Consider the following 55,101-nt stretch of genomic DNA (forward strand, 5'->3'; position numbering starts at 1 on the left):
CGTGATCCCGGACACCCCCGTCTGCCGGGGGGCCTTGGAGGTGGCGACCAGGTACCACTCGCCCTCGTTGCTCAACCACTCCGTCCGCGCCTATCTGTGGGCGGCGGCGTACGCGGGGCCGCACGGGATCGCCTTTGACGTTGAGCTCCTGTACGTGTCGTCGATGCTGCACGACATCGGGCTGACCGCGGAGTTCGACAGCCACACGGTGCCGTTCGAGGAGGCGGGCGGGCATGTGGCCTGGGCGTTCGCGGCGGGGGCCGGGTGGCCGGTCGAACGCAGGACGCGGGCCGCCGAGGTGATCATCCGCCACATGTGGGACGAGGTGCCGCCGGCGGAGGATCCCGAGGGGCACCTGCTGGAGCTCTCGACCGGCATGGACATCTCGGGCCGGCGTACCGATGAGATCCCCGCGGAGTTGCGGCAGGAGGTGCTCGCCCGCCATCCGCGGCTGGAGATCGCCAAGGAGTTCGCGGTCTGCGTGACCGATCAGGGCATCCGCAAGCCGTCCAGCCTGGCGGGCGGGTTCGTCCGGGCGGGCATCACCGACCGCATCGCCCGCAACCCGCTGGATGACTGATCAGTGGACGACGCGGTGCGCGGTCGGGGCGGGTTCCAGGGTCACCCGGGCCACCGCCGGTACGCGATCCTGATCCAGCGCGCTGCGCATGTGCGGGATCGCCACGCCTGAAAGGTGGTCCCTGAGCTCGCTCATCGGCGCCTGCTCGTCCGCCACGAGGCGCAGCCGTACCAGCAGCCGGGCGCCGGAGCCTCCAAGGTCGGCCCCGGCGCTCAGCACGGCGGGGCTGGTCTCGATGTCCGCCGCGACGGCGGAGGCCATGCCCTTCGCGGTGAGGTCGGTGACGCCTCCGGGGCCGGTCTCCAGCCGCAGCGAATCGCGGCTGTCGCGACGCCCCTGGACGAACAGCCAGCGCAGGCCGAGCAGCGCCACGATCACGGCCACCAGCGCGACGGCCCACCAGATCCACGGGCTCCAGGCCGCGAGGAACGACCGCACGGAGAAGTTCATGATCGGCGTCAGCGCGCGGGCTCGGCCGAACGCCCCCAGGCCGCGGGCCAGCGCGTAGGCCCCGAGGAGGAGCAGCACGATTCCGGTCAGGGCCAACCCCCAGCGGTTGCCGCGGCTCGTTCTGCGGTTCACTTGCGCTCCCTCACGTTGACCTTCACGTGGTACGGCTCGACGGGGCTCAGCGCCACGAGCCTGGACAGCACCGCGGCGTGTACGGCTTCGCCGAACCGCTCCCGGTCCCACCCGGCGGTGGTCGCGGTGACGGCGGCCGTGTGGCCGCGGACCGAGGCGCGGGCCGCGTGCACGCCCGGAACCCCTTCCGCGGCATGCGCCAGCGCCCTGGCGAAGCTCCTGCGCCGCATGCCGATGATCAGGTCCGCGTCCCCGGTACGTACCGGCACCAATCGCGGCCTGCCGGGCACCAGCGCGGTCACCACCAGCGCCAGCCCGACCAGCGCGACGAGCGCGGCGCCGAGCAGGAACGGCGAGTTGCTCCACGGCGTGGACGCCGCCCAGATCAACATCCGGTCCAGGGGTACCCAGCGCAGCGGCCGCCCGGCGAGCGCCGAGATCGTCTGCGCGGCCACCACCACGCCCAGGATCGTGAGGAGCGCGGCCACCACGACGGCGGGCACGGTCCGCCGCGGCCTGAAGGCCCGCATCGCCGCCCGATCCGCCGCCCGCCCGGCGCCGCCGTCCCCTGAAGGCCGGTCCCGGACGGTCGCACCGCCCGGCGGCGCCTCCATCGCCTGGTCGCCCAGGGTCGTCGTCACCGGTTCATCCGCCCCGTGGGCTCCGGTACTCATGGCGAAACCTCCGGCGAGGCCGTGAGTTCGGTCATCGTGATGTCCACATGGGACACCTGGAGTCCCGTCAGCGTGGCGATCCTGCTCGCCACGTGGCTCCTGATCGCGGCCGCCACCGCGCGCAGCGGCATCGGATAGGCCACGGACACGGTCAGCCCGACCTCCACGGTCTCACCCCGCACCGTGGCACTCGACGGGCGTGTCCCGCGTAGCCCGGCGCGCTCGATCACCTCGCGCACCCCAGCCACCTCGCGGGCGGCATGGCGGGCGATCTTGGCCGCCACGCGGTCCGTGACCTCGGTACGGCCACGCCGCTCGGGTGGTACCGCCGGGGCGAGACGCTGCCCCGGCACCAGCACGGCGGACGCCTGGGACGCGGGCGTGGCCGTGGTCATCTCCGCCTCACGGAGAGGTTCGACAGGTTCACCTCGCCGCCCTCCATGATGCGGCCCACCAGAAGACCGATCGCGCCCAGGACGAGCACGAGGAGGAAGGCGCCGAGCCCGCCGAAGGCGCCGACGATGCCCAGCACCATGCCTACGGCCAGGCCGATCACGGGCAACCATGAGATGTTCATCGTGAGGTCTCCTTCACCGCGCCTTCGGGCGTCTTGTCTGCGGGCGCCGTGTCTTCGGGCGCCACGTCGTCGATCCGGATGTTCACCGGACGGTCGCCGGCCAGGTCGGCCACCGCCCGCCGTACCTCTTCCGCCGTCTCGGGAAGCGGGTGGCCGAGGCGCGCCACGATGGCGATGGTCACCTCGCGCTCGTCCACGGAGACGCCCGTGAGGCGCTCGCCGGGCAGGTAGGTCGCCACCGTTCCGAACAGGCCGCCCGACAGCCCGGCCACCCCGGCGCAGGCGCGAACCCGCTCGGCGACCAACTGGGCCTCGCTCGTCGGGGCGTCCGTCCCTCCGGCTCCGGCGATCTGAGCACCGGTCGCCTGGGCGCCACTTGTAGCGGCGCCGCTCGCCTGGGCAGCACCCGCCCGGGCGCCGCTCGCCTGGGCAGCACCCGCCGGGGCGCCGCTCGTCTGAGCGCCGCTCGTCTGGGCGTCGGTCATTGGACCCTGGGCCCCTGCTCCGTCTTGCCGCCGGACCGCTCTCCCTCGGCGGCGCCCATGCCGCCGCTCTCTCCGGCGGGTGTGTCCCGCATGGGCAGGTGTACGTCGTCGACCCTGATGTTCACCTCGGTGACCTCGAGCCCGCACATGCGCTCGATCGCGTTGATGACGTTCCTGCGCACGGCCCCGGCCAACTCCGGGATCGCGATGCCGTACTCGGCGACCAGGTCGAGGTCCACGGCCGCCTGCCGCTGGCCCACCTCCACCGAGACGCCCTGGGACAGGCTCTTGTCGCCGCCGACGATGCCGCGCATGGTGCTGAGTGCTCTGGCGGTGCCGCCGCCCATGTCGTACACGCCGGACACCTCGCGCGCGGCGAGGCCGGCGATCTTCGCGACGACCACGTCCTCGATGGTGGTGGTGCCCTTGTCGGTCACCAGTGAGCCGGCCGGGCCGCCTTCCATCGTCCTGGCCCGCGGTACCGTGCCCTGCTGATTGACTACCGTGTCAGCCACGATTCGTCACCTCCCGACACTCGATGTGTCACAAAGCCCTCGTAACCTCCAGGCAACCGAAAATGCGTGACAAAACGGACTTTAGGTACGTTTGTGACCGATTCATGAGGCGGGCGGAGGGGGTGGCGGCGGCGATAGCCTTGTCAGGTGCGTATAGCGAGGTTCTCCACAGGCGAAGGCGTGTCGTTCGGCGTGGTCGAGGGTGGCCCCGGTGAGGAGTTCGTGTCCGCGATCTCCGGGCACCCGTTCGGGGACGTCCAGTTCACCGGCGAACGCCACCCGCTGTCCCAAGTGCGGCTGCTGGCCCCGATGCTGCCCAGCAAGGTGGTGGCCATCGGCAGAAACTACGCCGAGCACGCCCGTGAGCTGGGCAACGAGATCCCGGACGAGCCGCTCATCTTCATCAAGCCGTCCACCTCCGTGATCGGCCACGGCGAGCCGATCGCCTATCCGACGTCGCTGTCCCACCGCGTCGACTACGAGGGCGAGCTGGCCCTGGTGATCGGCCGGCTGTGCCGCGAGGTGCCGGTCGAGCGCGCCAAGGACGTCATCTTCGGCTACACGTGCGCCAACGACGTCACCGCCCGCGACCTGCAGAAGAAGGACGTCCAGTTCACCAGGGCCAAGGGCTTCGACACCTTCTGCCCACTCGGGCCGTGGATCCAGACGGACCTCGACCCCTCCGACCTGGCGCTCACGACGACGGTCAACGGTGAGGTGCGCCAGAGCGGCCGTACCAACCAGCTCATCCACGACATCCCCGCGCTGGTCGCCTACGTCAGCGCGGTCATGACGCTGATCCCCGGCGACGTGATCCTGACCGGCACCCCGGCGGGCGTCGGCCCGGTCGAGGTCGGTGACGAGGTCAGCGTCGGCATCGAAGGCATCGGCACTCTGACGAACAAGGTGGTCTCCCGTGACTGATCTACGGGTGCGTTTCGCCCCGTCGCCCACCGGCATGTTCCACGTCGGCGGCGCCCGTACGGCGCTGTTCAACTGGGCGCTGGCCGAGCAGTCGGGTGGCCGCTTCGTGCTGCGCGTCGAGGACACCGACGCGACGCGCAACCGGCCCGAGTGGACCGAGGGCATCATCTCGGCGCTCGACTGGATCGGCATCAACGGCACCAACCCGGTGTTCGAGGGCCCCTACTTCCAGTCGGCCTACGAGCCGCAGCACCGCGAGGCCGTGGCCAAGCTGCTCGCCGACGGCAAGGCGTACTTCTGCGACTGCACCCGCGAGACGCTCGTCGCCCGCACCGGCTCCGAGCACAAGGGCTATGACGGATTCTGCCGTGACCGGGATTTGACCGAGGGCGCCGTCCGCTTCCGCACCTCCGACGAGGGCGTCACGGTCGTCGAGGACGTCATCAGGGGCCGGGTGGAGTTCCCCAACGACGCCCAGGAGGACTTCGTCATCGCCCGCACCGACGGCTCGCCGCTCTATGTGCTGGCCAACGCGGTCGACGACATCACCCAGGGCATCACCCACGTGGTGCGCGGTGAGGAGCACCTGGGCAACGCGGCCAAGCAGGAGCTCCTGTGGCCCGCGCTCGGCGCCAACCCGCCGGTCTGGGCGCACCTGCCGGTGATCGTCAACGAGCAGCGCAAGAAGCTGTCCAAGCGCCGCGACAAGGTGGCGCTGGAGGACTACCGCGCCGAGGGCTACCTGGCCGAGGCCATGGTCAACTACCTCATGCTGCTCGGCTGGGGGCCCGGCGACGACCGCGAGATCATGCCGTGGGTGGAGATGATGCCGCTGTTCAAGCTGGAGAGCGTCAACTCCGCCAGCGCGTTCTTCGACGAGAAGAAACTGCGGGCCTTCAACGGCGAGTACATCCGCGCCCTGCCCGTCGAGACGTTCGAGGAGCGCTGCGCGCCCTATCTCGAGGCCGACTGGGACCGGGAGATGTTCAGCAAGGTCGCCACGCTGGCGCAGACCCGCATCACCGTGCTGTCCGAGATCAGGCAGAACGTCGACTTCCTCTTCCTGGACGAGCCCGTGTTCGACGAGGCCTCCTGGGACAAGGCGATGAAGAACTCCCCGGTGGAGATCCTCAGCGGCTACCTGGAGCGGCTCCAGGGCGTCAGCTGGGACCCCGAGTCGCTCAAGGAGGCGCTGGAGCAGGTCGGCGCCGCCCACGGCCTCAAGCTGGGCAAGGCCCAGGCGCCCGTGCGCGTCGCCGTCACGGGCCGGACGGTGGGTCTGCCGCTGTTCGAGTCGATCGAGGTGCTCGGCCGCGAACGCACCGAGGAGCGGATCCGCGCCGCCCTGGCCCGCCTCCAGGGCTGACCGCGACGCTCCGGCGGGCACTCAGGGGTACGGCGCCGCCGCACCCCTGAGCCGGACGAACGCGCCGGACAGGGGGCAGCGGACAGACGCGGTGGGCGTCAGAGGAGGCCGCGGCGCTCCAGCAGCGGCTGGATGCTGGGCTCCCGGCCGCGGAAGTTGCGGAAGGCGGTCAGCGGGTCGATGCTGCCGCCCCTGGACAGCAGCTCGCGGCGGAAGTGGTCGCCGTTCGCCCGCTCCAGCCCGCCGTTCTCCTTGAACCACAGGACGCTCTCGGCGTCCAGCACCTCGCTCCAGATGTAGGAGTAGTAGCCGGCGCTGTAGCCCCCCGCGAAGATGTGCGCGAAGTAGTTGGTCCGGTAACGCGGCCGGACCGTCGGCAGGGCGATCCCGGCCGCCTCCAGCGCCGCGGACTCGAACGCCTGGGCGTCGGCCACCGCCTCGCCCGCGGCCAGCTTGTGCCAGGCCCAGTCGAGGAGCGTCGCGGCCAGATATTCGACCGTCATGAAGCCCTGGTTGAACTTCTCCGCGGCCTTCATCTTCTCCACCAGCTCGGCGGGCATCGGCTCGCCCGTCTCGTGGTGCTTGGCGTAGTTGGCCAGGATCTCCGGCCAGGTCGCCCACATCTCGTTGACCTGGGAGGGGTACTCGACGAAGTCACGCGGCACGCTGGTGCCCGACACGCGGGGGAAGCGCACCTCGGAGAACAATCCGTGCAGCGCGTGCCCGAACTCGTGGAAGGCCGTGCTCACCTCGTCGTAGGTCAGCAGCGTCGGCCCGGCGCCCGGCTTGGTGATGTTGAGGTTGTTCATCACGACCGGCAGCTCGCCGAACAGGCCCGACTGGTCGACCAGGTTGTTCATCCACGCGCCGCCCCGCTTGTTGGGCCGGGCGTACGGGTCGAGCAGGAACAGGCCGAGCCGGCCGCCGTCCTCGTTGAACACCTCGTAGACGCGTACGTCCTCGTGGTAGCCCTTCAGGTCGGGCCGCTCGGTGAAGGTGACGCCGTAGAGCCGGGTAGCCGCGTAGAACACGCCGTCGCGGTAGACGCGCCACAGCTCGAAGTAGGGCCGCATGGCCCCGGCGTCGAAGTCGTAGCGGGCCTGGCGCACCTTCTCCGAGTAGTAGGACCAGTCCCACGGCTCGACCGCGAACCCGGCCTGCTCGGTGAGCGCCTCCGCTTCCTTCTGCGCATTGCGTACGGCCGGCCCGACGAGCTGCCCCAGCATGGCCTCGACCGCCTCCACGGTCTTGGCCGTCTGGTCGGCGACCGTGTGGGCGGCGTGGTTGGGGAAGCCCAGCAGCGCGGCCCGCTCGGCGCGCAGCGTCGCCATCCTGATCGCCAGCTCGAAGTTGCGCGGCGCCCGCTCCACGCTCAGCGTGTAGAGCCTGCGGCGCACGTCGCGGTCGGTGAGCTGGGCCAGCGCCGGCTGGTTGGTGTAGTTGAGCAGCGGCAGGACATAGCGCCCGTCCTTGGCCAGCGACTGGATCGTGGCCTCGTCGAAGCCGTCGAGATCCTTGGCGTCGTCGACCACCAGCGCGGACTCGCTCAGCGCCTTCAGCAGGTTCTGGGCGAACTCGGTGGACAGCCGGGACAGCTCCTCGTTGAGCCGCCGCAGCTCGCCCTGCTCGGCCTCCGTCAGGTCGGCGCCGGCTCTGACGAAGTCCTCGCGGTATTTCTCCAGCAGCCACGACTCCTCGGGGTCGTCGGTGGCCACCCGCTTGACGCGGGCCCAGAGCGCGCGGTTGAGCCGGATCGCGTCGCTGTGCTTGGCCAGCGCGGGCGAGATCTGCTTCTCCAGCTCCAGGACGCCCTCCGTGGAGTTGGAGGAGACGATGCTGAAGAAGGCCGCGGACACGCGTTCCAGGATGCGCCCGGAACGCTCCAGCGCGGCGATCGTGTTGTCGAAGGTGGGCGGCTCGCCGCTGTCGGCGATCGCCTCGACCTCGGCCAGCCCTTCCGCCATCCCGCGCTCGAACGCGGGGAGGTAGTGCTCCTCGCGGATCTCCTCGAAGGGCGGCAGCTGGTAGGGCAGGCTGCTGGGGGCGAAGAAGGGGTTCTCTGCCAACGCTTGGGCTCCTCCACGTGGTGCTTTGTCCCCCTCAGCTTGGCACGCCCGGCCCTCTTCCGCGCCCCGGAGGAAGGCGGTTCGGCAATCGTTTTGGTCTTGGCGCCCAAGCTGGGCTATTCTTTCGGACGTCGCCTTAACGCACCCCACGGGGTTCGGGCCGGTGGGGTATGGTGTAATTGGCAGCACGACTGATTCTGGTTCAGTTAGTCTAGGTTCGAGTCCTGGTACCCCAGCGCTTAACGGATGTCTCATAGAGGCGTCCGTTTTTTGCTTATGGATGAATTTCGGATGCGGCCGGGGTCGTTCCTCGCCTTCCTGGCTCCCCTCCTGATGCCCCTCGTGCTCTTCTTCCCGGTGTGCCTGCTGCTCGGCGCCTTCGTGACGGGCAGCGCGGCCGCCGGAGTGCTGATCGGCGCCCTCGGCGTCGGCGCGCTCATCGGCGTGCTGGCGATCAAGCACCGCCGGATGGTGGCGGGCACCGTCGTGCGCTTCTCCCCACACGGCGTGGAGTTGGCGGACGCCCACGGTTTCCGCCTCCGGCTGGCGTGGGCCCTGATGGAGCGGATCGACGTCGTGGAGAGCCGGATGGCCGGCCCCCATCCGATCGGCAGCCTCGGGGGCGTCCGGGTGCGGGCCGGCGCCCTGTGGTCCGTCGGGCTGATCGGCTGGGGGGAGCGTGAGGTGCCGCCGCGGCTGCCCCCGTGGATGCGGGCCCAGCTCGCCGCGGTGCCCGTTGATCCGGAGACCGGCCTCCAGTGGATCGGCATCCCGCTCGGCGCCATCGATCCACTCTGGGAACGCGGTCCGATGGGCGACTGGGTCCGCCGTCATAGGCCCGATCTGCTGGCCTGATAGTGGTTTGGTGGTGCTCCGAGGGTGCGGTAGAGTTACCTGCGTTGCCGGGGAAACCTGGCAAAATCGCTTGTGGACAGGGTCCCGTCGTCTAGTGGCCCAGGACGCCGCCCTCTCAAGGCGGTAGCGCCGGTTCGAATCCGGTCGGGACTACCACTGTCACAAGCACACGAAGGTCCCGTCGTCTAGTGGCCCAGGACGCCGCCCTCTCAAGGCGGTAGCGCCGGTTCGAATCCGGTCGGGACTACATTTCATCACCGCTCTCGGTCGCGTCTCGCGCCGGGGGCTTTTTCATGTGCCCGCCAGGACGCTCCAGAACGGCGATGGCGCCGCTCCAGGAGTCGGAGCGGCGCCATCGTAGGAAAAGATGCCTAGGAGTTGGAGCGGGCCTTGAACAGCGCCCGCCGCGCCGCCTTGGCGACCTGCTTGTCGGGGTGGACCTGGGAGATCAGGTCGAGCAGCTCCTCCACGTGCGCGTGCGGGATCTTCCAGATCACCTCGAGCAGGTTGTTGAGCAGCTCGGGCCCGATGTCGCGCAGGCTCCCGATGAACTCCGACCGGCCGAGCCCGGCCGAGATCGTCCACATGTCGAGGATCAGCCAGTGGGTGTCGTCCTGCGTCGGCTCCGGCGCGCCCTCCACCTCGAGCTGGCTCAGGTGCGTGGCCGCGTAGGGGCGCAGCGAGGACTGCTTCAGCGCCTCCTGCCAGGCCGGGATCGCCGCCTCGCCGAGCGTGCCGACCACGCTGGCCGCCTGCACCCGGATGAGCGCGTCCGACTCGTCCTGGGCGGCGGCCTCCAGCAGCTCCTCGGCCGCCCTGCCGGGCTCGCGCAGCCGCATCCAGTCGGCGAACTCGGCGTCGGCCTCCTCCTCCGGCAGCTCGGCGCTGAGCGCGAGCAGCTCGTGGGCGCTCATCGACTCGATGGCCGGCCGCGCGTCGACCTCGATGTCGGAGTCGTCGACCAGGTGGACGACGCCCTCGGTGCCGAGCGGCGTGAGGCTGACCGTCTGGCCGGTGACCTCGACCATGCCGTAGCCGGTCAGCCAGGCGAGCGCCCCGGCGAGCGGGTCGCCCGCCGCCTCCCAGGCGTCGGCGCCCAGCTCGTCGAGCTCCGCGGCCGCCTCGGACAGCTCCTGGCCGAGCTCCTCCAGATCGCGGGAGCCGCCGCCGAGGAGCAGCCTGACCAGCACGCCCCGCGTGAGGCCCGCCAGGGCCATGGTGAGGTCCTCGTCGGCCAGTTCGGGGTCGCCGTAGTCGACCGAGTGCAGGCCGAGCATCCAGGCGTCGAGCACGTCCTCGTCGTCGTCGAACGGCCACTCGGACGTGTCGTCCTGGACGCCCACGGTGTTGGCGTCACCCGGCTCCAGGAACTCCAGGTCGACGGCGAGGTTCCAGATGTTCCACAGCTGCGGGACGGCCTCGGCGAGCGAGCCCTCGGTCTCCGGCCTGGGCAGTCCGACCGCGGCCAGCGCCTCGGCCACCTCGTCGTCGGAGAGCAGGGTGTCTTCTCCCACCCGGCGCCCGGAGCCCACCCACAGGGCCAGGTCGCGCGCCTGGGCGATCAGCGGCACCTCGCGGGCGGCCGCGGCCAGCTCGGAGTCGGGGCGCAGCCTGATCGTGTCGAGGTCGGCCAGCGCGTCGGCGAACGGCTCGAAGTCGCCCAGGTCGCCGATCTCCTCCTCTTCGTCGTCGCCTTCGGCGTCGTCGTCGAGGAGTTCCTCCATCAGCTCGACGAAGTCGTCCTCGACGTCGTCGAGCTCGGCCTGCAGGTCGGAGAGGGAGTCGGAACCCTCGGTGAGCCGTCCGGTCTGCGAGAGGAACGTCAGGTACGCGTCGACGGCCGGGAGCATCCCGTCGGCGGCGGCGTCAGGGTCCTCCACGACCTTGGGCATGCGGTCGAGCAGCAGGTTGCGCAGGTCGGCACGCTTCCACGTGCCGAGATCCTGGGAGAAGGCGAGGCGGTGCCACAGCGCCGCTGGTCCCACGAGCTCGGGATCGCTCTCGGGCGCGTTGGCCTGCGCCCAGATGATGAACTCTTCGAGCAGGGGTCGCAGCTCAGTGGCGGCTACCTCGATGCGATCTGTCACGCACTCAGGCTAGTGCGCCCGCGAGGCACTCGGCTCCCCAAATAGGCGCTTTTGCTGATCATGACGTGCGGCGCATGGCTTCCGTGATGCGTTCCGCCGCCGCCATGACGGGCACGGCGTGCAGCCGGCCGGGGGCTCTCGTCAGTCGTTCGATGGGCCCGGAGACCGAGACGGCCGCGATGACTTTGCCGCCGCTGCCCCTTATCGGCGCGGAGACGCTGGCCACCCCCTGCTCGCGCTCGCCGACACTGTGCGCCCAGCCCCTCCGTCGCACCGACGCCAGCGTGGCGGCGGTGAATTTGGCGCCGCGCAGCCCGCGGTGCAGGCGGTCGGGCTCCTCCCACGCCAGCAGGATCTGGGCGGCGGAACCCGCCGTCATCGGCAACGCCGAGCCCACGGGCACGGTGTCGCGCAAGCCGCTGGACCGTTCGGCCGCGGCCACGCAGACCCGCTCATCTCCCTGACGCCGGTAGAGCTGCGCGCTCTCGCCGGTGAGGTCGCGCAACTGCATCAGTACGGGGGCGGCCACCGCGAGCAACCGGTCCTCACCCGCCGCCGTGGACAACTCCGAAAGCCGTGGGCCGAGCACGAACCTGCCCTGTGTGTCACGGGTCACGATGCGGTGGTGCTCGAGTGCGACGGCGAGCCGGTGGGCCGTGGGTCTGGCCAGGCCGGTGGCCTGGACCAGCTGTGCCAGCGAGGCGGGACCCGCTTCAAGGGCATTGAGTACCAGAACGGCCTTGTCCAGTACGCCGACTCCGCTAGAGTTGTCCATACACCGATACTGACGTCTCGACATATGAGAAGGCAAGTCGGAGGACTCTCCCGCGAGGGAGCGCGATGGGGAGCATCGCATCAACCAGGAGGAGATCATGGCCCGCACATTGGCGGAGAAGGTCTGGGAGCAGCATGTCGTGCGCCGCGCCGACGGCGAACCCGACCTCCTCTACATCGACCTGCACCTCATCCACGAGGTGACCAGCCCGCAGGCGTTCGACGGTCTCCGTCTCGCCGGGCGGACCGTGCGCAGGCCTGAGCTCACCATCGCCACCGAAGACCACAACGTGCCGACCGTGCTCGGCCCGATCGCCGACCCGGTGTCCAAGACGCAGGTCGAGACGCTGCGCAAGAACGCCGCCGAGTTCGGCATCCGGCTGCATCCTATGGGTGACGCGGGCCAGGGCGTGGTGCACATCATCGGCCCGCAGTTCGGCCTGACCCAGCCGGGCATGACGATCGTCTGCGGTGACTCCCACACCTCCACGCACGGCGCGTTCGGCGGCATCGCGTTCGGCATCGGCACCTCCGAGGTCGAGCACGTGCTGGCCACCCAGACGCTGCCGGCCTACCGGCCGAAGACGATGGCCATCGAGGTCTCGGGCGAGCTGCCCGTCGGCGTCACGGCCAAGGACCTGATCCTGGCCATCATCGCCAAGATCGGCACCGGCGGCGGCCAGGGCTACATCGTCGAATACCGTGGTGAGGCCGTACGCAAGCTCTCCATGGAGGGCCGCATGACGGTCTGCAACATGTCGATCGAGGCCGGTGCCCGCGCGGGTCTGATCGCGCCGGACGAGACCACCTTCGACTACCTCAAGGGCCGTCAGCACGCGCCGACCGGCGAGGCGTGGGACCAGGCCGTCGAATACTGGAAGTCGCTGCGCACCGACGACGACGCCGTGTTCGACCGGGTGGTCGAGATCGACGCCTCGACGCTCACGCCGTACGTCACCTGGGGCACTAACCCGGGCCAGGGCCTGCCGCTGGACTCGTCCGTGCCCAGCCCCGAGGACTTCGCCGACCCGATCGCGCGCTCCTCGGCCGAGCGGGCGCTGGAGTACATGGGCCTCACGGCCGGCACGCCGCTGCGTGAGATCCAGGTCGACACGGTCTTCGTCGGCTCGTGCACCAACGGGCGCATCGAGGACCTGCGCGCCGCCGCCGAGATCCTGCGCGGCCGCCAGGTCACCACCCGCACCCTGATCGTGCCCGGGTCGATGCTGGTCAAGCTCCAGGCCGAGCAGGAGGGCCTGCACGAGGTGTTCAAGGCCGCCGGCGCCGAGTGGCGCGAGGCGGGCTGCTCGATGTGCCTCGGCATGAACCCCGACACGCTCCAGCCGGGCGAGCGCAGCGCCTCCACCTCCAACCGCAACTTCGAGGGCCGCCAGGGCAAGGGTGGCCGCACCCATCTGGTCTCGCCGCAGGTCGCCGCCGCGACCGCCGTCACCGGCCGCCTGACCGCCCCCGCCGACCTCGCTTAGGAGAGCCTTCCGATGGACGCTTTCACCACCCACACCGGTACGGCGGTGCCGCTGCGCCGCAGCAACGTCGACACCGACCAGATCATCCCGGCCGTCTGGCTCAAGCAGGTCAGCCGGACCGGGTTCGAGAAGGGCCTGTTCGCCGCCTGGCGCGAGGACCCGACGTTCGTGCTCAACGACCCGGCCTACGAGGGCGCCTCGGTCCTCGTCTCGGGTCCCGACTTCGGCACCGGCTCCTCGCGCGAGCACGCCGTGTGGGCCTTGCAGCAGTACGGCTTCCGCGCCGTGATCGCCGCCCGGTTCGGCGATATCTTCCGCAACAACTCCACCAAGATGGGCCTGCTTCCGGTCGTCCTGCCGGGCGACAAGGTCGAGGCGCTCCAGGCGGCCGTCGAGGCCGACCCGGGGCTGGAGGTGACCGTCGACCTGGCGGAGCGCCAGGTCCGCTGGGCCGGGGAGAGCGTCGGTTTCGAGATCGACGACTACACCCGCTGGCGCCTCATGGAGGGCCTCGACGACATCGGACTGACCCTGCGTCATGCCGATGATGTGGCGACGTACGAGAATGGTCGGCAGCCATGGCTGCCGACGACCGTCTAGAAGACGACGAACTGGCGCGGCGGCTGCGCGAAGCGCACCGCCGCGTCCGCATGCTGCCCGCCGCCGAGAAGGAACGGCTGGGCCGCCGTTACGTCGCGATCTGCGATCTGGCCAAGCGGGATCCGGAAAGGGCGGCGGCCCGCCTCGACACGTTTCTCGCCGCGCTCGACAGCGATTTCGACACGCCACGCGCACCCGAAAACACGCTCGGTGATTGAGTTCCCCCGCGATCCCGCCTACTTTCGAGCGCGTAAGGGGTTTCTACCGAGAACTCATGAGCTGGAACCCCGAGCCGTAACTGGGGGAGCAGACCTTTATGAACAAGCGGGAACTCGTCGACGCCATCGCAGACCGGGTGGGCGACAGGAGGACGGCTACGGAGGCCGTGAACGCGATCATCGACGCCATCCAGAAGGCGGTCGCCAGCGGAGACAAGGTCTCGATCACCGGCTTCGGCGCGTTCGAGATGGTGCACAAGGGGGCCAGGAGCGCCCGTAACCCATCTACGGGTGCCGAAATCGCGGTCGCGGAGAGCTGGGGGCCCAAGTTCCGTCCGGGTTCGGACTTCAAGGAACTCGTGAACGTCGGCGGCAAGAAGCTCTCGAAGAAGAAGTAATAGCTAGAGGCAGCCGGGCGCCCGGTCCCCGTCGGGGGGCCGGGCGTTTCCTTATCCCTGGGATTGCTGGATTCCCGGGAATCAGGGGAGCGGAAAGGTCGACAGCGTTATGTAGGTGATCTCGTCACCCGTCATCGCCAGGCGGACCCGCTGCCCCGAGCGCAGGAGCCGCAGCGGCCCCGCGTCGAAGGCGGGCGTGCCGAACTCCAGCACGGTCCCGTCGTCGAGGAAGACCGAGCCGGAACGCGTCACCGGATCGAAACTGCGTACCGTCGCCTGCATGCGGCCCAGCGTAAACGGTGGGTCCCCGCCCAGCGAGACCCCGGCGCGTCACGAAGGCGATCACAGCTTGGTGCCTCACGAAGGCGGCCACAGCTCGGCGACGACCGCCGCGGTGTGCCGTCCCAGTCCCAAGGCGATGGCGGCCCGCAGGTCATCGGGGGTGTCCACGTCGCGCCTGACCGAGTCGATGTCCTCCGTGCACAGCTCCTTGGCGCCGCCCGCCAGGTGCTTGGCCCGCGACTCCCCGCCGAAGCGCGGCGTGAACGGGCGGCCCGGCCGTATCCCGTAGAAGGTGGTGCCGACGTCGAGCGCGTCGGGTACGAAGGACTGGTCGAAGTCCGCGGCGCGGGCCAGCGCGGTGGCCAGCTCCGCCGGGCGCAGGGCGGGCAGATCGGCCTGCAGGGCGCCGATCCCGTCGCCGGGCGCGATGCGTACGGCGTGCGCCGCGCCCGTGCGCAGGGCGGTGTTCAGGCCGCGGTCGGGGTCGTGCACCACCTCGGCCCCCAGCGCGGTCAGCGGCCCGGCGGCGGCCGGGTCGGCGGTCACCACGATTACCCGGGCCACCAGCGGGCAGGAGAGCGCCGCCGCGACGGTGTCGCAGGCGACGGCGACGGCCAGCCGGGTGCGGTGCGGACCCGTGGCGGCTGCCAGCCGAGTCTTGGCCGCGACCAGCGTCTTCACCGGAATGACCAGTGACCAGCGGATGCTCATAGGGTTAAGCATCGCGCCTCGACATCCCATGCGGCCAACCGGGAGACTTGGGGCGCAGACCGTAGGAGGAGATCATGAGCCGCCCCACGCGCCCATCGCGTTTCTGGGAGACCCTGGCCGTAGTGATCGTGAAACCACTGTCATGGCTCCTGATCAAGAAGGACTGGCGCAGGGGCGAGCGCGTTCCCCGCACCGGCGGCATCATCATCGCGACGAACCACCTCTCCTGGACCGACCCCGTGCTGCTGGCGCACTTCCTCTACAACAACGGGCGGTGGCCGGTCATCCTGGCCAAGGCCACGCTGTTCAAGGTGCCGTTCCTGGGCAACGCCGTCCGCTCCCTGCGGGCCATCCCCGTCGAGCGGGGCAGCGACGAGGCGGCCAAGTCGCTGCACGAGTCGGCGGCGCGGCTGAAGGACGGCGCCGCGATCCTCTTCTATCCCGAGGGCACCTGCACCCGGGATCCCGACCTGTGGCCGATGGTCGGCAAGACGGGCGCGGCCAGGCTGGCGCTGGAGAGCGGCGCGCCGGTGATCCCGGTGGCCCACTGGGGCGCGCACGAGCTGCTGCCCTATGGGGAGAAGCGGCCCAGGCTGTTCCCGCGCAAGACGTTCCGCGTGATGGTGGGGCCGCCGGTCGACCTGTCGGCGTACACCGGCCAGGAGCCGCACGCCGACGTGCTGCGCGCGGCCACCCACGACATCGTGATGGCGATCACCGAGCAGCTCGCCGCGCTGCGCGGGCAGCAGGCTCCCGCGGCCCCCTACGACCCGGCCGGGCGGTGACGGTATGACCAAGGTCGCGGTGTTCGGCACCGGATCGTGGGGCACCACGTTCGCGATGATCCTGGCCGAGGCGGGCAACCAGACCGTGCTGTGGGGCCGCCGGCCGGAGCTGGTCGCGGGGATCGAGCGCAGTCACGCGAACCTCGACTACCTGCCCGGCGTGGCGCTGCCCCCGTCGTTGCGCGCGACGACGGACCCGGCCGAGGCGCTCGACGGCGCCGACTTCGTGGTGCTCGCCGTGCCGTCGCAGTCCCTGCGCCCCAACCTGGCCGCCTGGCGTGAGCACATCCCGCGCGACGCGGTCCTGGTCAGCCTGATGAAGGGCATCGAGCTCGGCACGACCAAGCGGATGAGCGAGGTCATCCGCGAGGTGGCGGGGGTGCACGAGGATCGGGTCGCCGTCGTCTCGGGACCCAACCTGGCCAAGGAGATCGCCCAGCGCCAGCCCGCCGCCACGGTCGTGGCCTGCGTGGACGAGGGGGTCGCCGCGCGCCTTCAGGCGGTCTGCCATCTGCCCCCGTGGTTCCGGCCCTACACCAACACCGACGTGGTCGGCGTCGAACTCGGTGGCGCGGTCAAGAACGTGATCGCGCTGGCCGTCGGCGTGGCCTCGGGCATGGGGATGGGCGACAACGTCGGCGCCATGCTGATGACCAGGGGACTGGCCGAGATCTCCCGGCTGGGCGCGGCGCTCGGGGCCGACCCGCACACGTTCGCCGGACTGGCCGGGATGGGCGACCTGGTGGCGACCTGCACCTCGCCGCTGTCGCGCAACCGTACGTTCGGCGAGAACCTGGGCCGCGGCATGACGCTCGCCGAGGTCATCGCCGCCACCAGGCAGACCGCCGAGGGCGTCAAGTCCTGCGAGTCGGTGCTGGAGCTGGCCAGGAAGCACGACGTGGAGATGCCGATCACCGAGGTCGTCGTGGGCGTGGTGCACGACGGCATGTCCCCGAGCGAGGCCGGAATGCTGCTCATGTCCCGCTCGCCCAAACCCGAGCGCTACGGCGTATGACGACGTCGCCCGCTTGCTCGACCCGCTGTCCAGCGTGCGTATGACGACGTCATCCGCGCGCTTGACTCGCTGTCCAGCGTACGCGCCGGTAGATTCGGACCTCATGAGCAAGCCACGCGTCGCCGTCGTTTTCGGAGGTCGCAATTCCGAGCACGCCGTGTCCCTGATGGGAGCCGGCAGTGTCCTGGAGGCGATCGACAGGAGCAAGTACGAGGTGATCCCCATCGGGATCGCCCAGGACGGCAGGTGGGTGCTGGCCGCGTCGGACCAGCGGTTCGCCATCGAGGCCGGCGAGCTGCCCGCCGTCGACACCACGGGCGCGGCCCTGGCGTTGCCGTCCGGCGGCGCCTCGCTGGTGGCCTACGACCCGGGCAGCATTCCTGTCGAGCTGGGCGGCGTCGACGTGGTCTTCCCCGTCATGCACGGCCCGTTCGCCGAGGACGGCACGATCCAGGGCCTGCTGGAGATGGCCGGCGTGCGCTACGTGGGCTCCGGGGTGCTGGCCAGCGCGGTGGGCATGGACAAGGCCCACATGAAGACGGTCATGGCCGCCGCAGGACTGCCGATCGGGCGCCACGTGGTGGTGCGCGAGCGCGACTGGCGGCTCTACCGGGAGCGGGTGCTGAAGGAGGCCGAGGAGCTCGGCTGGCCGGTGTTCGTCAAGCCCGCCAGGGCCGGGTCGTCGCAGGGCATCTCCAAGGCGCACGACCGGGCCTCGCTGGAGCGGGCCGTCGAGGTCGCCCGCGAGCACGATCCCAAGGTGCTCATCGAGGCCGCCATCGAGGGGCGCGAGATCGAGTGCGCGGTGCTCGAGTCACTCGGCGACGAGCCGGCGATCGCCTCGACGCCGGGTGAGGTCAAGGTCCAGGGCGGTCAGGAGTTCTTCGACTTCGAGGCCAAGTACTACCCCGACCAGATGTCGCTCACCGTGCCCGCCGACCTCCCGGAGGCGGTGGCGGAGGAACTGCGGGAGATGGCCGTGCGCGCGTTCGAGGCGCTCGACTGCGAGGGGCTGTCGCGGGTCGACTTCTTCTACACGCCCGAGGGGAAGCTGGTCTTCAACGAGATCAACACCATGCCCGGGTTCACCTCGTTGTCGGTGGCGCCGCAGCTGTGGGCCGCCTCGGGGCTGTCATACCCGGCGCTGGTCGACCGGCTCATCCAGCTCGCCCTGCACCGTTCACCCGGCCTGCGCTGACCATCGCGGCTGGTTCCCCAGGCCGTACTGACTACTGGGCCGGCCTCTGGGAGGCCGACGCCTGGCTGATCGGCCCCGAGAGGTCCGCGAGGACCGAGGGGGCGACGTGGGTGCCTGCGATCGTGACCTCGACATAGGCGGGGTCCTCGATCGCGGTGTACAGGGTCGGCTTGTCGGGGTCGGCGAACCAGCCCACGCCGTCGATCTCCTGCAACGTGTCGGTCGGGGCCATCCGCGCCGGGCGCGGCACACCGCAGCGGAGCGCGATCTCCGCCTCTCCCCAGACCGTGACGTATGGGGAGGCGGGCGTGGACTCACCGCGTGGGGCGCCGTCGAGCGTCTTGGGCAGCCGCCCGGCCAGGCTCTCGCAGGCCGCCGCCGCCTCCCCCTGGGGCTTGGGCGGCTCCACGCGAACAGCACCGCCGCACCCGGCGAGGATCAGCAGGGCTAGCAGGACACTGGTGCGGCGCATGAACTAGATTTACCTCAAATATGGACGATCGGGCACGTCAGAGTACGTGTGATGCCCTCCACGGCCTGAATCTGGGCGACCACCAGCTTGCCCAGTTCGTCGACGTTGTTGGCCTCCGCGCGCACGATCACGTCGTAGGGGCCGGTGACGTCCTCCGCCTGCGTGACTCCGGGAATGCCGGAAATCTCGCGGGCCACGCTCGCGGCCTTGCCGACCTCGGTCTGAATAAGGATGTAGGCCTGCACCATTACGTCCTCCCGGGCGATTCGATCACGCCGAAGGGCCACCGTACCCTGTGTGCGTCAGGAGGTGCGTCATCACAGTCGGAGATCTCGGCGAATTCGGAGCGGTGTCTCGTATTTCCGGACGATTGCCGCAAGGTGCGACGGTTCTGCTCGGGCCGGGCGACGACGCCGCGATGGTAAGGGCGCCCGACGGGCGCGTCGTGGTGTCTACGGACCTGCTACTCGAGGGTAGGCACTTTCGCCGCGATTGGTCCAGCGGCTATGACGTGGGGCGTAAAGCCGCAGCTCAGAACCTTGCCGACGTGGCCGCCATGGGGGCCGTGCCGACGTCCATCGTGGTCGGCCTGGGGATGCCCGCGGACCTGCCGGTGGAGTGGCTCGACGCGCTCGCCGACGGGTTCCGCGACGAGTGCGCGGTCGTGGGGGCGAGCGTCGTGGGCGGCGACATCGCGCGCGGCGACCTGGTCGTCATCGGGGTGACCGCGCTCGGCGATCTGGGCGGCCGGGCGCCGGTGACCCGGTCGGGCGCGCGCCCCGGGCAGGTGGTGGCGGTGGCCGGACGTCTCGGGTACGCCGCCGCCGGGCTGGCGCTGCTCGAATCCGGCTGGCCGCCCAGCCACCCTCCGGAGCCGAGCCGGGAGGTGCTCTGGGAGGCCGTGGCCGCGCATCGGCGGCCGTGTCCGCCCTACTCCTCGGGGCCCGAGGCGGCGGAGCTGGGGGCGAGCGCGATGCTCGACGTGAGCGACGGACTGCTCCAGGACCTCGGGCACATCGCGGCGGCCAGTGGCGTACGCGTCGAGCTGGACCCGGCCGCGTTCGTCGTGGGGGAGCCGGTGGCGGCGGCGGCCGAGCGGCTGGGGGCCGATCCGCTGGACTGGGTGCTGTCGGGCGGCGAGGACCACGCGCTCGCGGCGGTGTTCCCCGCCGGAGTGGCGCTGCCGTCGCCGTGGCGAATCGTGGGGCACGTCGTGGCAGGTCAGGGAGTTCACGTCCGAGGCCGTGAAATTGGTCACGCCGGATGGGATCACTTTGCGTGACAAGCCGCCGCGATTTGTGTAAGGTTTGGCGGATTTGGGGTGTGACTACCGGGATTACTGGGACAAAGCCGTAGTAAAGGTGTTATGAAGATTGGCGGCCACTGTAACCTGCAGAAAGGGCAGCCATATGGGCCGCCACGGCACAGGTGGATCCGACGACGAGGATGAATGGGGGAACGAGGGCTCCGACGATTCACAGGAGGACCCCAGGTTCACCACCGACCCCGCCGCGAGGTGGGCCGCCGTCCCGGACCCGACCGCCAAGAGCGCCTTCTGGGGCCCGGACGAGCAAGGCGCCGAGCCACCCGGCTGGCCCTCGCCGCCCGACCAGGTGGAGGTGACGGGCCAATGGGCGCCGATGCCGAAACGGGAAGGCGGACCGGCCCCGGCCGGCCCTGCTCCCGGCGTACGGCCCGATCCGTTCGAGACGACCGGCGCGTTCGCGCCGCCGCCGCGGTCGCAGGCCGCCGGCCGGCCCCCGGAGTCGTCCTCCGAGCCTCCGAGCATGTTCAGCCGCCCAGAAGGACCCACGGGCGGCTTCACCCGTCCGGAAGGCCCCGCAGGCGGCTTCGCCGGCCCCGAAGGGCCCTCAGGCGGCTTCCCCCATCCGGAAGGGCCCTCAAGCGGCTTCACCCGCCCCGAAGGGCCATCGGGCGGCTTCGCTCACCCGGAAGGACCCGCGGACGGCTTCACCCGGCCCGAAGGGCCTTCGGTCGCCTTCATGCGGCCCGAAGGGTCGGTCACGCGGCCCCCGGGGCTTCCTGAGGGCTCTGGGGCGTTCCCGGAGGGGCCTTCCGAGACCACGGGGGCCTTCATCATGCCCCCCGAAGGCGGGTTCAACCAGCCGCAGCAGCCGCCGGCAGGCGGCGCCGGCCGGTCTGACCGCCCTGAGGGGCCGTTCGAGACGACCGGCGCCTTCACGCGTCCGGAGTGGGACACCCCCGGCCGACCACCGGGACCCGCCGGCGAGCCCGGCTCGAACGAGACACGTGACTTCAACGAGCCCTTCGGCGCCACCCAGGTCTTCGGTTCCACCGAGGTGTTCGGGCCGCCGTCGAACGAGCCGCCCGCACCGGGCGACATCAAGGTGTACGGCGCGCCGACCATGGTCGACGCCCCCACGCCCGCCTGGGCGGACAGCGCCGACAACGGCTTCCTCGGCTCGGGCTGGTCGTCGGACGAGCCGATCGACGAGCCGGAGCCGCGCCGCCGCCGTGGCCGTAAGAAGCCGCCCGCCGATCCCGACGTACTCGCCGCGCCTCCCAGCGGCGGGCGGGGCAAGGTGGCGCTGCTCTCCGTCGCCGCCGTCGCGGTCGTCCTCGGCGGCACCGTCTTCGGCGTCAAGATGATGAGCTCCTCGAACGAGCCGGCCAAGTGCGCCGGCGCCACCTGCGCCGCCGTACAGGTGACCAACCAGCCGGGCGCGAAGCCCAGCGAGTCTCCGGTGGAGGAGGAGCCCACGGAGGAGCCCTCCGACGAGCCGACCGAGGAGAAGACCAAGGCGGCCGACACCCCGAAGCCGTCGGCCACGGTGAACGTACGCACGCCGCGCCGTAGCGCCTCCCCGACGCCGACGCCCACCAAGACGAAGACGAAGCAACCGGTCAGGCCCACGAGGGAGCCGGTCGAGTCGAGCCCCACGGAGAGCCTCACTGAGCCGACCGACGAGGCCACGACGATCAACAACCCCGACACCCCGACCGGCGCTGTCACGACGGCCCCCGTACCCACCGATCCGGCCCAGGCCGCGGGCGGTCAGTCGGTGAGCCTGAACTTCGACGTGGTCAACCAAGGGCTGGTCGGCTACACCGCGCACCTGGACGTCGTCAACTCCTCCCAGGAGACGCTGCCGTCGCTCACGGTCTCCCTGCCGATCCACGGCCGGGTACTGGACGTGAAGGGCGCCGGGTGGACGCAGGACGGCGATCAGCTGATCATCGACCTGACCGAGTCGCTCGCCACGGGCGGCTCCACCCAGCTGACGATCTCGGCCACGGGCCGGGGCGCCACACCGGCGAACTGCGGCCTGGTGGGCGGGGACTGCGCCGTCAGCTGACCAGCCTTCCCAGCGGGGACGGGCCGTCAGCGAACCGGTCCTCCCAGCGGGGACGGGCCGTCAGCGAACCGGTCCTCCCAGCGGGGACGGGCCGTCAGCCAGCCGGTCCTCCCAGCGGGGGATGGTTGGATGGGGGATATGACGGTTACGACCCCTCCATGCGTGCTGACCGTCGCCGGATCCGATTCCGGCGGCGGGGCGGGCATTCAGGCCGATCTCAAGACCATGCTCGCCTTGGGCGTCCACGGCATGAGCGTCATCGCCGCGGTCACCGCGCAGAACTCGCTCGGCGTCCAGGGCTACTGGGAGCTGCCGCCCGAGGCCGTACGGGCGCAGCTCGACTCGGTGCTCGGCGACATCGGCGCACGGTCGGTCAAGACCGGGATGCTGGCCTCGCCAGGACTGGTCGAGGTCGTGGCGGCGGCGCTCGGCTCGTACTCCGCGCCGGTGGTGGTCGATCCGGTCGGCGTGTCGAAGCACGGCGACCCGCTGCTGGCTCCCGAGGCCGTCGAGACGGTCAAGACGCGGCTGCTGCCGCTCGCCACCGTCGTCACGCCCAACCTGTGGGAGGTCGAGCAGCTCACCTCGGTCAAGGTCGAGGACGAGGACGGCCTGCGCCGCGCGGCCGACGCCATCCTGGAGCTGGGCCCCACCTGGGCCCTGATCAAGGGCGGCCACCTGCCCGGCGAGCCCGTCGACCTGCTCACGGACGGCACGAGCGAATATCGCTTCTCGGCGCCGCGCCTGGACAACCGGCACACGCACGGCACGGGATGTACGCTCGCCTCGGCCATCGCCTCCTACCTCGCGCTGGGGGACGACGTGCCGACGGCGGTGGGCAAGGCGAAGGAGTACGTGACGGGCGCCATCGCCAAGGGTTTCCCGCTCGGTGCCGGCATCGGCCCGGTCGACCACGCCTGGCGCTGGCGCTGAGCCGAGCCACCCCGGGCGCTGAACCACCCCGCGATGTTGGAGGCCCCGGCGCCGAGTCACCTCGGGATGCCGAGTCACCTCGGGATGCCGAGTCATCCCGACGTCGCATCACCCTGGGCCGTAGCATCACCCTGGGCACGGCGAAAGCCCGCCGCTCGATGTCGAGCAGGCGGGCTTTGGCGAAAGTCGGAACCGGCTAGCGGGTGACCTTGCCGGCCTTGATGCACGAGGTGCACACGTTGAGCTTCTTCGGCGTGCCGCCGATGACCGCGCGGACCGTCTGGATGTTGGGGTTCCAGCGACGGCGGGTGCGGCGGTGCGAGTGGGACACGTTGTTGCCGAAGGTCGGCCCCTTGCGGCAGACATCGCAGACGGAAGCCACGGTATCGCTCCTTAAAACAGTCGATGTGTAGCCCTGTCCGCGTGATGCTTTCCGGGCGAAGGGCATGCCGGGACAACCGGCCAGCCAGATGAGGGTATCCGATCCGTGCCACTAGGCGCGAACCACGAGCACTAGACGGGCTCAAATGCGGATATATCCTCCTGCATTAACGGTAGCGCATGCGGGGAGGTCGGAGCGCGCAGATGGAGGTTCTCGACCCGCCCGCGGTACGCCGCTGGGCCCGCCTGGCCGCCGACGCGCTGGGCCGCGCCAGAGCGGAGATCGACGCGCTCAACGTGTTCCCGGTCGCGGACGGCGACACCGGCACCAACCTGCACCTGACCGTGCTCTCCGCGGCCGAGGCCGTCGAGGCGCTGCCCGACGACGTGGACGCCGCGGTGATGTGGCAGACGCTCTCCTATGGCGCGCTGATCGGCGCCAGGGGCAACTCCGGGGTCATCGTCAGCCAGGCGCTGCGCGGGCTCGCGGAGGTGCTGAAGGACGGCGCCGACTTACGCGCCGGGCTGCTGCGGGCCGCCACATTGGCCAGGGAGGCCGTGGCCAGGCCGGTCGAGGGCACCGTGCTGAGCGTGCTGGAGGCGGCGGCACGGGCCGTACAGGAGGAGACCGTACAGGAAGAGAAGGGTGATCTCGCGGCGGTCGCGCGGCTGGCGGCCGGTGCGGCGCGGGCGGCGCTGCGGCGCACGCCCGAGCAGCTGGACGTGCTGGCGCGCAGCGGTGTCGTGGACGCCGGCGGTGCCGGGCTGGCGATCATCCTGGAGTCGCTCGAACGGGTGATCACCGGCTCCCACAGCGACCGCTACGACGTGCCCGCGCCGACCTCGCGGATCTCGCCGATGACCGAGGTGGGGGCCGGCTATGAGGTGATGTACCTGCTCGACGCCGACGAGGCCGCGGTGGCCAAGCTGCGCGAGGAGCTCGACGCGATGGGCGACTCGCTCGTCGTGGTCGGCGGCGAGGGCCTGTGGAACGTCCACGTCCACGTCGGCGAGGCGGGCCCCGCGGTCGAGGCGGCGCTGCGCGCGGGGCGGCCGTACCGGATCAGGATCACCTACCTGGCCGAGCGTACGCACCGGGCCGGCGCGGGCCGCGGCGTGGTCGCGGTCGCGGCGGGCGACGGGATCGCGGCGCTGTTCGAGGAGTGCGGCGCGGTGGTGGTACGCCGCGCCCCCGGCACGCGGCCCACGCTGCCCGCGATGCTGGCCGCCATCCGGGAGGCGGGCGGCGAGGTGGCGGTGCTGCCGAACGACGAGGGCGCCGGGGCGGTGGCGACCGCGGCGGCCGAGATCGCCCGTGAGGACGGCGTCGTGGTCAGTGTGCTGCCCACCAGGGCCACCGTGCAGGGTCTGGCCGCGCTGGCCGTGCACGATCCGCTGCGCCGCTTCGACGACGACGTGGTGGCCATGACCGACGCGGCCGGGCACACGCGCCACGGGCACCTGGTGGTGGCCGACCGCGAGGCGGTGACGAGCGCGGGCGTGTGCCGTCCCGGCGACGTGCTCGGGCTGATCGACGGCGACGTGTCGCTGATCGGCGGCACGCTGGAGGAGGTGGCCACGCTCGTCGTGGACCGGATGGTGGCGGGCGGCGGCGAACTGGTCACCCTGGTCACGGGCGCCGACGCGCCGGTAGGCCTGGCCGGGCACGTCGAAGCCCACCTCAGAGCCATCAGGCCCGACGTGGACCTGGTCGTCTACGACGGAGAACAGGGCGGTTATCCCCTGCTCATCGGTGTCGAATGATTCCTGTCGGCCGCAGGCGGTAGAACATAGTCCCGTGAGCCGTTTCGACGAGCCCCTGACCAAAGCGCTCGACCCCAAGACCGCCAAGCTGCTGCACAGCGTGCTCGGCCTGGAGACGGTCGGCGACCTGCTGCGCCACTACCCGCGCCGCTACGCCGAGCGCGGGGAGCTGACCTCGCTCGACGCGCTGGAGGTCGACGAGCACGTCACCGTGGTGGGCGAGGTGACGAGGCTGATGCGCAAGCCCATGCGCAACCGCGGCGGCACCTGGCTGGAGGTCGAGGTCGTCGACGGCGGGCGCAACAAGATCTACCTGTCGTTCTTCGGCAAGGGCTCCCACGTGGCCGAGACGCGGCTCAAGCCGGGGCGGCGGGGGATGTTCGCCGGGAAGGTGGGCATGTTCGGGTCCAGGGCCACGCCGCGCTGGCAGCTGTCGCACCCGGAGTTCGAGCTGTTCGACGAGGGCGAGGCGAGCGCCGAGGACTTCGCGGCGGCGCCCGTCCCGATCTATCCGGCGGGCAAGGACCTGACGCCGTGGGCGATCCGGCGGGCGATCGGCGTGGTGCTCGACACGCTCGGGCCCCTCGACGATCCGCTGCCCGACTCGCTGCGGGACCGGCGCGGGCTGGAGGGACTGGCCGAGGCGCTGGTGTCCATCCACCGGCCGAAGGACCTCGGCGACATGCGGCGGGCGCGTGAGCGGCTGAAGTTCGACGAGGCGTTCGTCCTGCAGGCCGTGCTGCTGCAGCGCAGGCAGGCGGCGACCGCGTGGCCCGCCCGGCCCCGGCCCCGGCGCGCAGACGGCCTGCTGGCCGACTTCGACGGGCGGCTGCCGTTCTCGCTCACCGAGGGGCAGGCGCTCGTCGGCGAGGAGATCGCGGCCGACCTGGCGCTCGAGCACCCCATGCACCGGCTGCTGCAGGGCGAGGTGGGCGCGGGCAAGACCGTGGTGGCGCTGCGCGCGATGCTGCAGGTGGTCGACGCGGGTGGCCAGGCCGTGCTGCTGGCGCCCACCGAGGTGCTGGCCCAGCAGCACCACCGCTCGATCAGCGGCATGCTGGGCGACCTCGCGCAGGGCGGCATGTTCGGCGGCACGGCCGTGACCCTGCTCACCGGCTCCATGAACGCCGCCGGGCGCAGGTCCGCGCTGCTCGACGCCGCCTCCGGCACCGCGGGCATCGTCGTGGGCACGCACGCCCTGCTCCAGGAGCATGTCCAGTTCGCCGACCTGGGGCTGGTCGTGGTCGACGAGCAGCACCGGTTCGGTGTGGAGCAGCGTGACGCGCTGCGCGAGAAGGCCGGCGGCGGCCGTCCCCACGTGCTGGTCATGACCGCCACCCCGATCCCGCGTACGGTCGCCATGACGGTCTTCGGCGACCTGGAGGTCTCGACGCTGTCGCAGCTTCCCTCGGGCCGCGCGCCGATCACCACCCACGTCGTGCCCGCCGCCGAGAAGCCGCACTTCCTGGAGCGCACCTGGGAGCGGGTCCGCGAGGAGGTCGCTCTCGGCAGGCAGGCCTACATCGTCTGCCCGCGCATCGGCGACCTGGAGGGCGACGAGGGGGATCTGCAGGCGCCGCCGTCCGACGAGGAGCGGCGCCCGCCGCTGGCCGTCCTCGACGTGGCCGAGCTGCTCTCCGGCGGCCCCTTCCGCGACCTGCGGCTGGGAGTCCTGCACGGCAAGCTTCCGCCGGAGGAGAAGGACGCGATCATGCGCGCGTTCACCCGTGGCGAGCTCGACGTCCTCGTCGCCACCACGGTCATCGAGGTCGGCGTCGACGTGCCCAACTCCTCGGTCATGATCATCATGGACGCCGACCGCTTCGGCGTCTCCCAGCTCCACCAGCTCCGCGGCCGGGTCGGCCGGGGCGGCCTGCCCGGCCTCTGCCTCCTGATCTCGGACTTCCCCGAGGGCACTCCCGCCCGAGCCCGCCTGTCGGCCGTGGCGGCGACCCTCGACGGCTTCGAGCTGTCCCGCGTGGACCTCGAACAACGCCGCGAAGGCGACGTCCTGGGCGCGGCCCAGTCGGGAAAACGCTCGTCCTTGAAGCTGCTCCAGCTCCTCCGCGACGAGGACGTCATAGAGGCGGCCAGAGACGAGGCCGCGGCCCTGCTGGCCGCCGACCCGGATCTGAAGTCCCACGACGCCCTGCGCGCGGAGATAGACCGCCTGCTGGCGGACGAGCGTGCGGAGTACTTGGAGAAGACCTGATGCCCGGGCCCCCCTGTGCGTCCCGTGCAGCCCCGGGCATGAGATGCCACGGAATCGAGTAAGGATCGCACGTAACGACGCCCGGCCCTGTGCGGGTTCAGCGGCCGTTTTCCTGGAGGCCCTCAGCCACGTGCGGAGGGTGGCGGCCGGCCGGGCTGTGCCGTAAAAGGAAAAAAGCCCTTTGGAACCCCAGCCGCGGGGACGGCCTCCCCCCGAATGCCGTCCCCGGCTGGGCCCACCCTCGGGTCAGGTGCCGAGGGAACCGGCGTGCGGAAGGGCTCACGATCACGCCGGTCGGCCTCCAACTGGGTCACCTTGAAGGCCGCAGGACCCATCATGCGAGACCCTCACCGCGATGGGAATCACCCTTGCGTACTCGAGGCCGACACTTGTCCACTCTTGACCTGCGTCGACATGCGGAACAATGGCCCTCATGACTCGGATCATCGCGGGGAGCGCGGGTGGCAGGCGGCTGGCCGTGCCGCCGGGGCGCGGGACGAGACCGACCAGTGACAGGGCGCGAGAAGGGATCTTCTTGACCCTCGACTCGCTGCACGGGCTGGCGGGCGCCCGGGTGATCGATCTGTACGCGGGGTCGGGGGCCGTCGGGCTGGAGGCGCTGTCCCGGGGGGCGGCCCGCGCGGTGCTCGTCGAGTCCGACCCGAGGGCCGTCCGCACGATCAAGGCGAACGTCGAGACGCTGGCGCTCGACGGGGCGCGGGTGGTGGCCGACAAGGTCGAGCGGTTCCTGGCGAAGCCCGAGGAAGGTGGCTACGACATAGTTTTCGCGGATCCGCCCTATGCCGTCACCGACAACGAGGTCACGCGCGTACTGGAGTCACTGCGCGACAACGGCTGGCTGACCGATGGGGCTTTGGTGGCGTTCGAGCGGGAAAGCAGGGGAAAAGCCCTGGTGTGGCCCGAAGGCTACGCAGAGGAGAGGGTCCGTCGCTACGGCGAAGCGTCCGTTTGGTACGGTCGCGCCGCCGGGAACCCGTAGACCTGGGGAGGCGTTTTGCGCCGCGTTGTCTGCCCGGGGTCGTTCGACCCCATCACCAACGGCCACCTCGACATCATCGGCCGGGCCGCCCGGCTGTACGACGAGGTGACCGTGGCAGTGCTCATCAACCTCGAGAAGAGCGGCCTGTTCACGGTCGACGAGCGGATCGAGGTTCTGCACACCGTGACCAAGGAGTACGCGAACGTCAAGGTGCGGAAATTCCATGGCCTGCTCGTGGACTTCTGCAAGCAGAACGACATCCCCGCCATCGTCAAGGGGATCAGGGTGGTCAGCGACTTCGACTACGAGCTGCAGATGGCACAGCTCAACTATCGGTTGTCCGGGGTCGAGACGCTGTTCATGCCGACCAACCCCGAATACTCCTTCCTGTCCTCCAGCAGGGTCAAGGAGATCGCCCGGTACGGTGGTGACGTGTCCGGACTGGTGCCTGACCTGGTGCACGAGCTCCTCATCGAGCGGCTCAGGAGCTGACACCGACCTGCTATCCTTTTATTTCGGCCTTGTACGACGGCGACATTTCGCCATGCCTAGCGAGAGCAGATGACTCAGCACCTCGACCCCCGCTCCCCTTGGGTGATCTCCACTCACGACCTGGGTAGGCGACCGGGTTCGATGAAGCGGATGACCCTGTCCCTGCCGGCACCGGTGGACCTCGGCGTCAACATGATCGGTGTCCCCAAGGACGCCGAAGTCGAGCTGGATCTCCGGCTCGAAGCAGTGATGGAAGGCGTGCTCGTCTCGGGCACGGCGCACGCCCCGCTCGCCGGGGAGTGCGGACGGTGCCTGGACCCGGTCACCTCGGAGATCGAGGTCGACCTGCAGGAGCTGTTCTTCTACTCCAACGAGGACGCCTCGGAGGAGGATTCACTGCTCGACGGCGAACTACTCGACCTCGAGCCGACGTTCCGCGACGCGGCGGTGCTCGCACTGCCGCTGAGTCCCGTCTGCGGTGAAGACTGCGCGGGTCTCTGCACGGAATGCGGGATCAAGCTGGCCGAGGCCGGCGACGATCACCGGCACGAGAAGATCGACGCTCGCTGGGCGTCGTTGCAAGGTCTGGTTACCGAGAACGATAACGATCAGGAGAAGTGACGTGGCCGTCCCGAAGCGAAAGATGTCGCGGAGCAACACCCGCGCCCGTCGCTCCCAGTGGAAGACGACTGCTGTCGCCCTGGTGAGCTGCCCGCAGTGCCGTTCGCCTAAGCAGCCGCACATCGCGTGCCCCAGCTGCGGCACCTACAACCGCCGCCAGGTGATCGAGCCGTCCGCCTGATCGCACCGCCTGGTGAGCGGACCATGACCGCTCGAAGGGTTGACGCACTGCCGACCGGGTGCCATTGTGCCCCGGTCGGCGTTACCGTCTGACGCGTGCGGTGGCGGTTCGCCCGCGGCCGTGGTGGACGCCGGGGTTTGGTCCCCCCGACGCCCACCACGTTTTCGGGCATCTTCCGCAGCCGTCGCGCCATGTGAAGATGTCCGAGGAGGAAGCACGTGGGCGCAGGTCCTAAGCCGGTGGCCGTCGAGGTCGCCCGAGAAGAGCTGGAGCGGGTGCTGCTGGTCGGCCTCGGCCCCGACATCCTGGAGCGGGCACTGACCCACCGCTCCTACGCGTACGAGAACGGCGGCCTGCCCACCAACGAGCGCCTGGAGTTCCTCGGCGACTCGGTGCTCGGCCTCGTCGTGACCGACACCCTCTACCGCAACCACCCCGACCTGCCCGAAGGGCAGCTGGCCAAGCTGCGGGCCGCGGTGGTCAACATGCGTGCCCTGGCCGATGTGGCCCGCACGCTCGGCCTGGGCCGGTTCCTGCGGCTCGGCAGGGGCGAAGAGGGCACCGGCGGCCGCGACAAGTCCTCGATCCTGGCCGACACGCTGGAGGCGCTGATCGGCGCCGTCTACGTCGACAAGGGCCTCGACGAGGCGTTCCGGGTCGTGCACCTGCTGTTCGACCCGCTGATCGTCCGCTCGGCCTCGCTGGGCGCCGGCCTCGACTGGAAGACCTCACTGCAGGAGCTCACCGCCTCAGAGGCGCTCGGCGTGCCCGAATACCACGTCGAGGAGAGCGGCCCCGACCACGCCAAGTCGTTCACCGCCGAAGTGCGGGTGGGCGGTGAGTCCTACGGCGCGGGCACCGGACGCAGCAAGAAGGAAGCCGAGCAGCAGGCGGCCGAGGCGGCGTGGACCCGCATCAGGACCCGCCGCGAGCAGCGCGAGAGCCAGCCGGCGGGCTAGGTGCCAGAGCTGCCGGAGGTCGAGGTCGTCCGCCGCGGCCTCGCCGAATGGGTCACCGGCCGGGAGATCGCCTCAGCCGAGGTGCTCCACCCCCGCGCCACCAGGCGGCACGTGCCGGGCGTCGAGGAGTTCTGCGCGCGCCTGAGCGGCCGTACGGTGCTCTCGGCGGAGCGCCGCGGCAAATACCTGTGGCTGCCGCTCTCGGGCGACGACGAGGCGCTCCTGGCGCACCTGGGCATGAGCGGCCAACTGCTCATCGTGCCGCCCGACTCTCCGCTGGAGAAGCATCTACGCCTACGCCTCAGCTTCGCCGACGGCGGCTCGGACCTCCGCTTCGTGGACCAGCGAACCTTCGGCCACGTCATGCTCACCCCCCTGGTCGGGGGCATCCCCGCGCCGATCGCGCACATAGCCCCCGACCCGTTCGAGAAGGCGTTCGACGAGGCCGCCTTCGCCACGAACCTGCGCAAGAAGAAGACCGAGATCAAACGGGCCCTGCTCGACCAGTCCCTGATCAGCGGAGTCGGCAACATCTACGCCGACGAGGCCCTCTGGCTGGCGAAACTTCACTGGGCCCGGCCCACCCAGACCCTCACCCGCCCCAAGATCGCCGAGCTCCTGGCCGCGGTCCGCCAGGTCATGGGCGCCGCCCTCCTACAGGGCGGGACGTCCTTCGACAGCCTGTACGTCAACGTCAACGGGGAGAGCGGCTACTTCGAGCGCTCCCTGGAGGTCTACGGCCGGCGCGACCAGCCCTGCTCCCGCTGCGGCACCCCGATCAGGCGCGACCCTTTCATGAACCGCTCGTCCTACAGCTGCCCGACCTGCCAGCGCAAGCCTCGCTGATCGAGCCCTCCGGAGGGTTCGTCTTGGAGGATGGGGCCGCTTTGGAGGATGGCACCGCTGACCTGGAGGCCCGTGGGATGGCCGGGGTTCGGCTTGCGTAAAGGAAAAAGGGGGATCCCATGGTGCGGTTGACAGCGTGGGTGCGGGGGCGAGTGCAGGGCGTGGGCTTCCGATGGTGGACGCGCGCGCGGGCTCTGGAGCTCGGACTCACGGGCTGGGCGCGGAACGCGACCGACGGCCGGGTGGAGATAGTGGCGGAAGGCACACAAGAGTCCTGCGTCAAGCTGCTGGAGCTGCTCAGAGGTTGCGACACGCCGGGCAGAGTCGATGGAGTGGTGGAACGATGGAGCGAAGCCCGAGGTAGTTTGGGGGGCTTTGTGGAGAGGTAAGGGGTTTCGTTAAACAGCTCAAATAGGGTATAGTTGTATGTCGGGAGTGCCCGAGGGTAGGTCTCTGCGGTTCGTTCGACTTGACCGCCCTCATTGCCGGTGCGACTCTTGTTAAGTACCACGCGCACCCCTCCCGCGGAATAATGAAGTGCGCGAACCAGTCTGGTCACTCAGCGTGGAGGACCCTTTACCATGGCGAAGGCTCTACTCGGCCACGTCGGCGGTCCTGACCCTCGAATGGTCTCGGAGATGCGCCGTCTGCAACAGCGGATCCGGGATTTGGAGGCAGAACTCATCCGACTCCAGGCCACGAATGACGCTCTTGCGGCGCAAACCCGCGACGAGGCGCTCAGCCGTATGCAAGAGCGCGAGCCGGCACTCACCTAAGAGTGTTCGGAGCGCACGACACCCCAGGGACGTCTCGAAGAGGCGTCCCTTGTTATTTGCCTATTCCCTAGACTTTTGTGCCTCCTTTACCAGACCGGCGCGGCCTCGACCGCACACGCCCTCGTGGGGCGGTGAAGACCAGTAGGCTTTTCGAAGTCGGTTGCCGGAGAAGGGGGCGTGGTCTTGCATCTGAAGACCCTCACCCTGCGCGGCTTCAAGTCGTTCGCCTCCGCGACCGCCCTGCGCTTCGAGCCCGGCATCACCTGCGTGGTGGGCCCCAACGGCTCCGGCAAGTCCAACGTCGTCGACGCCCTGGCCTGGGTCATGGGCGAGCACAGCGCCAAGTCGCTGCGCGGCGGCAAGATGGAGGACGTCATCTTCGCCGGCACCTCCTCCAGGCCGCCGCTCGGCCGGGCCGAGGTGACGCTGACCATCGACAACTCCGACGGCGCGCTGTCGATCGACTACACCGAGGTCACGATCAGCCGCCTGATGTTCAGGTCGGGCCAGAGCGAATACGCCATCAACGGCGATACCTGCCGCCTGCTCGACATCCAGGAGTTGCTGTCCGACTCCGGCATCGGCCGTGAGATGCACGTCATCGTCGGTCAGGGCCAGCTCGACGCCGTGCTCCACGCGGGCCCCGAAGACCGGCGCGCGTTCATCGAAGAGGCCGCGGGCGTCCTCAAGCACCGCAAGCGCAAGGAGAAGGCGCTCCGCAAGCTCGACGCCATGCAGGCCAACCTCACCCGCGTCCAGGACCTCGCCACCGAGCTGCGCCGCCAGCTCAAGCCGCTCGGCCGCCAGGCGGAGATCGCCCGCAAGGCCGCCGTCATCCAGGCGGACCTGCGCGACGCGCGGCTGCGCCTGCTGGCCGACGACGTGTGCGTCCTGCGCGAGACGCTGGAGCGCGAGGCGGCCGACGAGGCGGCGATCCTGGGCCGGCGCACCAGGGTGGAGTCCGAGCTGGCCGAGGGCCAGCAGCGAGAGGCCGCCCTGGAGAGCGCCGAGGCCGAGGCCCAGCCCCGGCTGAGCGCCGCCCAGGAGACCTACTTCCGGCTCTCCTCCCTGCGCGAACGCATCACCGGCCTCGAACAACTGGCCGCCGAGCGGCACCGGCACGCGCTCGACGCGGCCGCCATCGAGCGGCGCGGGCGCGACCCGGAGGAGCTCGAACGCGAGGCGGCCGAGGTGCGCGAGCACGAGCTGATCCTCCGCGCGGAGCTGGAGCACGCCCAGGACCTGCTGGAAGAGGCGGTCCAGCGACGCGCCGAGTCCGAGGCCGAGCTGAGCGCCGAGGAGCAGCGGCTCGCGATGGCCTCGCGGGCCGCCGCCGACCGGCGCGAGGGCCTGGCCAAACTGCGCGGCCAGGTCGATTCCGTACGCAGCAGGGCCCGTGCCGCCGAAGACGAGATCGGCCGCCTCACCCGCGCCGTGACGGAGGCCGCCGGACGTGAGCGCCAGGCCCGTGAGGACCTGGAGGCGCGCCGGCTGGAGGAGCCCGCCGTCGACCCGGCGCTGGCCGCGGAGCTGGTCACCGCCCAGTCGCTGGTCGACGAGGCCAAGGCGGCGGCCGACGAGGCGCGCGCCGCGGTCGAGCGGGCCAAGTCCGCCCTCGACGCGCCGCGAGCGGCCCTTCAGTCCGCCAGATCGGGCATCGCCACGGCCCGCGCCACCGACCAGGAGGCGCAGCGGTCCGTGGCCGCCCTGCGGGCCCGCTGCGAGGCCCTGGAGCTCGGCCTGGCCAAGGGCGACGGCGGTGCGGCCCTTCTTGAGACCGACCTGGCCGGGGTGCTCGGTCCGCTGGCGGCGTCGATGCAGGTCACCCCGGGCGCCGAGCCGGCGGTCGCGGCCGTGCTCGGGCCGATCGCCGACGCGATCGCCGTCAGGACGGTGGGCACCGCGATCGGCGCCCTCGAACTGCTCCGCGTCAAGGAGGCGGGCCAGGCGACCCTCCTGGTGGCGGGCTCCGACGGACGGGCCGCTGATCGGCAGGGCGTGGCACCTCTCGATGGGCCGGCCGACGGTCTCGTCGCGGGTTCTGATGGGCGGGCCGCCGATCAGGTGCGCGCGGCCGCGCCTGAGGGGAGTCGTTGGGTCGCCGCGCTGGTGACGGTGCCCGGACACCTCAGGGCCGCCCTCGACCATGTGCTGGCCGGCGTCGTCGTCGTGGACGACCTCGACGCCGCCCGCGCGATCGTGGAGCGCCATCCCGAGCTGCGGGCCGTGACCAGAGGCGGCGACCTCGTCGGCGCCCATCTGGCCAGCGGCGGCTCCGAGGGCGGCACCTCCGTGCTGCAGGTGCGGGCGGCGCTCGACGACGCCGTCGCGGACCTGGAGGAGGCCGAGGGCAGGGCCGAGGAGACCGCCGCCGCCCAAGAGGAGGCCGCGGCAGCCGAGCAGGCCGCGCAGCTGGCCCTGGAGTCGGCTCAGAGCCAGGTCAACGAGGCGCAGACCGCCGCGGGCACCGCCCAGGCCGGGGTCAACGCCGCCCAGGGCGCGCTCGACCAGGTCAGAGCCAGGCAGCGGGAGGCCGACCAGCGCAACGCCGCGGCGGCCAAGCGGCTGGCCCAGCTCGAAGCCGCCGCCGACGCCGCGCGGGCCGAGGCCCAGCGCCTCGCCAAGAACGTCACGACCGCTGAGGAGTCCCGCGCCGAAGGGCTGGAGGAGCTGGCCGAGCTGGAGATCCGGCTGGCCGAGGCCGAATACGCGCAGGAGCTGGAGACCGAGCCGACCACCGACCTCCGCGACGAGCTGGCCGGCACCTGCCAGGTCGCCAGGCAGCGCGAGATGGAGACCCGCCTGCAGGTCCGCACCGCGGAGGAGCGGGTCAAGGGCATCGAGGGCCGGGCCGACGGCCTGATCAGGGCAGCCCAGCGCGAGCGCCACGAACGCGCCGAGGCCGCCGCTCAGCGGGCCAGGCGCAGGCGGCAGGCCGCGGTGGCCGAGGCCGTGAGCAATGGCGCCAAGCAGGTGCTCAAGGTCCTGGGGACGTCCATCCAGCTCGCCGCCCGCGAACGCGACGAGGCCGACCTGGCCCGTGTCGCGATCGACGCCGAGCTCAAGCAGGTCCGCCTGCACGTACGCGAGCTGGGCCAGGAGCTCGACAAGCTGGTCAACCGGGTCCACGGCAGCGCGGTCGCCCGCACCGAGCAGCGGCTCCGCCTCGAACAGCTCCAGCAGCGCGCCCTGGAGGAGTTCGGCGTCGAGCCCGAGTCACTGATCTCCGAGTACGGCCCGGCGGCCCCGGTTCCCGGCGACCCGCCCGTCCCCTACGTACGCGAGGAGCAGGAGAAGCGGGCCAAGATCGCCGAGAGGCAGATGAACCAGCTCGGCAAGGTCAACCCGCTCGCCCTGGAGGAGTTCGCGGCGCTGGAGGAGCGGCACGCCTTCCTCAACTCGCAGCTCGAAGACCTCAAGAAGACCCGGCGCGACCTGCTGCTGGTGGTCAAGGAGGTCGACGACCGGGTGGAGCAGATGTTCTCCTCCGCCTACGAGGACGTGGCGCGCGAGTTCGAGCAGATCTTCACCAGAGTGTTCCCCGGTGGCGACGGCCGCCTGGTGCTGACCGAGCCCGGCGACATGCTGACCACCGGCATCGAGGTCGAGGCCCGGCCGCCCGGCAAGAAGGTCAAGCGGCTGTCGCTGCTGTCGGGCGGGGAGCGGTCGCTGACCGCGGTGGCGTTCCTGATCTCCATCTTCAAGGCGCGGCCCTCCCCGTTCTACGTGATGGACGAGGTGGAGGCGGCCCTCGACGACACCAACACGCAGCGGCTGCTGCGGCTCTTCGAAGAGCTGCGGCAGAGCTCCCAGCTGATCGTCATCACCCACAACAAGCGGACGATGGAGATCGCCGACGCCCTCTACGGCGTGTCGATGCGCGGCGACGGCGTCACCCAGGTGGTCAGCCAGCGGCTCCGGGAGCGCGAGTCCGCCTGACGTCGGCCCGGCCCCAATCGTCTAGGTCCCGATCGGTCCGGTGCTGATCGTCTGGGTCCCGATCGGTCCGGTCCGCGCGGCGCGGGTCAGCAGCATGCCGGTCCATCTGGAAAACTGACCTGTTGTGGATGGTTACCTCGGCGTCATCGTGATCGTGGTCGTCGTCGCCTTGCTGGCGGCCGGCGGCCTTTTCCTGCTCTTCAGGCCCGGTGGCAAGGGCGCGCCGCCGGTTGAACCGCCCAAGACGCCCCAGGCGCCCACGCTCCCCGAGCAGCGTCCGGCGCCCAGCGCGGAGGAGGGTGAGGGGGGAGGGGCGACCACCACGCTCCCGCCGCCCGCGCAACCCACCGTCGTCACGCCCGAGATCGAGGTGCCGCCGCCGTCCGCCGGCCGGATGGTGCGGCTGCGCTCCCGGCTGGCCCGCTCGCAGAGCACGCTCGGGCGCGGTCTGCTGGAGCTGCTGTCCCGCGACCGCCTCGACGACGAGGTCTGGGACGAGATCGAGGAGAGCCTGATCACCGCCGACGTCGGCGTGGCGCCGACGCGCGTCATGGTCGAGGAGCTGCGCACCAAGGTCAAGGTGCTCGGCAGCCGCACCCCCGAGGAGGTGCGCAAGCTGCTGCGCGAGCAACTGCTCGCCCAGATCAACCCCGAGCTGGACCGTACGCTGCACATCCAGAAGCACGGTGAGCGGCCCGCCGTCGTGCTCGTCGTCGGCGTCAACGGCACCGGTAAGACCACCACCACGGGCAAGCTGGCCCGCGCGCTGATCGGCGACGGCAAGAAGGTCGTGCTCGGCGCGGCGGACACGTTCCGGGCCGCCGCCGCCGACCAGCTTCAGACGTGGGGCGACCGGGTCGGCGCCGACGTCGTACGCGGGCCCGAGGGCGGCGATCCCGCCTCTGTCGCCTTCGACGCCACGGCCAAGGGCATCGAGGAGAAGGTCGACGTCGTCATCGTCGACACCGCCGGTCGCCTGCACACCAAGACCGGCCTCATGGACGAACTGGGCAAGGTCAAGCGGGTCATCGAGAAGAAGGCCACGGTCGACGAGGTGCTCCTCGTCCTCGACGCCACCACCGGCCAGAACGGGATGCGGCAGGCCCAGGTGTTCGCCGAGGTCGTCAACATCACCGGCATCGCGCTGACCAAGCTCGACGGCACGGCCAAGGGCGGCATCGTCATCTCGGTCCAGCGGGAGCTGGGGGTTCCGGTCAAGCTGGCGGGGCTCGGCGAGGGTCCCGACGACCTGGCGCCCTTCGATCCCGAGGTGTTCGTGGACGCCATTCTCGGCGATGACAATTCCAAGTAGATCGCGGGCGCCGGCGCGCTCGGCCGAACCGTCGCCGGGCCGTCAGCGGTGCGTGCCGATGGGGATGACGAGTGGCGTGCCCGCCACCGGGTCGGTGATGATCTTGGCGTCCAGTTCGAACACCTCCCGCAGCAGCTCCTCCGTCAGCACCTCGTGCGGGTCGCCCGCGGCCACCACCCGGCCCTCCCGCATGGCCACCAGCCGGTCGGTGTAGCGGGCCGCCAGGTTGAGGTCGTGCAGGACCATGACGATGGTCCGGCCCCCCGCCCCGTGCAGGTGCCGTACCAGCTCCAGGACCTCCACCTGGTGCGCCAGGTCCAGGAACGTGGTCGGCTCGTCGAGCAGCAGCAGGTCGGTGCCCTGGGCCAGCGCCATGGAGATCCAGGCCCGCTGCCGTTGCCCGCCGGAGAGCTCGTCCAGGGGGCGTTCGGCGAGGTCCGCCAGGCCGGTCATGGCCAGCGCCTCGTCCACAGCCGACTCGTCGTCCGACGACCACTGCCGATACCAGGTCTGGTGCGGGTGTCTGCCCCTGGCGACCAGGTCGGCGACCGTCAGCCCTTCCGGCGCGGTGGGCGCCTGCGGCAGCACGCCGAGGATCTTGGCCACCTCGCGGGTAGGGGTACGGTCGATGCGCTTGCCGTCGAGCAGCACCTCGCCGCCCTGCGGCCGGAGCAGTCGGCCGAGCGCGCGCAGCAGGGTGGATTTGCCGCAGCCGTTGGGGCCGATGATCGTGGTGACCGTGCCCGCCTCGATGCCGAGGTCGAGCCCATCGACGATGGTGCGATCGCCGTACCCGAGCTTGACGTCGACGGCCTGGAGCCTCATTTGCGCGCCTTCCAGATCAAGTGGATCAGGTACGGGGCGCCGAGGACCGCGGTCACGACGCCGACGGGCAGTTCGATCGGGGAGAAGGCGGTACGCGCGATCAGGTCGGCGGCGGCGGTCAGCACGGCGCCGACCACCGCCGACGACAACAGCGGCGGCTGGCCGTAGCGGGTCAGCCGGAGCGCGACCTGCGGCGCGGCCAGCGCGACGAACGCGATCGGGCCCGCCGAGGCCGTGGCGACGGCGGCGAGGAGCACCGCGGCGAGGATCATCAGCGCGCGCGCCGGGTTCATCCGCAGGCCGAGTGCGGTGACCGTGTCGTCGCCGAAGCGCAGCGCGTCCAGCGAGCGGGTGCCGAGCAGGGTCAGCGGCACGAGTACGGCCAGCGCGAGCGCCACGGGCACCACGTGCTCCCAGCCTCGCCCGTTGAGTGAGCCGCTGATCCAGACCATGGCTCTGCCGGTGTCGTTCACGTCGCCGACGGTCAGCAGCCAGTACTTGACGTTGGTGAACACCGCGGCCACGCCGATGCCGACCAGGACCAGCCGGTAGCCGTCGAGTCCGCGCCGCCAGGCCAGCGCGTACACGATCACGGCTCCCGTCAGGCCGCCGAGCAGGGCCAGGAGGGGGATGCCGAGGGTCGAGAGCAGCCCGCTGACCCCGCCGTACGCGCTGCCGCTGGCCACCACCCCGGCCACGACCGTGACGGAGGCGCCGGTGGTGACGCCGAGGATCTCGGGGCTGGCCAGCGGGTTGCGCGCGATGGACTGGATGATCGCGCCGGACAGCGCCAGCGCCGCGCCCACCAGGGCGCCGGTCAGCGCGCGCGGCAGGCGGAGCTCCATGATCACGAAGTGGTCGGCGCTGTTGACGTCGAACGTGCCGCCCAGCACCTGGGACAGGCTCATCGGGATGTCGCCGATGCGCATGTTCAGGGCCATGAGCAGGCCGAGGAGCGCCAGACCGCCGAGCGTGACGGCGACGCCGCGCGGCCGTACCCGCCAGGACAGACCCGCCACCCGCAGCGGGATCGTCGTCGTCACAGCCGCACCGGCTTCCTGCGGCGGACCAGGACGACGAAGAAGGGGGCGCCGAGCAGCGCGAGCACCACGCCGACCTCCAGTTCGCCCGGCGGGGCGACGACGCGGCCGATCACGTCGGCGAGCAGCAGCAGCGCGGCGCCCACCAGCCCGGAGTACGGCAGCAGCCACCGATGGTCGGTGCCGGACAGCGGGCGGACCAGGTGCGGCACGATCAGCCCGACGAACGCCAGCGACCCGCAGGCGGCCACCGAGGCGCCGGTGAGCAGGGTGACGGCGGCGACGCCGACGGTGCGGGTGAGGGCGATGTTCTGGCCGAGGCCGCGCGCCACGTCCTCGCCGAGGGCCAGCGCGTTCAGTCCCGGGGCGTTGACCATCGCCAGCACCAGGCCGGCCAGGATGAACGGCAGCACCTGCCAGACCACCTCGGAGCCCCGGGCGGCGATGGAGCCGGCCTGCCAGAACCTGAACACGTCCATCGCCTGCTCGTCCAGGAGCACGATGGCCGAGGTCAGCGCATACAGGAAGGCGCTCACAGCGGTGCCCGCCAGGGCGAGCGTGACCGGCGTCGGGCCGCCGCGCCCGCCGACCATGCCGAGCGCGAACACGCCGACGCTGGCGATCAGGGCGCCGGCCAGGCCGAACCAGATGTAGGCGAGCAGGCTGGAGGCGCCCAGCAGGATGATCGAGGCGACCATCGCGAACGCCGCCCCCTGCGTCACGCCGAGCAGCCCGGGGTCGGCGAGCGGGTTGCGGGTGTGGCCCTGCATGAGCGCGCCCGCGACGCCCAGCGCTAACCCGGCCAGTACGCCGAGCACGGTCCTGGGGACGCGCAGCGAGCGGATGACGATGTCGTTCTCGGTGCCGGTCGGGGCGGTGAACGCGTGCCAGGCGTCGGCCGGAGGCACGGACTTGGCGCCGATCGTGATGCTCAGCACCACGCCGATCACGACGGCCCCGAGCAGGACCAGGAGAACGGTGAGCCGCCGATGCTGAACGCCGCGCGGGCGCGGCGTCACAGCCGTAACGGTCACGCGATCCCTCCGTGTTTATTGCCGCACTCCGTGCGGCGGGCTCGGTCGCCCAATGCCGCCGCCTTCCCCCGTCGCTCTGGTCGCTACGCTCCGTGCTTATTTGCCGCACTTTGTGCGGCGGGCTCGGTCGCCCAATGCCGCCGCCTTCCCCCGTCGCTCTGGTCGCTACGCTCCCGGCGCTCCTCCTCCAGGCGACGGCGCTCCCTCGCCGGCTCCTCCTCCAGACGACGGCGCTCCCTCGCAATATTTGCCCGACCTTGGTGAAGTATGCCAGGTTAGGCAGGGCTAACCTTAATTAGGGTTGCCTAACGTTTGCTGGGAAAGGGATCAGATGAGGCCGTTGCGCGCTCTGGTGGGGGCCGTACTTGTGGGGGCGCTCGCCGCCTGTGGTTCTTCGACTCCGGCCGGGCAGAAGCCGGCGCAGCCGTTCCGTGTCGTCAAGCACGCGATGGGCGAGACCGAGATCCCGGCGCGGCCCAAGCGTGTGGTGGCTCTGGACCAGAGCTTCGTCGACGCGGTGCTGACGCTGCGGACGCCGGTGATCGGCTACACCACCTACCGGTCCATCGACACGAAGCTACCTGATTACCTGGGCTCCGTCGCCGCCGAGTACGGCAAGGAGGCCACCCCGGTCGGCACCCTGGAGCAGCCCAGCCTGGAGAAGATCATCGCGCTCAAGCCCGACCTGATCGTCTCGGCCAAGGTCCGCCACGCGGCTCTCTACGAGAAGCTGTCCAAGATCGCCCCGACCGTCTTCAGTGAGACCACCGGCGCCATCTGGAAGGACAACCTCCGGCTCATGGGACAGGCCCTGGGCCAGGAGCAGCTTGCCGACGCGACGATCAAGTCGTACGAGGAGCGGGCCGCGAAGATCGGCACCGAGATCAAGGACAAGGACGGGAGGCTGCCGACCATCTCCATCGTCAGGTTCGCCGGGGAGCCGACGACGCGGCTGTACGTCGAGAACTCCTACTCGGGGGTCGTGATGAAGGACATCGGCTTCCCGCGCCCGGAGGGCCAGCCCACCAAGCAGGACGCGATCGTGGTGGACGTGAGCCAGGAGCGCATCGGGGACCTGGACGCGGACCACCTCTTTGTCGCGACATATCCGGATCCGTCGTCTGATGGGCCCAAGGAGAAGTTCGTGGGCAACCCACTGTGGGGGAAACTCAAGGGCGAGAAGCACGAGGTCAGCGACCTGACCTGGATGAGCGCGGTCGGCATCCAGGGGGCCCACGCGATCCTCGATGACGTGGCGAAGCTCTTCGCCGTCGATCCGGCCAGGACAACCACTTCCTGACCGGCCACGACCACTTGCTGACCGGCCACGACCGCTTCCTGGCCGGCCACGACTACTTGCTGGCCGGCCACAACCGCTTCCTGGCCGGCCACACCACTCCCGGAGAGGTCGGCGCGCCTTCCTGAGAGGTCAGCTCGCCGTCAGGAACGTACGCAGGTCTGCCAGGTGGGGTGCGAGGTCCAGGCCCTGGGCGGTGAGCCAGTCCCGGTCGCAGTAGGTGCCCCGGTAGCGCTCGCCCCCGTCGCAGATCAGGGTGACGATGCTGCCCTGGGTGCCGGTCCGGCGCATCTCGCGGATCAGGTCCACGCAGGCGGCCACGTTCGTGCCGGTGGAGCCGCCCACGTCGCGGCCCGTCACCTCGTGGACCCAGTGCATGGCGGCGATCGACCGGGCGTCCGGAACGGTGATCATGCGGTCGATGACCATCGGCTGGAACGAGGGCTCCACCCTCGGCCGGCCGATACCCTCGATGCGGGAGCCCCGGGCGGTGACGGACGTGTCGCCCGACACCCAGCTCGGATAGAAGGCGGAGCCCTCCGGGTCGGCCACCGCGAGGCGCGTGGGGTGGCGGCGGTAACGGATGTAGCGGCCGATGGTCGACGAGGTGCCACCCGTGCCCGCGCCCACCACGATCCAGGTGGGCTCCGGGTGGGGCTCCATGGACATCTGCGCGTAGATCGACTCGGCGATGTTGTTGTTGCCCCGCCAGTCCGTGGCCCGCTCGGCGTAGGTGAACTGGTCCATGAAGTGGCCGTTCGTCTCGGCCGCCAGGCGGTGGGACTCGTCATAGATGGTGCCGGGATCGTCGACCAGGTGGCACTTGCCGCCGTAGAACTCGATCAGCGCGATCTTCTCCGGTGACGTGGAGGCGGGCATCACCGCGATGAAGGCCAGACCGAGGAGCCGGGCGAAATATGCCTCGCTGACCGCCGTCGAGCCGCTCGACGCCTCCACGACCGTGGTGGCCGGCCCGATCCAGCCGTTGGCCAGGCCGTACAGGAAGAGAGATCGAGCAAGTCGATGTTTGAGTGAACCAGTGGGGTGGACTGACTCGTCTTTCAAGTAGAGGTTTACCCCCCAGTGCGGGGGAAGCGGAAAGACATGGAGGTGCGTATCACAGCTCCGGTTGGCGTCGGCTTCTACTTTACGAATCGCCTCCGTCACCCACAGTCGCGCCTCGATGTCATGCCGATCCACGAAATCCATGTCTATACGCTATCCCATGTGACCCTTGCCACATTAAGTGCGGAATTGGGGGTATAGTGTTATGCTAATGAGACTGGTCCCGCCGTGGACGTGATGACGCACGCCGCGAGCAGGTGGACCTTTAACCTCTCTGACCTGGCGGAACCGTTAACGCGGCCCTTACGTGCCGATTGCGAAACTGGTACCGAGGCCAGCGGCTTGGCCGAGATGGGGGATAGCGCAAGGGGGAATGATTTGATCACCATGACCGATGAACAGCGACAAGACTGGTTCGAGCGCGACGTCGTGCCCGTGACGTCGCAGCTGTTCGCCTCCGCCATGCGCCTGACCCGCAACTCCGCCGACGCAGAGGACCTGGTCCAGGAGACCGTGGCCAAGGCGTATACCTCGTACCACCAGTTCCGTGAGGGCACGAACCTCAAGGCCTGGCTGCACCGGATCCTCACCAACAACTTCATCAACGACTATCGCAAGAAGCAGCGCTCGCCCAAGCTGGCCGCCGCCGAGGAGATCGAGGACTGGCAGCTGCACGCCGCCGAGTCCCACAGCTCGACCGGCCTGAAGTCGGCCGAGACCGAGGCGATCGAACGGCTGCCCGACAACGTCGTGATGAACGCGCTGCGCTCCCTGCCGGAGGACTTCCGCGTCGCCGTCTACCTGGCCGACGTCGAGGGGTTCGCCTATAAGGAGATCGCCGAGCGCATGGGCACGCCGATCGGCACGGTCATGTCCCGGCTGCACCGGGGCCGCCGCCAGCTGCGCGGCATGCTGGAGGGCTACGCCCGCGAAGAGGGCGCCCTGCGCGTGCCGGCCCAGAGCGCCGCATAGCCGCCCGATCCCACACCCAGAGCCGCGCCCAGCCGTCCAACCCCATATGGAGCCGTACGCGGAGTGTTCCGTTCTCGGCGCGAAGGTCGACGAAGTCGCAGAGCTGTCGGCTGATCCAGAGCCCGTATCCTCTCGAGGATTCGGGCTCTGGTGGTATATAGCCCGGTAAAGGGTCATCGAGCGCGCCGCCCGGGTCGGCGATCTCGCAGACCATCTCCCTTCCGCTCACCCACACTTGAACGACTCGTGGTCTGGACGAGCCCGATCAGGGCGCACGGCCGAAACGTAGCAAGCGCTTGCAATCCGCGCAACGGCTGAGGACGGCACCGCGCCGGACGGCCGAATCGACGCGCCAAGCGACTGCGGAAACCCATACGAGCCGCGTCGGGCGACTTGGCGTGCCGAGCGAAGCGCCGCGTCAGGCGACCGCGATGAGCGCCACCGCGCCGAGCGCGCACGCGACGCCCGCCACCTGGATCGCGTGCAGCCGCTCGCCCAGCACCCGCCGGGCCAGTAGCAGCGTGCTCGCCGGATAGAGGGACACCAGCACCGCCACCAGGCTCAGCAGGCCCTGCTGCTTGGCTTCCAGGTACAGCACGTTGGCCAGCATGTCGAGCACGCCCGCCGCGATGATGATGTGCAGCGAGCGGCCGGCCGGCTTCAGCGTGCGCCGCGTCGCCACCGCGAGGGCCACCACCAGCGCCACCGAGGACACTCTGGCCCCCACCAGGGGCCACAGACCGCCGTCGTCGGGAGCCAGGGCGAGCAGGATGAAGAAGCCGCCGAACGCGGCGCCCGCGGCCAGGGCGATGAGCACCGAGCCGATCGAGCCGCTTTTGGTGGCGGAGCGGTCCTGGCTGACCAGGAGTACGGAGCCGAGGGCCAGCACCACCCCGACCAGCGCCACGGGCTCGGGGCGCTCGCCGGTCGCCAGGCCGTACATGACGGGGAGTCCGGCCGACGTGACCGCGGTCGTGGGCGCCACCACCGACATGACGCCGGTGGCGAGTGCCCGGTAGAAGAGCATCAGGCCGGCGGCGCCCGCCACGCCCGCGCCCAGCCCCCAGAGCAGCGCCCCGTCGCTGAACACGCCGGGAAGCAGGGGCAGCAGGAGGAGGATCACGGCCAGGCCGGCGAGCTGCGACAGCGCCACGACCGGGAACACCTGCGATCGGCGGGTGGCCAGGCCGCCGAAGAAGTCGGCCGTGCCGTAGACCACCGCGCAGGCCGTCGCGAGGATCACCGCGAGCATGCTCCACCGTCCAGTTCATCAGAGTGCACTACTAGTACAATGCATTAGAGTACAACACAGTGCAAATCACCTTCACTACACTGCACCGTATGGAGGATCCGGAGACGATCACACAGGCCATCGCCAACAACGTGCGCGCCCAGCGCGCGCACCGCGGGCTCACGCTCGACGCGCTGGCCGCCAGGTCGGGAGTGAGCAGAGGCATGCTGGTCCAGGTCGAGCAGGCCCGGACCAACCCCAGCGTCTCCACGCTCACCCGGATCGCCTCCGCACTGGGCGTGACCGTGGCCAGGCTGGTGGAGGTCTCCGACGTGCCGGTGGTGCGGATCGTCGAGAAGGCCGACGTGGTCACGTTCGACCAGGGCGAGGTGCAGGCGAAGCTGCTGGTCGGCGCCGATACGCCGATGATCCTGGAGCTGTGGGACTGGCGGCTGGCGCCCGGCCGGCACCACGACGGTGACGCCCACCCGCCGGGCACCCGCGAGATGCTGACGGTTCTGGCGGGCGAGCTGACGCTCACGGTGTACGGCAGGAGCCACGTGGTCAAGGCCGACTCCGCCGTGCTCTTCACCGCCGACAGGCCCCATCGCTACGCCAACCAGGGATCCGAGGAGCTCCGGCTGGTGATGGTGGTCGCCGAGCCCAGAGAGGCGCCTGACCAATGAGGGCGGCCGGCCGATTGAGGGCGGCTGACCGATTGAGGGCGGCTGACCAAATAACGTCGAACAGCCTCCAGATCACCTTCTGGAGTTTGATGATTACAGCATGTCCTTGACGGCTGATGCCGGATGGTGGGTACATCCGGGTGTGTGCGACGAAACGTCAGCTGGGGGTGGCGCGTGACCGAAGGGCGCACGGCGACGGAGAAGCTCTACGCGGAGCTGCACGGTCTCGGTGTCACCAGCGCCTACGAGGTGGGCGACGACGCCACCGTCTCGGTCTGGATCGGCCTGGTCGTGCATTACAGGGACGGGTTTTACCGCTGGCAGGAAGGGCCCGTGAAACGTCGGCATTTGGGTACGGATCCGGTTGGATGTGCCATACGAGTGGCGCGTCGATACACCGAACTGCGGGCCGATATCCCACTCTGGTGGGAGGACCTGGCCAAGGAGTTGCGGGGTAACCCGGTACAGGAATATCCGTAAACCCCGCAGACGCTCTCGGAGGGCGCCATGCGGGTCTGGGCGATATCCCTGGCATTGCTGGTCGCGGTGGCCGGATGCGGGCCCCGGCCGATGATCCAACCCCAGCTGACCCGCCCACAGGCGCCCATCGACCCGAAAAAGCTGGCCAGGCGGCTCGAGGCCATGCAGCCCGGCTGGCCGACGGCCCGCAGGATCGACTGCAGGCATCTGAAGTGCGTCGCGCTCACCTTCGACGACGGGCCCGGCGACTACACCGGCAAGCTGCTGGACCTGCTGAGCGCCCGGAAGGTCAGGGCCACGTTCTTCGTCGTCGGGCAGATGGTCGCCGCGCGCGGGGGCGCCCAGCTCGTACGCCGCATCGTGGCCGAGGGGCACGAGCTCGGCAACCACACGTGGAACCATCCACCGCTCACCGGGTTGACGGACCAGGGGCTGCGCTTCCAGCTGAAGCACACGAACGACCTGGTGGAGCGGGTGACCGGGGTCCGGATGCGGGTGATGCGCCCGCCGTACGGTGCGACGAACCGCCGGGTGGCCGCCGAGGCGCGGCGCCTGGGGCTGGCGCAGATCCTGTGGAGCGTCGATACCCTGGACTGGCAGGACCGGGTGCCCGCCCTCGTGGCCAGGCGCGCGGGCAGGTCGGCGGTGGGGTCGATCGTGCTGATGCACGACATCCACCGCAGCACCGTCCAGGCGGTCCCCGCCCTGCTCGACCTGCTGGCGAAGAAGGGCTGCACGCCGGTGACCATCTCGGAGTTGTACGGCAGGACGCCGGCGCCGGGCCGGATGTACACCGCCCGGATGTACAAAGCCCGATGAGCCGTGCGGCGCGTCAAACCGTCGGCGGGCCGTGGCACTCTTGACCCATGGGTTTCACCGGTTTCCCCGACGAGGCGTTCGTGTTCTACGAGGGCCTTGAGGCGGACAACAGCAAGACATATTTCACCCGCCACAAGCACTTCTACGAGGACGCGGTGCGCGCGCCGATGCTCGCCCTCACCGAGGAGCTGGCGGCGGAGTTCGGCCAGGCCCAGCTGTTCCGCCCCTACCGTGATGTCCGCTTCGCCAAGGACAAGTCACCGTACAAGACCCATCAGGGCGCCTTCGTCGACCTCACGCCCGGCATCGGCCTCTACGTCCAGGTAGGCGCCGACGGACTCTTCGCGGCGGGCGGCTGCTACACCCAGGCGTCCGACCAGGTGGCCCGCTACCGCGCCGCGGTAGACGAGGACCTGACGGGCAAGCCGCTGGCGGACATGGTGACGGCCTTGCGGGCCGGGGGCTACGTCGTCGGCGGCGACCGGCTCAAGACCCGTCCCCGTGGCATCGCGGAGGACCATCCCCGCCTCGACCTGCTGCGCCACAGGTCCCTGCACGCGGGCCGCCAGTGGGAGCCCGAGCCGTGGGTCCACACCGCCGAGGTCCTCGACCGGGTCCGCGACACCTGGCGGGCCTTCGGGCCGCTGGTGGACTGGATGTGCGCCCATGTACGGGCCAGCGAGTTGCCGCGCCGCTGACCATGGGAGGTCAACAGATCGTGACGGCGCGCGGGGATGGCGCGGCGACGACGGTCACCGCCGAGACGGGCGACCGGACGCGCCGCGACCGCGTCACGCTGGCGGCGATCACCGCCACGGCGGCCGCCCTCTACACCACTCTCTCCCTCACCAAGCTGGCGAACTTCAAGGCCGGCGCCTACGACCTGGTGATCTTCGACCAGGCCGTGCGCTCCTACTCCCAGTTCCGCCTGCCGATAGCCATCGTCAAGGGCGTCCACAACGGCTTCGGCCCGGATTTCTCCACCCTCGGCGATCACTGGTCGCCCATCCTCGCCCTCCTGGCCCCGCTCTACTGGCTGTTCGACGGCCCGGCCACGCTGCTGGTCGCCCAGGCGGTGCTGATGGCCGCGGCGGCGGTCCCGCTGTGGGTGTTCACGCGGCGGGCGCTGGGGCCGGGCGCCGCGCATCTCGTCGCCATGGCCTACACGCTCTCGTGGCCCGTGGTGGAGACCGTGGCGTTCGACTTCCACGAGGCGGCGTTCGCGCCGCTGCTCACCGCCGTGCTGCTCGAACGCCATCAGGCCGGCAAACGCCTCGCCGTGGTGACGGCCGCCCTGGCGCTGCTGTGCGTCAAGGAGGACATGGGGCTGCTGGTCGCCGGGTTCGGGCTGGTCCTGCTCACCCAGCGCGGCCGGCGGGTCCTGGGCGGCGCGTTCGTGGCCGGCGGGGCGGCCTACACGTGGCTGGCGTCGCAGGTGCTCATCCCGCTGTTCGGCGGCCGGTCCGACTACTACTGGGCGTACGGCGCGCTGGGGCCGGACATGCGGGGCGTCGCGCGCACCGCCCTGACCGATCCGCTCACGGTGCTGGCCCAGCTCGGCAGCCCGCCGGTCAAGCTCGTCACGCTGGCCCTGCTGCTCGGTGTCACGCTGCTGGTGGCGCCGCTGTCGCCGCTGCTGGTCATGGCGGTGCCGCTGCTGGCCGAGCGGATGCTGGCCAGCTCATTCCCCAACTGGTGGGTGGCCGGCTACCACTACAACGCCTTCGTCGTGGTGGTGGTCTTCGCGGCCGGAGTGGACGGCGTCCGGCGCCTGCGCGCCCGCCACGCGGCCGGAGGGGACCCAGCGACGCGAATCGAGGCTCCGGGGCCGGCAGGCGGAAACCCGGTGACGCGGATCTCGGCCCTCGGGGATCGGGTGACGCGGGTCTGGGCCCTGGGGGTGGCCGGGTTCGCGCTGGTCTCCGTGCCGTTCTTCTCCCTGGCCGGTCTGGCCGACCCCGGCTCCTACCGGCACGACGCCCGCGAGCGGGCCGCGGCCGCCGCCGTCGCCGTGGTGCCCGACGGGGTGCTCGTGGAGGCCGCCAACAACCTGGCGCCGGCCCTGTCGGGACGGAGCAGGGTGCTGCTGTGGGACCGCACGCGGCGCGGGGCGCCGTGGGTCGTGGCCGACGTGGGGCGCAAGACCTTCCCGTTCGTGGACGTGGCCGAGCAGCGCGAGCGCGTACGGCTCCTGCTCGCCAGTGGCTACGAGGTGCGCTTCTCCCAGGACGGCTACGTGGTCCTGGCGGCTACGGCCCGGCCGAGGACACCTGGTCCCCCTTGAGGATGCGGTCCACGGTCTGGCCCGCCGCCGACGTCGCCGCCGTGGTGCCCGCCGCGATGACGACGGCCAGCAGCGGCGTGGCCAGGCTGCGTACGCTGCGTACGTTGCGCACCCGCGCCCACGGCTCCCCGGCCAGGTGCATGACCCGCCACTCCCAGTACAACCCGAGCCCGATGCAGACCAGCGCCACCTCGCCCACCACGATGGCCACCACCTGCACCTTGACCGCCATCCCGATGTCCGGCTCGAACAGCGTGGGCAGGTACGCCGACAGCTCCGTGACCAACGCCGCCGCCATCAGGTGGAGCGCCTTGGTCATCGGCTGGGTGCCCCGGATGCGCGGATAGAAGTAGCCGAACACGAAACCGAAGGCGGGCAGCGTCAGCAGGTAGCGGGAGTCGAACACGAAGCTGCTCAGGTCGGCTCCCGTCGGCCAGCCGAACACGAGCACGAAGGGCAGGCTCAGCAGCAGGCTGATCACGAACGCGTACACGCCGTTGTGCCACGGTGTGCAGCCGGCGGCGGTGGCCAGGGCCGTCTCGGGGTGCCGCCCGTGCTCGTCCAGCGCGGCCTCCAGCTCGTGGCGCCGCGTGTCGAACTCGGTCATCGTCAGCTCGCCGGCGCCCAGCTTGCCCCGGCCGATGCGATAGAGCTCCTGCTCGGAGATGAGCAGGAGCCGCTTGTGCAGGGCGGCCCTGACCAGTTGCCGGTGCTCCTCGGCGGTGGTCGGCTCGACGACGGCCGGGTGGGGGCGTACGAGCAGCCAGCGGGCCGTCACCCAGGCGGCGATCGAGGTGATCGTCAGCTGCGGCAGCGCCACGTTGACGTCGGTCAGCGTGGTGCTGCCCCTGGGGGTGAGGTAGAGCACCATCAGGCAGGCGATCACCGTGGGGTGCGTCGCCGGGTGGTCGAGCGCGGCCAGCGAGCCGCCGAGGCGCCGGAGCCGGAGCACCAGCAGCGCGAACGCCAGCAGCAGTAATCCGAGTACCCCGCGTACGAGCGGGTCGAGCGGCAGGATGCCGATCTTCGGCATGTTCGACACGTCCGCGCCGCCGAAGGGCAGGTTCCACGACCCGCTGTCCAGCCACTCCGTCGGCCAGCCCTGCACCAGCAGGCTCACCAGAACGGCGCCCACGACCGCGGTGCGGGTCCACATCTTGGTGGCCACGGCGATGGCGGCGACCGGGATCACCGCCCAGCTGAGGGCCAGCACCAGCCGGATGCTGTCCGGCGGATACACCCCGGTCAGCAGCGCCCGGCCCCACAGGGCGAGCGCCAGCAGGCCGATCGCCGCCTCGGCCGCCAGCACCGCCAGCCGGACGATCACCACGCGGACCCCCAGGTCCACGCTGAACACCACCGCCGCCGCGGCGGCCGTCACGGCCGCGACCACGGAGCCGATCAGCAGCGTCTGGGCGGGCAACTGCTCGTGCAGCCACGACCAGGACAGCATGCCGAGGCCGACGAGGCAGGCGAGCCCGGTGACCACGAGCATGTCGCGGGTGGTCCACGGCGGGCTGGTCGGCAGGGCCCGGCTCGCGTGCCGCGCCGTGAGCGCCGGCAGCGCGAGGAACAGGGCCACGTACGCCAAGGGCCGCCAGTCCGGCGCCAGGAGCGGGAGCAGCACCAGGGGTGTGACCAGGGCGATCCCCAGGAGGAGCTCGCGGTTGGGCGGCCGGTTCCACCAGGCCAGGCCGAGCGAGCGCGCCAGGAAGGCGGCCAGCGCGATCGCGGTGAGCACGCCGAGCCCGGCCGTCCACGAGAAGTCGTTCGTCTCCTCCGCGTCCGGGAAGCCGTAGGAGTCCTGGGCCAGCGTCACCTTCACCAGGTACGACCCGACGGTGAACCGCAGGCGCTCCGGCTCCTCCCGCTCGGGATCGAGCCCTTCGGCCTGCAGCACGGTCCACTCGCCCGGCAGCAGGCTGATCGTCCGCTGGCTCACGATGAGCGGCTTGGCGCTGGGGGCGTTGAAGTCGAACGTCATCAGCTCGCTGGGCCTGAACTGCCGCAGCAACGTCACCTGGAACTCGGCCGTGGTCAGCCCGGCGGCGGACGTGGTGAGGATCGGCGCCGGCCGCGTGGTCGGGGCCAGCACGGTGCCACCCACCTTGACGGCCCCGAACCCGTCGTCGGTGAACCGCCGGATGCCGGCGGGGAAGCTGCCGCCCTGCCGCAGCGTCTCGACCAGCGGGTCGGCCCGGTTCATGAGCAGCCGGTGCTTGATGGTCACCTTCACCTGGCGCTGCCGCTCGTCGAGCCGTCCCGCGGGCACGGCGCGCAGGTCACCTGGGCCGGCCCTGGTCACCAGGACCTCGGTCGTCGCCTGCCGGGCGAGTTTCACCCGCGGGTCGCCCCGGCCGTCCAGCTCCCATGGTTCGGGCACGACGGGACTCGCGGACCGCGTGGACAGCGGCACGGGCCTGGCCGCCACCGTGCACCAGACGATCGCTCCCGCCGAGACCATCGCGAGCCCGAACGCGATGAACATCCGGAGCTTCCCCACAGAGTGGATGATTCACTCGTGGAGGCAGTTGTTCTCGCCACTCCGGTCACGGTGTGGTCACACCTGACTTCTACCGAATGTCAGGAAGAAGTCAGGTGTGGTCGGTGAGCCTGAGTCAGGCGCGCTTGGCGCGAGCCACGGAGCGGCCCCGCGTGGAGGCGTCGAGGACCACCTTGCGGATGCGCACGTGGTCAGGGGTGATCTCCACGCACTCGTCCTCGCGGATGAACTCCAGCGCCTGCTCCAGCGACAGGTTGCGCGGCGGGATCACCTTCTCGGTCTCCTCGCTGGTGGAGGAGCGCATGTTGGTGAGCTTCTTCTCCTTGGTGATGTTGACGTCCATGTCGTCGGACCGGGAGTTCTCGCCGACGATCATGCCCTCGTAGACCTCGGTGGTCGGCGACACGAACAGCGTGCCGCGCTCCTGCAGGTTGAGCATGGCGAAAGGGGTCACGGGACCGGAGCGGTCGGCCACCAGGGAGCCGTTGTTGCGGGTGCGCAGCTCGCCGAACCACGGCTCGTAGGAGTCGAAGACGTGGTGCACCAGGCCGGTGCCGCGCGTCTCGGTCAGGAACTCGGTGCGGAAGCCGATCAGGCCGCGCGCCGGCACCACGAACTCCATCCGGATCCAGCCGGTGCCGTGGTTGGTCATGTGCTCCATGCGGCCCTTGCGGACGGCCAGCAGCTGCGTGATCGCGCCCAGGTATTCCTCCGGGCAGTCGACCGTGAGGCGCTCGACCGGCTCGTGCACCTTGCCGTCGATGGTCTTGGTGACCACCTGCGGCTTGCCGACGGTCAGCTCGTAGCCCTCGCGGCGCATCTGCTCGACCAGGATGGCCAGCGCCAGCTCACCACGGCCCTGCACCTCCCAGGCGTCGGGCCGGTCGGTGGGAAGCACGCGCAGCGACACGTTGCCGACGAGCTCCTTCTCCAGACGGTCCTTGACCATGCGGGCGGTGACCTTCGAGCCCTTGGACTTGCCGACCAGCGGCGAGGTGTTGGTGCCGATGGTCATCGAGATGGCGGGCTCGTCGACCGTGATGAGGGGCAGCGGGCGCGGGTCCTCGGGGTCGGCCAGCGTCTCGCCGATCATGATCTCGGGGATGCCGGCGATCGCGATGATGTCGCCGGGACCGGCCTCCTCGGCCGGCTTGCGCTCCAGGGCCTCGGTCATGAGCAGCTCGGTGATCTTGACCCGCTGGATCGTGCCGTCGGTACGGCACCAGGCCACCTGCTGGCCCTTGCGCAGCACACCCTGGTGGATCCGGCAGAGCGCGATACGGCCCAGGTAGGAGGAGGCGTCGAGGTTGGTGACGTGGGCCTGCAGCGGCGCGTTGGGGTCGTAGGTGGGCGCCGGGATCGTCGACTTGATGATGTCGAAGAGCGGCTCCAGGTCCTCGGCGTCCGGCATGCCGCCGTCCTCGGGACGGTTCAGGGAGGCGCGGCCCGCCTTGGCCGAGGCGTAGACGATCGGGAAGTCGATCTGCTCCTCGGTCGCGTCGAGGTCCATGAAGAGCTCGTAGACCTCGTCCACGACCTCCTTGATGCGCGCGTCGGGCCGGTCGACCTTGTTGATGCAGAGGATGACCGGCATCTTGGCGCCGAAGGCCTTGCGCAGCACGAAGCGGGTCTGCGGCAGCGGCCCCTCCGACGCGTCGACCAGCAGCACGACACCGTCGACCATCGACAGGCCGCGCTCGACCTCGCCGCCGAAGTCGGCGTGGCCGGGGGTGTCGATGATGTTGAGGGTCATGCCGCCGTGACTTACGGCGGTGTTCTTCGCGAGAATGGTGATGCCCTTCTCGCGCTCGAGGTCGTTGGAGTCCATGACACGGTCGTCGACGTCCTGGTTGGCGCGGAACGCCCCGGACTGCCAGAGCATGGCGTCGACCAGCGTGGTCTTGCCATGGTCGACGTGCGCGATGATCGCGATGTTCCGCAGGTCGTCGCGGCTGTTCAAAGGCATGATGACGTCTCGCTCTGTGATCGTGGGGGCGACCGCGCGAAGTCGCGGCCTTATAAGTCTAGTTGATCCCCTCTGATGGCAGGAGCGGGACGAGATGTCGCCTGGCGTAGGCACGCGCTTCATCGTCGCGGAGCGCCGGACGTACATAGCGGGTTGCACATTTCTACGCATGTCCCGGCCGGGGCCGGATGCCTACATTGGCGGCATGACCTGGACAGAGCTGGTTCTGGGCGCCTCACCCGTACAGGGCGACCAGCCCGCGGTCAGTGACGTCAGAACCGGAGAGGTGCTGTCGTACAACGCGTTCGCGCGGAAGGTCACGCACGCGGCGGCGGGGCTGCGCCGTCACGGTCTCCGCTACGGCGACCGCGTGATCGTCGACATGCCGCTCGGGGTGGGGTTCGCCATCGCCGTCCACTCCGTCGCCTGGTCCGGGGGAGTGGCGGTGCTCGGAGCCTCCGGGACCGCTCGCATGATGATCGCCCAGCGCGGCTACGACCCGCTCGCGGTGGATGTTCAGAAGGTCTTCACCTTCGAGCCGATGCCAGGGGAGCTTCCGTTCAGCGACCTGCTGGGTGAGCGTTCGGTCCAGTTCGGGCCGCTGGCCGGCCCCGCGCTGAGCGTCGGCGGCGAATACGTCTACGACCACGACGAGCTGGCGTCGGACCTGCGCAGCCTGTCGTCGCGGCTGCTGGTCAGCGAGGACGACGTCGTGCTCGCCGCGGTCAGCGATCCGCTCAAGGGGCTGCGGGTGCTCGATCTGGCGTTGATGTCGGGCGCCCACGTGGTCATCGCGCACGAACCGAGCCTGATCGGCTGCCGCGTGCTCGCGCACGTGCACGCGGCCACCCTGGTGATCGCGCCGAATGAGGTGGTCAGACGCCTGCTCGGCGATCCGACGTTGCGCGTTGTGGACGAAAGGGCCATCGTCAGCTCGCTCGGCCGGTGAAAAGTGCGACACTGTGGGAGAGTGTGATCCTTCCGCGACGCAGGGTGACCACAATGTCCGAGCCCCCCAGGCATAATCTTCCGGCCGAGCCCAACAGGTTCGTGGGTCGCGAGCGCGACGTCGACGACCTGTGCGGGCTGCTGGGTGAGACGCGCGTGGTCACGTTGTGCGGGGTCGGCGGCATCGGCAAGACCCGCCTGGCGCTGCGGGTCGCCGCCCGCCTGGTGCCCTCCTACCCGGGCGGCGTGTGGCTGGTGGAGCTGGCCAGGCTCACCCGGGGCGAGCTGATCCTTCAGGAGATCGGCCGGGCCGTCGGCATCCATGAGGAAGGCACCCGCCCGCTGCTCGACACGGTGGCGGCCCGGCTGCGCGACACGCCCGCCCTGCTGCTGCTGGACAACTGCGAGCACCTGGTCGACCAGTGCGCGCAAGTGGCCGCCGAGCTCGTCGCGGCGTGCCGGGGCCTCGGCATCCTGGCCACCAGCCGCGAGCCGCTGCGCATCGCCAGTGAGCTGGTCTGGCGGGTGCCGCCGCTCGACCTGCCC

General features: G+C 70.5%; 56 protein-coding genes and 3 tRNA genes (2 of these 59 cut by a window edge). 38 read left to right on the top strand and 21 right to left on the bottom strand.

Annotated elements, in window-relative coordinates:
- Positions 1-580, top strand: the 3' portion of a protein-coding gene (locus AB0H88_RS12715) for an HD domain-containing protein (RefSeq protein WP_357643693.1). Its footprint begins 17 nt before the window's first position; 580 of the gene's 597 nt are visible here — the last part of the coding sequence; the start codon falls outside the window, past its left edge; it ends in the stop codon at positions 578-580.
- Here the strand turns inward: AB0H88_RS12715 and AB0H88_RS12720 are convergent, their stop codons facing one another.
- Genes AB0H88_RS12720 through AB0H88_RS12745 form a run of 6 tightly spaced genes read right to left on the bottom strand, consistent with a single transcriptional unit; the run spans position 581 to position 3,362 of the window.
- Entirely contained in the window at positions 581-1,162 is a 582-nt protein-coding gene (locus AB0H88_RS12720; RefSeq protein ID WP_357643695.1) for an alkaline shock response membrane anchor protein AmaP, read from the bottom strand.
- Entirely contained in the window at positions 1,159-1,836 is a 678-nt protein-coding gene (locus AB0H88_RS12725; RefSeq protein ID WP_357643697.1) for a DUF6286 domain-containing protein, read from the bottom strand. Before AB0H88_RS12725 ends, AB0H88_RS12720 begins: the two co-directional genes overlap by 4 nt.
- A complete protein-coding gene (locus tag AB0H88_RS12730) occupies positions 1,833-2,231 on the bottom strand; it encodes an Asp23/Gls24 family envelope stress response protein (protein ID WP_357643699.1) in 399 nt (132 codons plus the stop codon). Before AB0H88_RS12730 ends, AB0H88_RS12725 begins: the two co-directional genes overlap by 4 nt.
- Positions 2,228-2,413, bottom strand: a complete 186-nt coding sequence (locus AB0H88_RS12735) for a hypothetical protein (RefSeq protein WP_357643701.1) — start codon at positions 2,411-2,413, stop codon at positions 2,228-2,230. The genes AB0H88_RS12730 and AB0H88_RS12735 overlap by 4 nt, the downstream gene beginning before the upstream one ends.
- Complete coding sequence (locus AB0H88_RS12740; protein WP_357643703.1) at positions 2,410-2,898, bottom strand: hypothetical protein; 489 nt, start codon at positions 2,896-2,898, stop codon at positions 2,410-2,412. Before AB0H88_RS12740 ends, AB0H88_RS12735 begins: the two co-directional genes overlap by 4 nt.
- Complete coding sequence (locus AB0H88_RS12745) at positions 2,895-3,362, bottom strand: Asp23/Gls24 family envelope stress response protein (protein WP_357644758.1); 468 nt, start codon at positions 3,360-3,362, stop codon at positions 2,895-2,897. Before AB0H88_RS12745 ends, AB0H88_RS12740 begins: the two co-directional genes overlap by 4 nt.
- A gap of 198 nt (positions 3,363-3,560) precedes the next feature.
- Between AB0H88_RS12745 and AB0H88_RS12750 the strand changes: the two genes are divergently transcribed.
- The gene (locus tag AB0H88_RS12750; protein ID WP_357643704.1) at positions 3,561-4,337 is read left to right on the top strand and encodes a fumarylacetoacetate hydrolase family protein; all 777 of its coding nucleotides are present in this window, start codon (positions 3,561-3,563) and stop codon (positions 4,335-4,337) included.
- The gene (gltX, locus tag AB0H88_RS12755) at positions 4,330-5,703 is read left to right on the top strand and encodes a glutamate--tRNA ligase (protein WP_357643706.1); all 1,374 of its coding nucleotides are present in this window, start codon (positions 4,330-4,332) and stop codon (positions 5,701-5,703) included. The genes AB0H88_RS12750 and gltX overlap by 8 nt, the downstream gene beginning before the upstream one ends.
- A gap of 98 nt (positions 5,704-5,801) precedes the next feature.
- Here gltX and AB0H88_RS12760 read toward each other — a convergent pair whose 3' ends face one another.
- Positions 5,802-7,769: a M3 family metallopeptidase gene (locus AB0H88_RS12760; RefSeq protein ID WP_357643708.1), complete on the bottom strand. Its 1,968-nt coding sequence runs from the start codon at positions 7,767-7,769 to the stop codon at positions 5,802-5,804.
- A 164-nt stretch (positions 7,770-7,933) separates the two neighbouring features.
- On the opposite strand from AB0H88_RS12760, the gene AB0H88_RS12765 reads away from it, so the two are divergent.
- The 4 genes from AB0H88_RS12765 (at position 7,934) to AB0H88_RS12780 (ending at position 8,871) form a co-directional block, all read left to right on the top strand.
- Positions 7,934-8,005 (top strand) — tRNA-Gln (locus tag AB0H88_RS12765).
- Positions 8,006-8,045: 40 nt separating this feature from the next.
- Positions 8,046-8,624: a hypothetical protein gene (locus AB0H88_RS12770; RefSeq protein WP_357643710.1), complete on the top strand. Its 579-nt coding sequence runs from the start codon at positions 8,046-8,048 to the stop codon at positions 8,622-8,624.
- Positions 8,625-8,704: 80 nt separating this feature from the next.
- Positions 8,705-8,780, top strand: a tRNA-Glu gene (locus AB0H88_RS12775).
- An 18-nt stretch (positions 8,781-8,798) separates the two neighbouring features.
- Positions 8,799-8,871: transfer RNA gene (locus tag AB0H88_RS12780), tRNA-Glu, on the top strand.
- A 124-nt stretch (positions 8,872-8,995) separates the two neighbouring features.
- On the opposite strand, the gene AB0H88_RS12785 is transcribed toward AB0H88_RS12780, so the two are convergent.
- Entirely contained in the window at positions 8,996-10,711 is a 1,716-nt protein-coding gene (locus AB0H88_RS12785) for a hypothetical protein (protein ID WP_357643712.1), read from the bottom strand.
- 58 nt (positions 10,712-10,769) lie between these two features.
- Entirely contained in the window at positions 10,770-11,486 is a 717-nt protein-coding gene (locus tag AB0H88_RS12790; RefSeq protein ID WP_225291990.1) for an IclR family transcriptional regulator, read from the bottom strand.
- A 97-nt stretch (positions 11,487-11,583) separates the two neighbouring features.
- Between AB0H88_RS12790 and leuC the strand changes: the two genes are divergently transcribed.
- The 4 genes from leuC to AB0H88_RS12810 all read left to right on the top strand — a co-directional run bounded on the left by leuC (position 11,584) and on the right by AB0H88_RS12810 (position 14,188).
- On the top strand, positions 11,584-12,972 hold the full coding sequence (gene leuC / locus AB0H88_RS12795; RefSeq protein ID WP_357643714.1) for a 3-isopropylmalate dehydratase large subunit: 1,389 nt from the start codon (positions 11,584-11,586) through the stop codon (positions 12,970-12,972).
- Between the two features lie 12 nt (positions 12,973-12,984).
- Positions 12,985-13,572 (top strand): 3-isopropylmalate dehydratase small subunit, encoded by a 588-nt coding sequence (gene leuD / locus AB0H88_RS12800; protein WP_357643716.1) that lies wholly within the window; start codon positions 12,985-12,987, stop codon positions 13,570-13,572.
- Positions 13,551-13,790 carry a hypothetical protein gene (locus tag AB0H88_RS12805; protein WP_357643718.1) on the top strand — a complete coding sequence of 80 codons (240 nt, stop codon included), beginning with the start codon at positions 13,551-13,553 and terminating at the stop codon, positions 13,788-13,790. The genes leuD and AB0H88_RS12805 overlap by 22 nt, the downstream gene beginning before the upstream one ends.
- 98 nt (positions 13,791-13,888) lie before the next feature.
- On the top strand, positions 13,889-14,188 hold the full coding sequence (locus tag AB0H88_RS12810; protein WP_357643719.1) for an HU family DNA-binding protein: 300 nt from the start codon (positions 13,889-13,891) through the stop codon (positions 14,186-14,188).
- Positions 14,189-14,269: 81 nt separating this feature from the next.
- Here the strand turns inward: AB0H88_RS12810 and AB0H88_RS12815 are convergent, their stop codons facing one another.
- Together AB0H88_RS12815 and cofC are read right to left on the bottom strand one after the other, a co-directional pair.
- Positions 14,270-14,470 carry a hypothetical protein gene (locus AB0H88_RS12815; RefSeq protein WP_357643721.1) on the bottom strand — a complete coding sequence of 67 codons (201 nt, stop codon included), beginning with the start codon at positions 14,468-14,470 and terminating at the stop codon, positions 14,270-14,272.
- Positions 14,471-14,545: 75 nt separating this feature from the next.
- Positions 14,546-15,181: a 2-phospho-L-lactate guanylyltransferase gene (gene cofC / locus AB0H88_RS12820; RefSeq protein WP_357643723.1), complete on the bottom strand. Its 636-nt coding sequence runs from the start codon at positions 15,179-15,181 to the stop codon at positions 14,546-14,548.
- Positions 15,182-15,255: 74 nt separating this feature from the next.
- Here cofC and AB0H88_RS12825 point away from each other — a divergent pair, with 74 nt between their 5' ends.
- The 3 genes from AB0H88_RS12825 (at position 15,256) to AB0H88_RS12835 (ending at position 18,179) form a co-directional block, all read left to right on the top strand.
- Positions 15,256-15,966: a lysophospholipid acyltransferase family protein gene (locus tag AB0H88_RS12825; protein ID WP_357643725.1), complete on the top strand. Its 711-nt coding sequence runs from the start codon at positions 15,256-15,258 to the stop codon at positions 15,964-15,966.
- A 4-nt stretch (positions 15,967-15,970) separates the two neighbouring features.
- On the top strand, positions 15,971-16,981 hold the full coding sequence (locus tag AB0H88_RS12830; protein ID WP_357643727.1) for an NAD(P)H-dependent glycerol-3-phosphate dehydrogenase: 1,011 nt from the start codon (positions 15,971-15,973) through the stop codon (positions 16,979-16,981).
- A 103-nt stretch (positions 16,982-17,084) separates the two neighbouring features.
- On the top strand, positions 17,085-18,179 hold the full coding sequence (locus tag AB0H88_RS12835; RefSeq protein WP_357643729.1) for a D-alanine--D-alanine ligase family protein: 1,095 nt from the start codon (positions 17,085-17,087) through the stop codon (positions 18,177-18,179).
- 31 nt (positions 18,180-18,210) lie between these two features.
- On the opposite strand, the gene AB0H88_RS12840 is transcribed toward AB0H88_RS12835, so the two are convergent.
- Both AB0H88_RS12840 and AB0H88_RS12845 read right to left on the bottom strand, forming a co-directional pair.
- Complete coding sequence (locus AB0H88_RS12840; RefSeq protein ID WP_357643730.1) at positions 18,211-18,651, bottom strand: DUF3515 domain-containing protein; 441 nt, start codon at positions 18,649-18,651, stop codon at positions 18,211-18,213.
- Positions 18,652-18,665: 14 nt separating this feature from the next.
- Complete coding sequence (locus tag AB0H88_RS12845; RefSeq protein ID WP_225291979.1) at positions 18,666-18,899, bottom strand: Lrp/AsnC ligand binding domain-containing protein; 234 nt, start codon at positions 18,897-18,899, stop codon at positions 18,666-18,668.
- Between the two features lie 47 nt (positions 18,900-18,946).
- Between AB0H88_RS12845 and AB0H88_RS12850 the strand changes: the two genes are divergently transcribed.
- The 3 genes from AB0H88_RS12850 to thiD all read left to right on the top strand — a co-directional run bounded on the left by AB0H88_RS12850 (position 18,947) and on the right by thiD (position 22,922).
- The gene (locus tag AB0H88_RS12850; protein ID WP_357643732.1) at positions 18,947-19,933 is read left to right on the top strand and encodes a thiamine-phosphate kinase; all 987 of its coding nucleotides are present in this window, start codon (positions 18,947-18,949) and stop codon (positions 19,931-19,933) included.
- A 127-nt stretch (positions 19,934-20,060) separates the two neighbouring features.
- On the top strand, positions 20,061-21,989 hold the full coding sequence (locus AB0H88_RS12855) for a hypothetical protein (protein ID WP_357643734.1): 1,929 nt from the start codon (positions 20,061-20,063) through the stop codon (positions 21,987-21,989).
- A 129-nt stretch (positions 21,990-22,118) separates the two neighbouring features.
- Entirely contained in the window at positions 22,119-22,922 is an 804-nt protein-coding gene (gene thiD / locus AB0H88_RS12860; protein WP_357643736.1) for a bifunctional hydroxymethylpyrimidine kinase/phosphomethylpyrimidine kinase, read from the top strand.
- Positions 22,923-23,118: 196 nt separating this feature from the next.
- Here the strand turns inward: thiD and rpmB are convergent, their stop codons facing one another.
- On the bottom strand, positions 23,119-23,304 hold the full coding sequence (rpmB, locus tag AB0H88_RS12865; protein WP_049556934.1) for a 50S ribosomal protein L28: 186 nt from the start codon (positions 23,302-23,304) through the stop codon (positions 23,119-23,121).
- A 203-nt stretch (positions 23,305-23,507) separates the two neighbouring features.
- On the opposite strand from rpmB, the gene AB0H88_RS12870 reads away from it, so the two are divergent.
- The 12 genes from AB0H88_RS12870 to ftsY all read left to right on the top strand — a co-directional run bounded on the left by AB0H88_RS12870 (position 23,508) and on the right by ftsY (position 37,405).
- Positions 23,508-25,067, top strand: coding sequence for a DAK2 domain-containing protein (locus tag AB0H88_RS12870; protein WP_357643739.1), 1,560 nt, complete (start codon positions 23,508-23,510; stop codon positions 25,065-25,067).
- Between the two features lie 34 nt (positions 25,068-25,101).
- Positions 25,102-27,279, top strand: coding sequence for an ATP-dependent DNA helicase RecG (gene recG / locus AB0H88_RS12875; RefSeq protein ID WP_357643741.1), 2,178 nt, complete (start codon positions 25,102-25,104; stop codon positions 27,277-27,279).
- 433 nt (positions 27,280-27,712) lie between these two features.
- Complete coding sequence (gene rsmD / locus AB0H88_RS12880; RefSeq protein WP_357643743.1) at positions 27,713-28,279, top strand: 16S rRNA (guanine(966)-N(2))-methyltransferase RsmD; 567 nt, start codon at positions 27,713-27,715, stop codon at positions 28,277-28,279.
- 15 nt (positions 28,280-28,294) lie between these two features.
- Complete coding sequence (gene coaD / locus AB0H88_RS12885) at positions 28,295-28,771, top strand: pantetheine-phosphate adenylyltransferase (protein WP_357643745.1); 477 nt, start codon at positions 28,295-28,297, stop codon at positions 28,769-28,771.
- A 150-nt stretch (positions 28,772-28,921) separates the two neighbouring features.
- Positions 28,922-29,392: a YceD family protein gene (locus AB0H88_RS12890; RefSeq protein ID WP_357643747.1), complete on the top strand. Its 471-nt coding sequence runs from the start codon at positions 28,922-28,924 to the stop codon at positions 29,390-29,392.
- A 1-nt stretch (position 29,393) separates the two neighbouring features.
- Positions 29,394-29,573 (top strand): 50S ribosomal protein L32, encoded by a 180-nt coding sequence (gene rpmF, locus AB0H88_RS12895; protein WP_157250905.1) that lies wholly within the window; start codon positions 29,394-29,396, stop codon positions 29,571-29,573.
- A 239-nt stretch (positions 29,574-29,812) separates the two neighbouring features.
- A complete protein-coding gene (gene rnc, locus AB0H88_RS12900; RefSeq protein WP_357644760.1) occupies positions 29,813-30,532 on the top strand; it encodes a ribonuclease III in 720 nt (239 codons plus the stop codon).
- Positions 30,533-31,378: a bifunctional DNA-formamidopyrimidine glycosylase/DNA-(apurinic or apyrimidinic site) lyase gene (mutM, locus tag AB0H88_RS12905; RefSeq protein ID WP_357643750.1), complete on the top strand. Its 846-nt coding sequence runs from the start codon at positions 30,533-30,535 to the stop codon at positions 31,376-31,378. It abuts the gene before it with no gap.
- Positions 31,379-31,497: 119 nt separating this feature from the next.
- On the top strand, positions 31,498-31,767 hold the full coding sequence (locus AB0H88_RS12910; RefSeq protein WP_357643752.1) for an acylphosphatase: 270 nt from the start codon (positions 31,498-31,500) through the stop codon (positions 31,765-31,767).
- A 192-nt stretch (positions 31,768-31,959) separates the two neighbouring features.
- Entirely contained in the window at positions 31,960-32,154 is a 195-nt protein-coding gene (locus AB0H88_RS12915; protein ID WP_090938435.1) for a hypothetical protein, read from the top strand.
- Between the two features lie 183 nt (positions 32,155-32,337).
- Positions 32,338-36,093, top strand: coding sequence for a chromosome segregation protein SMC (gene smc / locus AB0H88_RS12920; protein ID WP_357644762.1), 3,756 nt, complete (start codon positions 32,338-32,340; stop codon positions 36,091-36,093).
- Between the two features lie 124 nt (positions 36,094-36,217).
- On the top strand, positions 36,218-37,405 hold the full coding sequence (gene ftsY / locus AB0H88_RS12925; RefSeq protein WP_357643754.1) for a signal recognition particle-docking protein FtsY: 1,188 nt from the start codon (positions 36,218-36,220) through the stop codon (positions 37,403-37,405).
- A 42-nt stretch (positions 37,406-37,447) separates the two neighbouring features.
- Here the strand turns inward: ftsY and AB0H88_RS12930 are convergent, their stop codons facing one another.
- Genes AB0H88_RS12930 through AB0H88_RS12940 form a run of 3 tightly spaced genes read right to left on the bottom strand, consistent with a single transcriptional unit; the run spans position 37,448 to position 40,304 of the window.
- Complete coding sequence (locus AB0H88_RS12930) at positions 37,448-38,230, bottom strand: ABC transporter ATP-binding protein (protein WP_357643756.1); 783 nt, start codon at positions 38,228-38,230, stop codon at positions 37,448-37,450.
- Positions 38,227-39,273, bottom strand: a complete 1,047-nt coding sequence (locus AB0H88_RS12935) for an iron chelate uptake ABC transporter family permease subunit (protein WP_357643758.1) — start codon at positions 39,271-39,273, stop codon at positions 38,227-38,229. Before AB0H88_RS12935 ends, AB0H88_RS12930 begins: the two co-directional genes overlap by 4 nt.
- Complete coding sequence (locus AB0H88_RS12940; protein ID WP_357643760.1) at positions 39,270-40,304, bottom strand: iron ABC transporter permease; 1,035 nt, start codon at positions 40,302-40,304, stop codon at positions 39,270-39,272. Before AB0H88_RS12940 ends, AB0H88_RS12935 begins: the two co-directional genes overlap by 4 nt.
- A gap of 331 nt (positions 40,305-40,635) precedes the next feature.
- Between AB0H88_RS12940 and AB0H88_RS12945 the strand changes: the two genes are divergently transcribed.
- A complete protein-coding gene (locus AB0H88_RS12945) occupies positions 40,636-41,604 on the top strand; it encodes an iron-siderophore ABC transporter substrate-binding protein (protein ID WP_357643762.1) in 969 nt (322 codons plus the stop codon).
- A 129-nt stretch (positions 41,605-41,733) separates the two neighbouring features.
- Here AB0H88_RS12945 and AB0H88_RS12950 read toward each other — a convergent pair whose 3' ends face one another.
- Positions 41,734-42,810, bottom strand: a complete 1,077-nt coding sequence (locus tag AB0H88_RS12950; protein ID WP_357643764.1) for a PLP-dependent cysteine synthase family protein — start codon at positions 42,808-42,810, stop codon at positions 41,734-41,736.
- Positions 42,811-43,053: 243 nt separating this feature from the next.
- On the opposite strand from AB0H88_RS12950, the gene AB0H88_RS12955 reads away from it, so the two are divergent.
- Entirely contained in the window at positions 43,054-43,638 is a 585-nt protein-coding gene (locus AB0H88_RS12955) for a sigma-70 family RNA polymerase sigma factor (protein WP_225291958.1), read from the top strand.
- Positions 43,639-44,056: 418 nt separating this feature from the next.
- Here AB0H88_RS12955 and AB0H88_RS12960 read toward each other — a convergent pair whose 3' ends face one another.
- Positions 44,057-44,890 carry a DMT family transporter gene (locus AB0H88_RS12960; RefSeq protein ID WP_357643766.1) on the bottom strand — a complete coding sequence of 278 codons (834 nt, stop codon included), beginning with the start codon at positions 44,888-44,890 and terminating at the stop codon, positions 44,057-44,059.
- 89 nt (positions 44,891-44,979) lie between these two features.
- On the opposite strand from AB0H88_RS12960, the gene AB0H88_RS12965 reads away from it, so the two are divergent.
- The 5 genes from AB0H88_RS12965 (at position 44,980) to AB0H88_RS12985 (ending at position 49,138) form a co-directional block, all read left to right on the top strand.
- Positions 44,980-45,555, top strand: coding sequence for an XRE family transcriptional regulator (locus AB0H88_RS12965; RefSeq protein ID WP_357643768.1), 576 nt, complete (start codon positions 44,980-44,982; stop codon positions 45,553-45,555).
- Between the two features lie 174 nt (positions 45,556-45,729).
- A complete protein-coding gene (locus AB0H88_RS12970) occupies positions 45,730-46,035 on the top strand; it encodes a hypothetical protein (RefSeq protein WP_357643770.1) in 306 nt (101 codons plus the stop codon).
- Between the two features lie 27 nt (positions 46,036-46,062).
- A complete protein-coding gene (locus AB0H88_RS12975; protein ID WP_357643772.1) occupies positions 46,063-46,854 on the top strand; it encodes a polysaccharide deacetylase family protein in 792 nt (263 codons plus the stop codon).
- A gap of 47 nt (positions 46,855-46,901) precedes the next feature.
- Complete coding sequence (locus AB0H88_RS12980) at positions 46,902-47,552, top strand: DUF2461 domain-containing protein (RefSeq protein WP_357643774.1); 651 nt, start codon at positions 46,902-46,904, stop codon at positions 47,550-47,552.
- 20 nt (positions 47,553-47,572) lie between these two features.
- Complete coding sequence (locus AB0H88_RS12985) at positions 47,573-49,138, top strand: DUF2079 domain-containing protein (RefSeq protein ID WP_357643776.1); 1,566 nt, start codon at positions 47,573-47,575, stop codon at positions 49,136-49,138.
- Here AB0H88_RS12985 and AB0H88_RS12990 read toward each other — a convergent pair.
- Both AB0H88_RS12990 and typA read right to left on the bottom strand, forming a co-directional pair.
- Positions 49,104-51,641, bottom strand: coding sequence for a hypothetical protein (locus AB0H88_RS12990; protein ID WP_357643778.1), 2,538 nt, complete (start codon positions 51,639-51,641; stop codon positions 49,104-49,106). The genes AB0H88_RS12985 and AB0H88_RS12990 overlap by 35 nt on opposite strands.
- 115 nt (positions 51,642-51,756) lie before the next feature.
- On the bottom strand, positions 51,757-53,607 hold the full coding sequence (gene typA, locus AB0H88_RS12995; RefSeq protein ID WP_357643780.1) for a translational GTPase TypA: 1,851 nt from the start codon (positions 53,605-53,607) through the stop codon (positions 51,757-51,759).
- 205 nt (positions 53,608-53,812) lie between these two features.
- Between typA and AB0H88_RS13000 the strand changes: the two genes are divergently transcribed.
- Together AB0H88_RS13000 and AB0H88_RS13005 are read left to right on the top strand one after the other, a co-directional pair.
- Positions 53,813-54,556, top strand: coding sequence for an AMP-binding protein (locus AB0H88_RS13000; RefSeq protein WP_357643782.1), 744 nt, complete (start codon positions 53,813-53,815; stop codon positions 54,554-54,556).
- A gap of 53 nt (positions 54,557-54,609) precedes the next feature.
- Positions 54,610-55,101 carry the 5' end (the start) of a LuxR C-terminal-related transcriptional regulator gene (locus AB0H88_RS13005; protein WP_357643784.1) on the top strand. The gene runs 1,941 nt beyond the window's last position, so 492 of the gene's 2,433 nt are visible here — the first part of the coding sequence; its start codon is at positions 54,610-54,612; its stop codon lies beyond the right edge, outside the window.

The sequence above is a fragment of the Nonomuraea sp. NPDC050680 genome, from assembly GCF_040654555.1.
In the GTDB taxonomy this organism is placed as follows: Bacteria; Actinomycetota; Actinomycetes; order Streptosporangiales; family Streptosporangiaceae; genus Nonomuraea.

Bases quoted from the DNA above. Each gene is read 5' to 3' on its own strand.
- AB0H88_RS12725 (WP_357643697.1), bottom strand. From the start codon at position 1,836: ATGAGTACCGGAGCCCACGGGGCGGATGAACCGGTGACGACGACCCTG.
- AB0H88_RS12730 (WP_357643699.1), bottom strand. From the start codon at position 2,231: ATGACCACGGCCACGCCCGCGTCCCAGGCGTCCGCCGTGCTGGTGCCG.
- AB0H88_RS12735 (WP_357643701.1), bottom strand. From the start codon at position 2,413: ATGAACATCTCATGGTTGCCCGTGATCGGCCTGGCCGTAGGCATGGTG.
- AB0H88_RS12740 (WP_357643703.1), bottom strand. From the start codon at position 2,898: ATGACCGACGCCCAGACGAGCGGCGCTCAGACGAGCGGCGCCCCGGCG.
- AB0H88_RS12745 (WP_357644758.1), bottom strand. From the start codon at position 3,362: ATGGAAGGCGGCCCGGCCGGCTCACTGGTGACCGACAAGGGCACCACC.
- AB0H88_RS12770 (WP_357643710.1), top strand. From the start codon at position 8,046: ATGGATGAATTTCGGATGCGGCCGGGGTCGTTCCTCGCCTTCCTGGCT.
- AB0H88_RS12790 (WP_225291990.1), bottom strand. From the start codon at position 11,486: ATGGACAACTCTAGCGGAGTCGGCGTACTGGACAAGGCCGTTCTGGTA.
- leuC (WP_357643714.1), top strand. From the start codon at position 11,584: ATGGCCCGCACATTGGCGGAGAAGGTCTGGGAGCAGCATGTCGTGCGC.
- leuD (WP_357643716.1), top strand. From the start codon at position 12,985: ATGGACGCTTTCACCACCCACACCGGTACGGCGGTGCCGCTGCGCCGC.
- AB0H88_RS12805 (WP_357643718.1), top strand. From the start codon at position 13,551: ATGGCTGCCGACGACCGTCTAGAAGACGACGAACTGGCGCGGCGGCTG.
- AB0H88_RS12810 (WP_357643719.1), top strand. From the start codon at position 13,889: ATGAACAAGCGGGAACTCGTCGACGCCATCGCAGACCGGGTGGGCGAC.
- AB0H88_RS12815 (WP_357643721.1), bottom strand. From the start codon at position 14,470: ATGCAGGCGACGGTACGCAGTTTCGATCCGGTGACGCGTTCCGGCTCG.
- cofC (WP_357643723.1), bottom strand. From the start codon at position 15,181: ATGAGCATCCGCTGGTCACTGGTCATTCCGGTGAAGACGCTGGTCGCG.
- AB0H88_RS12825 (WP_357643725.1), top strand. From the start codon at position 15,256: ATGAGCCGCCCCACGCGCCCATCGCGTTTCTGGGAGACCCTGGCCGTA.
- AB0H88_RS12830 (WP_357643727.1), top strand. From the start codon at position 15,971: ATGACCAAGGTCGCGGTGTTCGGCACCGGATCGTGGGGCACCACGTTC.
- AB0H88_RS12835 (WP_357643729.1), top strand. From the start codon at position 17,085: ATGAGCAAGCCACGCGTCGCCGTCGTTTTCGGAGGTCGCAATTCCGAG.
- AB0H88_RS12840 (WP_357643730.1), bottom strand. From the start codon at position 18,651: ATGCGCCGCACCAGTGTCCTGCTAGCCCTGCTGATCCTCGCCGGGTGC.
- AB0H88_RS12845 (WP_225291979.1), bottom strand. From the start codon at position 18,899: ATGGTGCAGGCCTACATCCTTATTCAGACCGAGGTCGGCAAGGCCGCG.
- AB0H88_RS12855 (WP_357643734.1), top strand. From the start codon at position 20,061: ATGGGCCGCCACGGCACAGGTGGATCCGACGACGAGGATGAATGGGGG.
- thiD (WP_357643736.1), top strand. From the start codon at position 22,119: ATGGGGGATATGACGGTTACGACCCCTCCATGCGTGCTGACCGTCGCC.
- AB0H88_RS12870 (WP_357643739.1), top strand. From the start codon at position 23,508: ATGGAGGTTCTCGACCCGCCCGCGGTACGCCGCTGGGCCCGCCTGGCC.
- rsmD (WP_357643743.1), top strand. From the start codon at position 27,713: ATGACTCGGATCATCGCGGGGAGCGCGGGTGGCAGGCGGCTGGCCGTG.
- AB0H88_RS12890 (WP_357643747.1), top strand. From the start codon at position 28,922: ATGACCCTGTCCCTGCCGGCACCGGTGGACCTCGGCGTCAACATGATC.
- AB0H88_RS12910 (WP_357643752.1), top strand. From the start codon at position 31,498: ATGGTGCGGTTGACAGCGTGGGTGCGGGGGCGAGTGCAGGGCGTGGGC.
- AB0H88_RS12915 (WP_090938435.1), top strand. From the start codon at position 31,960: ATGGCGAAGGCTCTACTCGGCCACGTCGGCGGTCCTGACCCTCGAATG.
- AB0H88_RS12930 (WP_357643756.1), bottom strand. From the start codon at position 38,230: ATGAGGCTCCAGGCCGTCGACGTCAAGCTCGGGTACGGCGATCGCACC.
- AB0H88_RS12945 (WP_357643762.1), top strand. From the start codon at position 40,636: ATGAGGCCGTTGCGCGCTCTGGTGGGGGCCGTACTTGTGGGGGCGCTC.
- AB0H88_RS12950 (WP_357643764.1), bottom strand. From the start codon at position 42,810: ATGGATTTCGTGGATCGGCATGACATCGAGGCGCGACTGTGGGTGACG.
- AB0H88_RS12955 (WP_225291958.1), top strand. From the start codon at position 43,054: ATGACCGATGAACAGCGACAAGACTGGTTCGAGCGCGACGTCGTGCCC.
- AB0H88_RS12960 (WP_357643766.1), bottom strand. From the start codon at position 44,890: ATGCTCGCGGTGATCCTCGCGACGGCCTGCGCGGTGGTCTACGGCACG.
- AB0H88_RS12965 (WP_357643768.1), top strand. From the start codon at position 44,980: ATGGAGGATCCGGAGACGATCACACAGGCCATCGCCAACAACGTGCGC.
- AB0H88_RS12975 (WP_357643772.1), top strand. From the start codon at position 46,063: ATGCGGGTCTGGGCGATATCCCTGGCATTGCTGGTCGCGGTGGCCGGA.
- AB0H88_RS12980 (WP_357643774.1), top strand. From the start codon at position 46,902: ATGGGTTTCACCGGTTTCCCCGACGAGGCGTTCGTGTTCTACGAGGGC.
- typA (WP_357643780.1), bottom strand. From the start codon at position 53,607: ATGCCTTTGAACAGCCGCGACGACCTGCGGAACATCGCGATCATCGCG.
- AB0H88_RS13000 (WP_357643782.1), top strand. From the start codon at position 53,813: ATGACCTGGACAGAGCTGGTTCTGGGCGCCTCACCCGTACAGGGCGAC.